Source organism: Dechloromonas denitrificans, from assembly GCF_020510665.1.
Taxonomy (GTDB): domain Bacteria; phylum Pseudomonadota; class Gammaproteobacteria; order Burkholderiales; family Rhodocyclaceae; genus Azonexus; species Azonexus denitrificans_B.
In genome coordinates this window covers 2961300-3016709 of record NZ_CP075187.1, presented here as the reverse complement: position 1 = coordinate 3016709, position 55410 = coordinate 2961300, and the positions used below count along the sequence as shown (strand labels likewise).

Annotated in this window: 56 protein-coding genes and 2 tRNA genes (2 of these 58 running past the window's edge); 28 read left to right on the top strand and 30 right to left on the bottom strand. The window is 61.1% G+C overall.

Annotated features, from left to right (window positions below; genetic code table 11):
• Both KI614_RS14300 and KI614_RS14295 read right to left on the bottom strand, forming a co-directional pair.
• Positions 1 to 1731 carry the 5' portion of an efflux RND transporter permease subunit gene (locus KI614_RS14300; RefSeq protein WP_226406426.1) on the bottom strand. 1416 nt of this gene lie to the left of the window's left edge, so the window shows 1731 of its 3147 coding nt (coding positions 1-1731); the start codon lies at positions 1729 to 1731; its stop codon lies beyond the left edge, outside the window.
• 3 nt (positions 1732 to 1734) lie between these two features.
• The gene (locus tag KI614_RS14295; protein ID WP_226406425.1) at positions 1735 to 2823 is read right to left on the bottom strand and encodes an efflux RND transporter periplasmic adaptor subunit; all 1089 of its coding nucleotides are present in this window, start codon (positions 2821 to 2823) and stop codon (positions 1735 to 1737) included.
• 100 nt (positions 2824 to 2923) lie between these two features.
• Here KI614_RS14295 and glnL point away from each other — a divergent pair, with 100 nt between their 5' ends.
• Genes glnL through KI614_RS14245 form a run of 10 tightly spaced genes read left to right on the top strand, consistent with a single transcriptional unit; the run spans position 2924 to position 13479 of the window.
• Positions 2924 to 3985 carry a nitrogen regulation protein NR(II) gene (gene glnL / locus KI614_RS14290; RefSeq protein ID WP_413464159.1) on the top strand — a complete coding sequence of 354 codons (1062 nt, stop codon included), beginning with the start codon at positions 2924 to 2926 and terminating at the stop codon, positions 3983 to 3985.
• Between the two features lie 49 nt (positions 3986 to 4034).
• Positions 4035 to 5447 (top strand): nitrogen regulation protein NR(I), encoded by a 1413-nt coding sequence (gene ntrC, locus KI614_RS14285; RefSeq protein WP_319002856.1) that lies wholly within the window; start codon positions 4035 to 4037, stop codon positions 5445 to 5447.
• Between the two features lie 10 nt (positions 5448 to 5457).
• Positions 5458 to 6249, top strand: a complete 792-nt coding sequence (locus KI614_RS14280; protein WP_226406422.1) for a biotin--[acetyl-CoA-carboxylase] ligase — start codon at positions 5458 to 5460, stop codon at positions 6247 to 6249.
• On the top strand, positions 6246 to 6974 hold the full coding sequence (locus KI614_RS14275) for a type III pantothenate kinase (protein WP_226406415.1): 729 nt from the start codon (positions 6246 to 6248) through the stop codon (positions 6972 to 6974). Before KI614_RS14280 ends, KI614_RS14275 begins: the two co-directional genes overlap by 4 nt.
• Positions 6975 to 6981: 7 nt before the next feature.
• Positions 6982 to 8241, top strand: coding sequence for an HD-GYP domain-containing protein (locus tag KI614_RS14270; protein WP_226406414.1), 1260 nt, complete (start codon positions 6982 to 6984; stop codon positions 8239 to 8241).
• A complete protein-coding gene (locus tag KI614_RS14265; RefSeq protein WP_226406413.1) occupies positions 8222 to 9910 on the top strand; it encodes a putative bifunctional diguanylate cyclase/phosphodiesterase in 1689 nt (562 codons plus the stop codon). Before KI614_RS14270 ends, KI614_RS14265 begins: the two co-directional genes overlap by 20 nt.
• Positions 9911 to 9967: 57 nt before the next feature.
• A complete protein-coding gene (locus KI614_RS14260) occupies positions 9968 to 10369 on the top strand; it encodes a DUF350 domain-containing protein (RefSeq protein WP_226406412.1) in 402 nt (133 codons plus the stop codon).
• A gap of 17 nt (positions 10370 to 10386) precedes the next feature.
• Positions 10387 to 11388 carry an SPFH domain-containing protein gene (locus KI614_RS14255; protein ID WP_226406411.1) on the top strand — a complete coding sequence of 334 codons (1002 nt, stop codon included), beginning with the start codon at positions 10387 to 10389 and terminating at the stop codon, positions 11386 to 11388.
• A 10-nt stretch (positions 11389 to 11398) separates the two neighbouring features.
• Positions 11399 to 13333, top strand: coding sequence for a DUF4178 domain-containing protein (locus KI614_RS14250; protein ID WP_226406410.1), 1935 nt, complete (start codon positions 11399 to 11401; stop codon positions 13331 to 13333).
• Positions 13333 to 13479: a hypothetical protein gene (locus KI614_RS14245; RefSeq protein WP_226406409.1), complete on the top strand. Its 147-nt coding sequence runs from the start codon at positions 13333 to 13335 to the stop codon at positions 13477 to 13479. The genes KI614_RS14250 and KI614_RS14245 overlap by 1 nt, the downstream gene beginning before the upstream one ends.
• Positions 13480 to 13485: 6 nt before the next feature.
• On the opposite strand, the gene KI614_RS14240 is transcribed toward KI614_RS14245, so the two are convergent.
• Positions 13486 to 14136, bottom strand: coding sequence for a glycine-rich domain-containing protein (locus tag KI614_RS14240; RefSeq protein WP_226406408.1), 651 nt, complete (start codon positions 14134 to 14136; stop codon positions 13486 to 13488).
• 4 nt (positions 14137 to 14140) lie between these two features.
• Positions 14141 to 15592, bottom strand: coding sequence for an NAD-dependent succinate-semialdehyde dehydrogenase (locus KI614_RS14235; protein WP_226406407.1), 1452 nt, complete (start codon positions 15590 to 15592; stop codon positions 14141 to 14143).
• Between the two features lie 63 nt (positions 15593 to 15655).
• Here KI614_RS14235 and KI614_RS14230 point away from each other — a divergent pair, with 63 nt between their 5' ends.
• From KI614_RS14230 to KI614_RS14220, 3 genes are all read left to right on the top strand, one after another.
• Complete coding sequence (locus KI614_RS14230) at positions 15656 to 16156, top strand: C40 family peptidase (RefSeq protein WP_226406406.1); 501 nt, start codon at positions 15656 to 15658, stop codon at positions 16154 to 16156.
• Positions 16157 to 16219: 63 nt separating this feature from the next.
• A tRNA-Arg gene (locus tag KI614_RS14225) sits at positions 16220 to 16296 on the top strand.
• A 114-nt stretch (positions 16297 to 16410) separates the two neighbouring features.
• Positions 16411 to 16590 (top strand): hypothetical protein, encoded by a 180-nt coding sequence (locus tag KI614_RS14220; protein ID WP_226406405.1) that lies wholly within the window; start codon positions 16411 to 16413, stop codon positions 16588 to 16590.
• Positions 16591 to 16614: 24 nt separating this feature from the next.
• Here the strand turns inward: KI614_RS14220 and KI614_RS14215 are convergent, their stop codons facing one another.
• The 7 genes from KI614_RS14215 to KI614_RS14185 form a co-directional block, all read right to left on the bottom strand.
• Positions 16615 to 16893, bottom strand: a complete 279-nt coding sequence (locus KI614_RS14215) for a type II toxin-antitoxin system HicA family toxin (protein ID WP_203467711.1) — start codon at positions 16891 to 16893, stop codon at positions 16615 to 16617.
• Between the two features lie 55 nt (positions 16894 to 16948).
• The gene (locus KI614_RS14210) at positions 16949 to 17434 is read right to left on the bottom strand and encodes a phosphatidylglycerophosphatase A (protein ID WP_226406403.1); all 486 of its coding nucleotides are present in this window, start codon (positions 17432 to 17434) and stop codon (positions 16949 to 16951) included.
• Positions 17435 to 17438: 4 nt separating this feature from the next.
• Positions 17439 to 18437 carry a thiamine-phosphate kinase gene (gene thiL / locus KI614_RS14205; RefSeq protein ID WP_226406401.1) on the bottom strand — a complete coding sequence of 333 codons (999 nt, stop codon included), beginning with the start codon at positions 18435 to 18437 and terminating at the stop codon, positions 17439 to 17441.
• A gap of 4 nt (positions 18438 to 18441) precedes the next feature.
• Entirely contained in the window at positions 18442 to 18930 is a 489-nt protein-coding gene (gene nusB / locus KI614_RS14200; protein ID WP_226406398.1) for a transcription antitermination factor NusB, read from the bottom strand.
• Positions 18927 to 19400 carry a 6,7-dimethyl-8-ribityllumazine synthase gene (gene ribH, locus KI614_RS14195; protein ID WP_226406396.1) on the bottom strand — a complete coding sequence of 158 codons (474 nt, stop codon included), beginning with the start codon at positions 19398 to 19400 and terminating at the stop codon, positions 18927 to 18929. The genes nusB and ribH overlap by 4 nt, the downstream gene beginning before the upstream one ends.
• A gap of 3 nt (positions 19401 to 19403) precedes the next feature.
• Positions 19404 to 20513: a bifunctional 3,4-dihydroxy-2-butanone-4-phosphate synthase/GTP cyclohydrolase II gene (gene ribBA / locus KI614_RS14190; protein WP_226406394.1), complete on the bottom strand. Its 1110-nt coding sequence runs from the start codon at positions 20511 to 20513 to the stop codon at positions 19404 to 19406.
• Positions 20514 to 20615: 102 nt separating this feature from the next.
• A complete protein-coding gene (locus KI614_RS14185; RefSeq protein ID WP_226406392.1) occupies positions 20616 to 21179 on the bottom strand; it encodes a YceI family protein in 564 nt (187 codons plus the stop codon).
• 94 nt (positions 21180 to 21273) lie between these two features.
• Between KI614_RS14185 and KI614_RS14180 the strand changes: the two genes are divergently transcribed.
• The gene (locus KI614_RS14180) at positions 21274 to 22773 is read left to right on the top strand and encodes a polyamine aminopropyltransferase (protein ID WP_226406390.1); all 1500 of its coding nucleotides are present in this window, start codon (positions 21274 to 21276) and stop codon (positions 22771 to 22773) included.
• Here the strand turns inward: KI614_RS14180 and KI614_RS14175 are convergent.
• The 9 genes from KI614_RS14175 to KI614_RS14135 form a co-directional block, all read right to left on the bottom strand.
• Positions 22770 to 24467, bottom strand: a complete 1698-nt coding sequence (locus KI614_RS14175; protein ID WP_226406388.1) for a putative bifunctional diguanylate cyclase/phosphodiesterase — start codon at positions 24465 to 24467, stop codon at positions 22770 to 22772. The two genes, KI614_RS14180 and KI614_RS14175, sit on opposite strands and share 4 nt — an antisense overlap.
• 57 nt (positions 24468 to 24524) lie before the next feature.
• Positions 24525 to 25616, bottom strand: a complete 1092-nt coding sequence (gene ychF, locus KI614_RS14170) for a redox-regulated ATPase YchF (RefSeq protein WP_226406386.1) — start codon at positions 25614 to 25616, stop codon at positions 24525 to 24527.
• 25 nt (positions 25617 to 25641) lie between these two features.
• On the bottom strand, positions 25642 to 26220 hold the full coding sequence (gene pth, locus KI614_RS14165) for an aminoacyl-tRNA hydrolase (RefSeq protein WP_203467701.1): 579 nt from the start codon (positions 26218 to 26220) through the stop codon (positions 25642 to 25644).
• Between the two features lie 69 nt (positions 26221 to 26289).
• On the bottom strand, positions 26290 to 26892 hold the full coding sequence (locus KI614_RS14160; RefSeq protein WP_226406384.1) for a 50S ribosomal protein L25/general stress protein Ctc: 603 nt from the start codon (positions 26890 to 26892) through the stop codon (positions 26290 to 26292).
• A gap of 55 nt (positions 26893 to 26947) precedes the next feature.
• Entirely contained in the window at positions 26948 to 27898 is a 951-nt protein-coding gene (locus KI614_RS14155) for a ribose-phosphate pyrophosphokinase (protein ID WP_203467699.1), read from the bottom strand.
• Between the two features lie 81 nt (positions 27899 to 27979).
• A tRNA-Gln gene (locus KI614_RS14150) sits at positions 27980 to 28056 on the bottom strand.
• Positions 28057 to 28133: 77 nt separating this feature from the next.
• Positions 28134 to 28979: a 4-(cytidine 5'-diphospho)-2-C-methyl-D-erythritol kinase gene (ispE, locus tag KI614_RS14145; protein WP_226406382.1), complete on the bottom strand. Its 846-nt coding sequence runs from the start codon at positions 28977 to 28979 to the stop codon at positions 28134 to 28136.
• Positions 28976 to 29545, bottom strand: a complete 570-nt coding sequence (lolB, locus tag KI614_RS14140; protein WP_226406379.1) for a lipoprotein insertase outer membrane protein LolB — start codon at positions 29543 to 29545, stop codon at positions 28976 to 28978. The genes ispE and lolB overlap by 4 nt, the downstream gene beginning before the upstream one ends.
• Entirely contained in the window at positions 29542 to 31269 is a 1728-nt protein-coding gene (locus KI614_RS14135) for a tetratricopeptide repeat protein (protein WP_226406376.1), read from the bottom strand. The genes lolB and KI614_RS14135 overlap by 4 nt, the downstream gene beginning before the upstream one ends.
• An 89-nt stretch (positions 31270 to 31358) precedes the next feature.
• Between KI614_RS14135 and mutM the strand changes: the two genes are divergently transcribed.
• Together mutM and KI614_RS14125 are read left to right on the top strand one after the other, a co-directional pair.
• A complete protein-coding gene (gene mutM, locus KI614_RS14130; RefSeq protein WP_226406375.1) occupies positions 31359 to 32192 on the top strand; it encodes a bifunctional DNA-formamidopyrimidine glycosylase/DNA-(apurinic or apyrimidinic site) lyase in 834 nt (277 codons plus the stop codon).
• 62 nt (positions 32193 to 32254) lie between these two features.
• A complete protein-coding gene (locus KI614_RS14125) occupies positions 32255 to 34201 on the top strand; it encodes a dynamin family protein (protein ID WP_226406372.1) in 1947 nt (648 codons plus the stop codon).
• 89 nt (positions 34202 to 34290) lie between these two features.
• Here KI614_RS14125 and KI614_RS14120 read toward each other — a convergent pair whose 3' ends face one another.
• The 5 genes from KI614_RS14120 to KI614_RS14100 are packed head-to-tail and all read right to left on the bottom strand — an operon-like array spanning position 34291 to position 38256.
• Positions 34291 to 34548 (bottom strand): YfhL family 4Fe-4S dicluster ferredoxin, encoded by a 258-nt coding sequence (locus tag KI614_RS14120; RefSeq protein WP_226406369.1) that lies wholly within the window; start codon positions 34546 to 34548, stop codon positions 34291 to 34293.
• Positions 34549 to 34564: 16 nt separating this feature from the next.
• Entirely contained in the window at positions 34565 to 35062 is a 498-nt protein-coding gene (gene coaD, locus KI614_RS14115; protein WP_203467692.1) for a pantetheine-phosphate adenylyltransferase, read from the bottom strand.
• Positions 35059 to 35601: a 16S rRNA (guanine(966)-N(2))-methyltransferase RsmD gene (rsmD, locus tag KI614_RS14110; RefSeq protein WP_226406368.1), complete on the bottom strand. Its 543-nt coding sequence runs from the start codon at positions 35599 to 35601 to the stop codon at positions 35059 to 35061. Before rsmD ends, coaD begins: the two co-directional genes overlap by 4 nt.
• Positions 35598 to 36887 carry a M16 family metallopeptidase gene (locus tag KI614_RS14105; RefSeq protein ID WP_226406366.1) on the bottom strand — a complete coding sequence of 430 codons (1290 nt, stop codon included), beginning with the start codon at positions 36885 to 36887 and terminating at the stop codon, positions 35598 to 35600. Before KI614_RS14105 ends, rsmD begins: the two co-directional genes overlap by 4 nt.
• A gap of 16 nt (positions 36888 to 36903) precedes the next feature.
• Positions 36904 to 38256, bottom strand: a complete 1353-nt coding sequence (locus KI614_RS14100) for a M16 family metallopeptidase (protein WP_226406364.1) — start codon at positions 38254 to 38256, stop codon at positions 36904 to 36906.
• 137 nt (positions 38257 to 38393) lie between these two features.
• Here KI614_RS14100 and ftsY point away from each other — a divergent pair, with 137 nt between their 5' ends.
• From ftsY to KI614_RS14075, 5 genes are all read left to right on the top strand, one after another.
• Complete coding sequence (gene ftsY / locus KI614_RS14095) at positions 38394 to 39368, top strand: signal recognition particle-docking protein FtsY (RefSeq protein ID WP_226406361.1); 975 nt, start codon at positions 38394 to 38396, stop codon at positions 39366 to 39368.
• Positions 39365 to 40015: a cell division ATP-binding protein FtsE gene (gene ftsE / locus KI614_RS14090; protein ID WP_226406359.1), complete on the top strand. Its 651-nt coding sequence runs from the start codon at positions 39365 to 39367 to the stop codon at positions 40013 to 40015. The genes ftsY and ftsE overlap by 4 nt, the downstream gene beginning before the upstream one ends.
• Positions 40012 to 40911: a permease-like cell division protein FtsX gene (gene ftsX / locus KI614_RS14085; RefSeq protein WP_226406357.1), complete on the top strand. Its 900-nt coding sequence runs from the start codon at positions 40012 to 40014 to the stop codon at positions 40909 to 40911. Before ftsE ends, ftsX begins: the two co-directional genes overlap by 4 nt.
• On the top strand, positions 40904 to 42529 hold the full coding sequence (locus tag KI614_RS14080) for an FAD-dependent oxidoreductase (RefSeq protein WP_226406354.1): 1626 nt from the start codon (positions 40904 to 40906) through the stop codon (positions 42527 to 42529). Before ftsX ends, KI614_RS14080 begins: the two co-directional genes overlap by 8 nt.
• A gap of 68 nt (positions 42530 to 42597) precedes the next feature.
• The gene (locus tag KI614_RS14075) at positions 42598 to 43158 is read left to right on the top strand and encodes an OmpA family protein (RefSeq protein ID WP_226406352.1); all 561 of its coding nucleotides are present in this window, start codon (positions 42598 to 42600) and stop codon (positions 43156 to 43158) included.
• A 12-nt stretch (positions 43159 to 43170) separates the two neighbouring features.
• Here the strand turns inward: KI614_RS14075 and KI614_RS14070 are convergent, their stop codons facing one another.
• Both KI614_RS14070 and KI614_RS14065 read right to left on the bottom strand, forming a co-directional pair.
• A complete protein-coding gene (locus tag KI614_RS14070) occupies positions 43171 to 44382 on the bottom strand; it encodes an exo-beta-N-acetylmuramidase NamZ domain-containing protein (RefSeq protein ID WP_226406349.1) in 1212 nt (403 codons plus the stop codon).
• Positions 44379 to 44927: a DOMON-like domain-containing protein gene (locus KI614_RS14065; protein ID WP_226406347.1), complete on the bottom strand. Its 549-nt coding sequence runs from the start codon at positions 44925 to 44927 to the stop codon at positions 44379 to 44381. The genes KI614_RS14070 and KI614_RS14065 overlap by 4 nt, the downstream gene beginning before the upstream one ends.
• Before the next feature lie 170 nt (positions 44928 to 45097).
• Between KI614_RS14065 and KI614_RS14060 the strand changes: the two genes are divergently transcribed.
• The 5 genes from KI614_RS14060 to KI614_RS14040 all read left to right on the top strand — a co-directional run bounded on the left by KI614_RS14060 (position 45098) and on the right by KI614_RS14040 (position 48772).
• Positions 45098 to 46462, top strand: coding sequence for a TrpB-like pyridoxal phosphate-dependent enzyme (locus KI614_RS14060; RefSeq protein WP_226406345.1), 1365 nt, complete (start codon positions 45098 to 45100; stop codon positions 46460 to 46462).
• Positions 46463 to 46466: 4 nt separating this feature from the next.
• On the top strand, positions 46467 to 47135 hold the full coding sequence (locus KI614_RS14055) for an SPOR domain-containing protein (protein WP_226406343.1): 669 nt from the start codon (positions 46467 to 46469) through the stop codon (positions 47133 to 47135).
• Positions 47132 to 47755, top strand: a complete 624-nt coding sequence (gene coaE, locus KI614_RS14050) for a dephospho-CoA kinase (RefSeq protein ID WP_226406341.1) — start codon at positions 47132 to 47134, stop codon at positions 47753 to 47755. Before KI614_RS14055 ends, coaE begins: the two co-directional genes overlap by 4 nt.
• Before the next feature lie 61 nt (positions 47756 to 47816).
• On the top strand, positions 47817 to 48575 hold the full coding sequence (gene zapD / locus KI614_RS14045; RefSeq protein WP_203467679.1) for a cell division protein ZapD: 759 nt from the start codon (positions 47817 to 47819) through the stop codon (positions 48573 to 48575).
• Complete coding sequence (locus KI614_RS14040; RefSeq protein WP_226406339.1) at positions 48575 to 48772, top strand: DNA gyrase inhibitor YacG; 198 nt, start codon at positions 48575 to 48577, stop codon at positions 48770 to 48772. Before zapD ends, KI614_RS14040 begins: the two co-directional genes overlap by 1 nt.
• A gap of 30 nt (positions 48773 to 48802) precedes the next feature.
• On the opposite strand, the gene KI614_RS14035 is transcribed toward KI614_RS14040, so the two are convergent.
• On the bottom strand, positions 48803 to 49750 hold the full coding sequence (locus tag KI614_RS14035; RefSeq protein ID WP_226406337.1) for a Nudix family hydrolase: 948 nt from the start codon (positions 49748 to 49750) through the stop codon (positions 48803 to 48805).
• Positions 49747 to 50637, bottom strand: coding sequence for an ATP-binding protein (locus KI614_RS14030; protein WP_203467676.1), 891 nt, complete (start codon positions 50635 to 50637; stop codon positions 49747 to 49749). The genes KI614_RS14035 and KI614_RS14030 overlap by 4 nt, the downstream gene beginning before the upstream one ends.
• A 47-nt stretch (positions 50638 to 50684) precedes the next feature.
• On the opposite strand from KI614_RS14030, the gene KI614_RS14025 reads away from it, so the two are divergent.
• Together KI614_RS14025 and KI614_RS14020 are read left to right on the top strand one after the other, a co-directional pair.
• Complete coding sequence (locus tag KI614_RS14025) at positions 50685 to 51902, top strand: murein transglycosylase A (protein ID WP_226406335.1); 1218 nt, start codon at positions 50685 to 50687, stop codon at positions 51900 to 51902.
• A gap of 228 nt (positions 51903 to 52130) precedes the next feature.
• Positions 52131 to 53333, top strand: a complete 1203-nt coding sequence (locus KI614_RS14020; RefSeq protein ID WP_226406333.1) for an ammonium transporter — start codon at positions 52131 to 52133, stop codon at positions 53331 to 53333.
• A gap of 218 nt (positions 53334 to 53551) precedes the next feature.
• Here KI614_RS14020 and KI614_RS14015 read toward each other — a convergent pair whose 3' ends face one another.
• A protein-coding gene (locus KI614_RS14015; protein ID WP_226406331.1) for a PAS domain S-box protein crosses the window boundary here: on the bottom strand, positions 53552 to 55410 show its 3' portion. The gene runs 751 nt beyond the window's last position; only the last 1859 of its 2610 coding nucleotides appear in the window; its start codon lies beyond the right edge, outside the window; its stop codon occupies positions 53552 to 53554.

Sequence of the window (55410 nt, the reverse complement as noted above, 5' to 3'; positions counted from 1 at the left end):
GAACTGTTTCTGGACTTTGCCCATGCCGACAATCGACAACGCAAAAAGCAGCACGGTAATGGCGATCACCAGTTTGCGGTGATGCACGCACCAGCCGACCAACTGGCGGAAGCGGCGGTAGAACGGCGTGCCGTATACATCGTGCTCGTCACCCTGCGGCGGGCCGGACAGGCCGATTTTTTCGGCCAGTCGGGCGAGGCGTGGCAAGCGGCGCTCGACCATGCCCGGCACATGCGGTGCGCGCGGGTCGGGCAGCAGTTTGTAGCCGAGCCAGGGAATGGCGACGACGGCGGCGAGCCACGAAATCAGCAGGGCAACGGCGTTGATCTGGAAGAAGGCGAAGGCATATTCGCCGGTCGATGACTTGGCGAGTGCAATCGGAATGAAGCCGGCCACCGTGACCAGCGTTCCGGAAAGCATCGGGCCGGCCGTGCTGGTGTAGGCAAAGGACGCCGCCCGGGTGCGTTCCCAGCCCTGTTCCATCTTCACCCACATCATTTCGACGGCGATGATCGCATCGTCGACCAGCAGGCCGAGCGCCAGGACCAAGGCGCCAAGCGACACCTTGTGCAGGCCGACGTTGAAGAACTGCATGGCGAGGAAAGTCGCGGCGAGAACCAGCGGAATCGAGATAGCGACGACCATGCCGACGCGCAGCCCAAGGCTGACGAAGGTGACGAGCAGCACGACGATGACGGCTTCGGCCAGCGACTGGACGAAGGCCTGGACCGAGCGCTTGACGGCGTCCGGCTGGCTTGCTGCCGTGCCGATTTCGAGGCCGAGCGGCAAGCCAGCCTGCAAGCTGGCAATGCGCTTTTCGAGATCTTTGCCAAGCACGATGATGTCACCGCCCTTGGCCATCGCTACGCCGATGGCCAGAGCCTGTTTGCCGCCATAGCGGACTTGCGTGGCCGGCGGATCGATCGTTCCGCGCCTGACCGTTGCGATGTCGCCGAGCCGGAAGCTGCGGTTGCCGCTACGAATCTGGGTGTCGGCGACCGCCTGTACCGTATCGAAGGCACCACCGGGACGAATCTGGATACGCTCTTCCGCCGTTTCAAAAAAGCCGGCACCGGCCACGGCATTCTGCTGGTTCAAGGCCTGAACAATCGTTGTTTGATCGATGCCCAGCGTCGCCAGCTTGGTATTCGACAGTTCGATGAAGATTTTTTCGTCTTGAATGCCGAAAATCTCAACCTTGCCGACATTCGGAACGCTGAGCAATTCGTCGCGAATGCGCTCGGCGGCATCCTTCAGTTGCGGGTAATCGAGGCCTTCCGCGGTCAACGCATAAACATTGCCGAAAACGTCACCGAACTCGTCGTTGAAAAATGGTCCCTGAATGCCGGCCGGCAAGGTGTGGCGAATGTCGCCGATCTTCTTGCGGACCTGGTAATAAACATCGGGCACCTGGGCCGGCGGCGTGCTGTCCTTGGCAAAGAACATCACGGTCGACTCACCAGCGCGGGAATAACTCGAAACGCGGTCGATATAAGGCGTTTCCTGGAGTTTCTTCTCGATTTTTTCAGTCAGCTGCTGCTCAACCTGACGCGCCGTTGCGCCTGGCCATTGCGTGCGGATAACCATCAGTTTGAAGGTAAAGGGCGGATCCTCCGACTGGCTCAGCTTGCCGTAGGCAAAAACGCCCATCAGGGCAAGCGCAAAGAGAAAGTAACCGACCAGGGTACGGTGGTGCAGCGTCCAGTCGGACAGGTTGAATCGATGGCTCACGATTTAGCGCTGCCCGTTGGGCGGGGTGAGCGCCTTTGGGGTCACGGGCAGGCCGGCGACCAGTTTGCTGGCCCCGGACACGATCACCAGTTCGCCCGCCTGCAGGCCGCTCGAAATAACGGCGCCATCTTCGCGGAACTGGCTGACCTGAACCGGGCGTGGCTGAGCCTTGCCGTCGGCGGCGACCCAGACTGTTGCGCCTTGTCCGTTATCGACGACCGCACCGAGCGGCACCTGCAATGCGGCGTTACTCGTGTGGTCGAGTACAACCCGTGCCGTCATGCCGAGTTGCAGTTCAGGCGGCGGGTTCTTGATCCGGATGCGTGTCGCGTAGGTCCGCGTTGCCGGGTCTGCCGCGGCGGACAGTTCGCGAAGTTCGCCGGTCAGGTTGATTTTTGCATCGGCCCACAGGTTGACCGTGATATTCCGGGCCGCTTTCAGTTCGGTGATGCGACCTTCCGGAATGGCAATGGCAACTTCCTTTTCTTCCGGGCGTGCAATGCGGAAAACGGCCTGGCCTGCGCCGAGCACTTGCCCGGCATCGGCCAGCACCGCGGTGACGACCGCCGGATATTCGCTGCTCAGTGTGCCGTAAGTCGCCTGGTTGTTGCTGATCTGGCTTTGGGCGCGGGCTTGTTCGAGGCGGCCGCGCGCGGCATTGAGTGCATTGTCCTTGGCGTCGAATGCCGCCTGGCTGACAAATTTTTTGGCCAGCAGGCCGGCATAGCGCTCACGTTCGGCCTGGGCGGTTGAGAACTCGCTTTCTGCGGCGGCCAATTGTGCCTTGGCGCTGGCTGCGGCTAGCTGAAGGTCGGCTGGATCAAGGCGGGCCAACGGCTGGCCGGCCTTGATTTCGGCTCCGCTATCGACCAGTCGGCTGGCCAATTTGCCGGCCACCCGGAAGGACAGGTCGACTTCGTGGCGTGCGCGGATTTCCCCGGTGTAGACGCCCGGTCCGGATTGTCCGGGCGTGGCAGCCTGAACCAGTACGGTGCGGGCTGCCGGCGGCGGCGTGTCATGGTTGCTGCAGGCGGCCAGCGAAGCGGTCAGGCCGAGCAACAGAAAGGCGCGGTACGGGGCGGTCAGGGGCATGGTCAAAAAGGGCCAAGGATAGTCTTGGAATGATAATGAACGATGGGTCAGTAATGCAAGCAATCGTTTTCCTGTCGACCAAGCCGTTACAATGCAAGATATGGACGCTTCCTCTCAGACCTTTGCCGGCCTTGATCTGCTGGCCTCCGCCGTACTGCTGATCGATGACGGTCAGTTGCTGCGCTATCTCAATCCAGCGGCCGAAAATCTGCTGGCGGTCAGTAGTCGGTTGGTCGCTGGCAAGGCGCTGTCGAGTGTTTGCGCCTGTTCGGCCATTCTGCGCTCGGCGCTCGACAACGGCCTGGCCAACAATTGGGGTTATACCGGCCAGAATATCGAGCTGACGCGCAGTGATGGCCAGGTACTGCATTTGAACTGCACGGTGACGCCGCTACGGCCGGAAATTGCCGCCGGTGTTCGTCTGTTGCTTGAGTTTCAGCCGATCGAACACCATCTCGCAGCGACGCGCGAAGAGCGCCTGATCGAACAGCAGCAGGCCAATCGCGAGTTGATCCGCAATCTGGCGCACGAAATCAAGAATCCGCTTGGCGGCATTCGAGGTGCGGCGCAGTTGCTTGAGCATGAGCTGGCCAATCCGTCGCTCAAGGAATATACCCAGGTCATCATCAAGGAAGCGGACCGTTTGCAGGATTTGATGCAGCGCCTGCTGACGCCGCACCGGGCGATGCTGCCTGCCACGGTCAACATCCATGAAATTCTTGAACGCGTGCGCAGTTTGCTGACGGCCGAGTTTCCCGGTTCGCTGGTCATGCGTCGCGATTACGACACCAGCCTGCCTGAGCTGGTCGGCGATCGCGAGCAATTGATCCAGGCGGTGCTGAACATTGCCCGCAATGCGGCGCAGGCGATGGGCGGGACCGGTGAGATCACGATGCGGACGCGTTCCCTGCGGCAGGTCACGCTGGCCAAAAAGCGCTATCGCCTGGCGATGGAGATCAAGGTGATCGACAACGGTCCGGGCATCCCCGAAGAGATCCGCGAACGGATGTTCTACCCGCTGGTTTCCGGGCGGGATGGCGGCAATGGCCTGGGCCTGACCATCGCCCAGAATTTTGTCCAGCACCACCATGGGACGATCGATTGCACCAGTCGGCCGGGTATGACGGTATTCATCCTTCGACTGCCGGTTGAGCAGGCTTGAGTCTTGCTAAGGTCTGGTTTATTCCAACGCATAAATGAGCCAAGTACCCATGAAGCCAGTCTGGATTGTTGATGACGATCGCTCCATCCGCTGGGTCCTCGAAAAGACCCTGTCCCGCGAGGGCATCCCTTTCAAGAGTTACGCCTCGGCCAGCGAGGCGATCTCCAACCTTGAGCAGGGGGTTGAGCCGCCGCAGGTCCTGATGTCCGATATCCGCATGCCAGGCCAGTCCGGGCTGGAATTGTTGCAAGAAGTGAAGACGCGCTTCCCATCGGTGCCGGTCATCATCATGACGGCATACTCGGATCTGGAAAGTGCCGTGGCTGCGTTTCAGGGAGGCGCTTTCGAGTACCTGCCCAAACCTTTCGACGTCGATCAGGCCGTTGAGTTGATTCGGCGGGCAATCGACGAGTCTATGCACCAAAGCGGTGCGGTTGAGGAGGAAGGGTTGATTCCTGAAATCCTTGGACAGGCTCCGGCCATGCAGGAGGTGTTCCGGGCCATTGGCCGTCTGGCGCTGTCGCATGCCACCGTGTTGATCAACGGCGAGTCCGGTTCCGGGAAGGAGCTGGTTGCGCATGCCTTGCATCGCCACAGTCCCCGGGCCGATAAACCGTTCATTGCGATCAATACCGCAGCTATCCCGAAGGACTTGCTTGAATCCGAGCTTTTTGGTCACGAGCGGGGCGCGTTTACCGGGGCGCAGGCACAACGGCGCGGGCGCTTCGAACAAGCCGAGGGCGGCACGCTGTTCCTTGATGAAATCGGCGATATGCCGTCGGAACTGCAGACGCGCTTGTTGCGCGTGCTGTCCGACGGTCACTACTACCGGGTTGGCGGTCATTCGCCGATCAAGGCGAATGTTCGCGTTATTGCCGCGACGCACCAGAACCTTGAAACGCGCGTCAAGGATGGCTTGTTTCGCGAGGATTTATTCCATCGCCTGAACGTGATTCGTGTCCGTTTGCCTTCTCTGCGCGAGCGGCGCGAGGATATTCCCCTGCTCGCCCGGCACTTCCTGCAAAAAAGCGCCCGCGAACTGGGCGTTGAAGCCAAACGCCTGTCCGAGCCGGCCTTGAAATACCTGACCGGCCTCGATTTCCAGGGCAATGTCCGCCAGCTTGAAAACCTGTGCCATTGGCTGACGGTCATGGCTCCGGCCCAGCAGGTTGAAATTGGTGACTTGCCCGGCGAGTTACGCGACTCGGTGCCGATGACCCTGGCCAGTGATTGGGAAAGTGCGTTGGAAGGTGAAACCGATCGTCTTCTGGCTCGCGGTGTCCAGGATGTTCACGGCGTGTTGTCGCAAATTTTCGAGCGGATCGTGATTTCGCGTGCGCTGGCGCATACCGGCGGGCGCCGGATCGAAGCTGCGCTGGCGTTGGGTATCGGGCGCAATACGATTACCCGAAAAATTGCCGAACTCGGGATTGATGGCGGCAAGGAGTCGGCGACAGAGTAAAATCGGCCGCATGGCACTGATCGATCCTGTACTGATTAAATCCCGCCTTGGCCCTCTGGCCGGGCGTTTTGACCTTGATGCGCTGGATGAGTGCGACTCGACCAGCAGTGAGTTGATGCGTCGCAGCGAACGCGGTGTTCCGGCGGGGACGGTGATTGTCGCCGACCGGCAAAGTGCCGGGCGTGGCCGGCGCGGTCGCAGCTGGCTGTCGGAAGCCGAGTCCGGCCTGACATTCTCGCTGCTCTGGCGCTTCTCCGGCCCGCTTTCCCGGTTGAGCGGTTTGTCGCTGGCGGTTGGTGTCGCTCTGACTCGCGCCCTGGAAAATCTTGGTGCAGTCGGTGTTTGCCTGAAATGGCCTAATGATGTCCTGCTGCAGCACGGGGGCGAGTACGCCAAGCTGGCCGGTGTCCTGATCGAGTTGAGTACCGACCGGCGCGGTACGCAGGCAATCATCGGCATCGGTCTCAATTTGCAGCCGCCATTGGCTGACTTGTCGTTGCCGGCGGCCGGTTTGAGCCAGGCGGTCCATGCCCAGCCGGATCGTCATCAGGTGCTGGCTGAAATACTCACCGCCCTGGCCGAGGTGCTCGAGACTTTTGCGGTCGACGGCTTTGCAGCCATCAAAACGGATTGGCAACGGCGTCATGCCTGGCAGGGACAAAGTGTCCGAATTATCGCCGAGCAAGGCGAGTCGCAAGCCGGGCTTTGTCTGGGCGTGGATGACGACGGTGCCCTGCTGCTGGAAACGCCTCAAGGCATCGAGCGTATTTTTTCAGGCGATGTCAGCCTGCGTCGCGCATGATCCTGTGTCTCGATAGCGGTAATACGCGCCTCAAGTGGGGGCTGCATGAAGGGCCGAACTGGTTGGCCCAGGGCGCTGTCGCGCATGCCGATGTTGCCGGACTGACGGCGCTGACGACGCAATGGCCAAGGCCTGAAATGATTCTTCTGGCCAACGTGGCCGGAGATCTGGCGGCAGAACGGATTCGGACGGCGCTCGGTCCCTGGTCGGCATTGGTCCGGGAAGTCAAATCCAGCCGAAATGCCTGCGGCATTACAAATCTTTACCAAATACCAGAACGCCTCGGCGTCGATCGCTGGTGCGCCCTGATCGGCGCCCGCCAATTGTCGGCCGGGGCCTGCGTAGTGGTCATGGCCGGGACGGCAACAACCATCGATACGCTGGATGCGGAGGGCCGTTTCCTGGGCGGCTTGATTCTGCCAGGGATCGATCTGATGCGCCGCTCGCTGGCGCGCGATACCGCGGCTTTGCCGTTGGCCGACGGGGTGTATGCCAGCTACCCGCAATGTACCGAGGATGCCATTGTTTCAGGGGCCATCGAGGCCCAGCTCGGTGCGATCGAGCGGGCCTGCCGGCGCTTGCCGGCCGGGCAGGGAAACTGCCTTCTTTCCGGCGGAAACGCCGCTCTGCTGGCGAATGGCCTTGTCATCCCCTTTATCCAGGCGGACAATCTCCCGCTTGAAGGTTTGAAAACCATAGCCCTGGGGATGAGGGTGCCAACATGACTGCAGAATGGAAATAATTTCGGTTGCCGAGCTGAAAATCGGCATGTTTTTCGCTGAGCCCGATTGCGCCTGGACGGAGTTCCCTTTTGCGTTGCAGGGCTTCGTCCTGACCACGCCGCAGCAAATCGAGCTGATTCGCGAAAAATGCCGTTTTGTCTATGTTGACCGCAGCCGTTCGCTGGGCGAGCACTATGCCGAGCCAAAAATTGCGTTTGATCGAGCTCTGCGTCCCCCGCTGTTTGCCCGGAAACCGTCGGACGAAGAAGTTCCTCCCCGGCGTCGCCGCTTTCTCGATTTTCTGCATCATCAGGAAACCGAGCATGAAGGGGCCGATCTCGGACGCGAACTGATTCACATCGAGCCGAAATTCAACGATCTGCAGGCCGCCCTGCGAACTTCTTTCCAGAATGTCCTGAGTGAAAAACGAATCGACCTGAGCAATATTCGCGAGGGGGTTCGTGACATGGCGGGCAGCCTCAAGCGCAATCCGGACGCATTGATGTGGTTGCTGCGCCTGAAGCGCGTTGATCGCTACAGTTTCGATCATGCGATGGATGTCTCGGTTTACCTGCTGCTGCTAGGGACGCATATCGGGTGGCAAGGCAACAAACTGCTGCAACTGGGTTTGGCCGGAATGTTGCAGGATGTCGGCAAGATTAATTTGCCCCCTGAGTTGCTGAGCAAAACCGATCCGCTGTCCGAAGATGAAAAGATGCTGGTGCGCTCGCACGTGGCGAGCTCACTGGAAATTCTCGGTACCCAGAGCGAGATCCCGCAGGAGGTCATCCTGACCATTGCCCGGCATCACGAACGTTGGGATGGCAGCGGTTATCCGCGTGGCCTGATGCTTGACCAGATCGGCATCGAGGCCGAGATGGCCGGGTTGGTCGACTCATTCTGTGCGATGTTGCGCAACAAGCCTTATCGCAATGCCTTGGGGCATCAGGAAGCTCTCGAAGAGCTGTATGCCTTGCGCGACCACAAGTTCAACCCGAATCTGATGGAGCAGTTCGTCCAGTGCGTCGGCTTGTACCCGATTGGTACGCTGGTCGAGTTGAGCAATGGCGAAGTCGGCGTCGTCATCCAGCAGAATCGTGTTCATCGCTCGCGTCCTCGTGTCCTGCTGATGCTCGACAAGCACAAGAACAAGGTGGTCGGTTACCAGGTGATCGACCTGCGCGAGCCGGCGCACAAGGCTTTGCGTGTCGTACGGGCCTTGCCGCACGATGCCTACGGAATCGCCGAAGATGACTACTACCTCGGCTAAAAGCACCGGTTATCTCGATCTCTTTGCCTTCGGTCTTGATACCGATGCCTTGCGCTCCATTTCGGTCCTCGATGACATCTGGCGCGACGCGGTGCTCCAGGCGCTGCCTGAACGCGATAATGACCCGGTTCTCAAGGAATTTATCGAAGTTTCTTCCGGCCTGGTACTTTTTCTGGCCGATCCGGACTGGCAGAAGTACTGGCTTGCTGCCTGGCACAAGCAGGCAAGCCGGGGATTCCGCCTGACCGAATTGATGACCTTTTTCTACCGGGCCGTCGAGATTTGCGAGCACCGGATCCTGGGCACGGATCGCCTTGTGGCCCGGCTCAATGTTGACCTGTTCTCACTCCTCCGGCGCAGCGTGCTGGCGGCTGTCAGCGCCACCGTCGAGCTGGATGAGGAGGCTCGACTGGCCGAAAGCGGCATTCCCGGAGAACTGGCCGCGCTGCAATACCTGCATCAGGCATTGAAGCAGGGGTTGCCGGTGTCGCTGCTCTCGGTCTCGCTGATCAACAGGAATGCCTTCGCCCATCTGTCGGCCGGTGAATTGCAGACTTTGCCGGCTTTGTTTGCCGAGCGTCTGGCCCATCGCCTACGTCCTCAGGATCTGGTTTTTTCCGGGCGTGAAGGAGAGTGGCTGCTGGTTTTTCCTGGGGTTTCGTCGATGGTCCAGCCGAGCCTGGCCGGGGCTCACATCCAGCAAAGCTTTGCCGAACCGATCCGTTTGATCAGTGGCCGCAGCATCGCGCTGGATGTTGCGATGGGGGCAGCCATGGGGCCCGAACACGGAGCCGATGCCGATGCCCTGGTCCAGGCGGCCCGCCTGGCTCGCTGGGATCTGGCGCGAACCCGGCAGGGATTCGGCTGGTATCACCGGGACCTGCATTGTGACTGGCAGCAGCATGATGAACTGGCGGCTGAACTGAAGCTGGCACTGCATCAGGAAAGCTTCCAGTTTTACCTGCAGCCCCAGGTAGATATCAATAGCGGCGTTTGCTTCGGTGCAGAAATGCTGTTGCGCTGGCAGCGAGAGAACGGCGAGTGGGTCGCTCCGCCGCTTATTCTTGAATTGCTCGAAGAAAACGGCTGGCGGCAGATGTTTACCGACAGCCTGATTCGCCATGCCTTGCGCAGTTCGGCCGAGTTGGAGGCGGCAGGCGTTCCTGTCCGTTTGTCGCTCAATCTGACTGCCGCGGATATGGTCGATACCGATCTGCCCGACATGATCGCCCAGCGTCTTGAAACCTGGCAGATTCCCGGCGACCGTTTCATGATCGAGTTGACCGAGTCGGCCATGATGGCCGATCAGATTCGTTGCCTGAGCGTCATGGAACGTCTTTCCGATCTGGGAATCGGCCTGGCGCTGGATGATTTCGGAACGGGCTATTCGTCGCTGAGTTATCTGGTCAACCTGCCCTTCAGGGAGATCAAGATCGACCGCTCGTTCATTACCGCCATGGCACGATCGCCGGACAGCCTGCGCGTTGTCCGGACCATCATCGACCTGACGCATGATCTCGACATGGTGCCGCTGGCCGAAGGTGTGGAAGACCCGGCGCAACTTGAGCAGTTGCGCAGCCTTGGCTGCGATCAGGTGCAGGGCTACCTGTACGCCAGGCCGATGCCCTTGGCCGAATTCATTCAGTGGATGCAGGCACGTCCGGCTTGAATTAATCGGGCATGACGGTGACAATCGTTCGTCCTTGCCCAGCCTCCGGGAGATTCCATGTTCGATCCGGTCATCAACAGCCTGCCGGCATTCTTCGCTTACTTTGCCACCGCCACCGCGATGCTGGCCGGCTTTGTCGCGCTCTACGTCATGGTCACGCCTTACCGTGAAATCAGCTTGATCCGGGCCGGCAATGAGGCAGCCGCCATCAGCCTTGGCGGTGCCGTCATCGGTTTTGCGCTACCGCTGGCCGTGTCGGTCGCCGTCAGCCATAACCTGCATGCCATGATCGGCTGGGGGCTCGTAGCCGGCGTGGTGCAACTGCTGGTCTTCGTCGCCGCGCGCCTTGCGCTGCCGCGGATCAATCAAAACATTCCCGAGGGGCGCATGGCGTCCGGGATTTTCCTTGCTTTGCTTTCGATTGCGGTCGGCATCCTCAATGCCGGCTGTATCGCCTGACCCGATAGGAGACAGTGATGGCCCTGATGGATTTCATCAAGAAGCAGTTTATCGACATTCTGCAATGGACCGAGGATAGCGACGGTACGCTGGCCTGGCGTTTCCCGATGCAGGAAATGGAAATCCAGAACGGTGCCAGCCTGACGGTGCGCGATTCGCAATTGGCGCTCTTCGTCAATGAAGGGACGGTCGCCGACGTGTTCACGCCCGGCATGTACAAGCTGACGACGCAGACGCTGCCGCTCCTGACCTACCTGAAGAACTGGGACAAGCTCTTTGAGTCGCCGTTCAAGTCGGATGTCTATTTCTTCTCGACGCGCACCCAGCTTGATCAGAAATGGGGTACCCCGAACCCGATTACCATCCGCGACAAGGATTTCGGCGTCGTCCGCCTGCGCGCCTTCGGGATCTACAGTTATCACTTGAGCGATGCCAAGACCTTCTACCAGAAGATTTCCGGGACGCGCGCAAACTATAGCCGCGACGAACTCGAAGGCCAGTTGCGCAACAGCATGGTCGCCGGGATGACCGATCTGTTCGGCGAGTCCGGTGTGGCCTTCATCGACATGGCCGGCAACCAGGATGAATTCGGCAAGGCGATGCATTTCAAGATGGCCCCGGTGTTTGCCGAGTACGGCCTGACGCTGGATACGCTGGTGGTCCAGAACGTGTCGCTGCCGGAAGAACTGCAGAAAATTCTCGATCAGAAAATTGGCATGAACATGATCGGTGACATGCAGCGATTTACCCAGTATCAGGTAGCCAACAGTCTGCCCGATGCGGCGAAGAACGAAGGCGGCATTGCCGCGATGGGGGTCGGTCTCGGGGCGGGGGTCGGCTTCGGTCAGGTGGTGGGCCAGGCCATGGCCCAAGCGGCACAGCCTGCTGTCGCGGCTGCAGTTTCAGCGGACGAGATTGTCGCAACGCTGGAGAAGCTGCATGCGCTGGTCGAAAAGGGCATTCTCAGTCAGGCTGAGTTCGATGCCAAAAAAGCAGAATTGCTCAAAAAACTGAGTTGACCGCGGCATCGTGGCTTTAGCTGCCTCCTGCCCTTCCTGCGGCGCGCCGGTTGTTTTCAAATCGGCCGCCTCGATCTTTGCCGTCTGCGAATACTGCCAGAGCACGCTGGTCCGGCACGATCAGGCGCTGGAAGATATCGGCAAGATGGCGGCGTTGGCCGAGGATCGTTCGCCGTTGCAGTTGGGCACGGAAGGGCGTTACCAGGGTGTGCATTTCGCGCTGATCGGACGCATCCAGCTTAAATACAGCCAGGGCTTGTGGAACGAGTGGCATCTGCTCTTCGATGACATGCGTACCGGCTGGTTGTCGGAGGCGAGCGGTGAGTATGTGCTTACTTTTGTGCAGCCGGTCCAGGAGCCGCTACCGCCGCTCGATGATCTGAAGGTCGGCCAGCGATTTGCCTTGGCCAGCCAGCCGTGGACGGTGAGCAATATCGAGCAGGCCGAGTGCATTGCCGGCCAGGGCGAGTTGCCGTTCCGGGTCGGGGCAGGCTATCCGGTGGCTACGGTCGACCTGCGTAACGGGGCCAATTTCGCGACGCTCGATTATTCCGAAACACCGCCGCTGCTGTTCACGGGTGAGGCGGTTGAGTTCAAGGCGCTGCAACTGAGCAATCTGCGCACGGCGATGGCCGTTCCGGAAAAGACTGTTGAAGTCCGCGTTTTTCGTTGTCCTTCCTGCGGTGCGCCGATGTCGGCCAGAAGCCGGGAAATTCTCGCCGTTGGCTGTGTTTCCTGTGGGGCGGTGGTCAATACGGCGGACAAGAATTACCAGTTGTTGTCCAAGGCGCAAGGCAATCGTGCCGAGCAATACATGCTGCGCCTGCCGCTCGGCAGCCAAGGCCGGCTCGAAGAAAAATCCGTCGAAGTGATTGGCTGCCTGGTCCGGCAAACGAAAAGCGAGGGTGTCACCTACTGTTGGCGCGAATACCTGCTGGCGGCCGAAACTGGCAGCTACCGTTGGTTGACCGAGTACAACGGCCATTGGAATGTGGTGGATGTCCTGTCCGACGTGCCGAAAAAGAGCGGCGCCATCGAAATCGGCGAAGTGCGTTACGGCGGTGAGGTCTACCGCCATTATTCGACCACCCAGTCAGCCACGGTGGTGCAGGTTTCGGGGGAGTTCAACTGGCGCGTCAAGCTTGGCGATGCCGTGCGTGTGATCGATTATGTCGCACCGCCCCTGCTGCTTTCCGTTGAGCGCAGCCCGCAGGAACAAACCTGGTCGCGCGGCCGCTACATTGCTGCGGTCGACCTGGCGGCAGCGTTCAATTTGAAAAAACCATTGCCCGAGCCGCTGGGCGTCTTTGCCAATCAACCGAATCCCTGGGCCGAAACGCATCGTCATGCTTGCCGTCTGTTCTGGAAACTGGCCGGTTTGCTGCTACTGGTGCAACTGCTGTTCGTCGCCCTGGGCGGCGGCAAGCTGCTGCTCCGGCAAGAGTTGCTCTTTTTTCCGTACATGGCCGAAAGCACGCTGCAAACCCGGGAGTTCGAAGTCCGCGGGCGCAGCAACAAACTGACGGTACATAACAATACGTCGCTCGATAACAACTGGCTTGGGCTTGAGTTGGTGCTGATCAACAAGACGACCGGCATGGCCTGGCCGGTGACGCGTGAACTGGCTTATTACTGGGGCCATGATGGCGGCGAAAATTGGTCGGAAGGGCGGCGCAACGATGAAGTCGTGTTTCTCGATATTCCTGCCGGCACCTACTATCTGACGGTCGACCCCGATCTTGCCCCCGAAAAGCCGGCCCAGATCAGCGATACGCTGGAGGTCTGGCGTGGCGGGGCCGGGTGGTCCAACTTTTTCCTGGCGCTGGTCTTTTTGGCCATCTTCCCGATTTTCAGCCACTTGCGGCATGCCGCTTTCGAGGCCCGGCGCTGGGCGGAGAGCGATCATGCGCCGCCGGTCAGCGGCGATTCGGATTCGGACGACTGATGTTCAAACATTTCAATCTCGCCGCCGGCGTCCTTGCTCTTGCCCTGTTCACCTATGTTCAGTGGCAAGGCTGGAATATGTTCGATGATGTGGCCAATTCCGGCTCTGGACGCTCCGGCAGCAGTGGCCGGGTTTATCACAAGTAGCGCCGGCTAGTCTCCGCCACAGCCACCACCGCCATCGCCGCCGGAATCGCTCGAGCAGCCACCACCACCACACCCACCGCCGCCTTTGCTGCCGGAGCAGCCGATATGGCTGGCGCAATAGCTATCGCCCTGCGGTGCGGACAGGCAGTCGAGGTGGTAAATGAAACCGCCGGCAATGCCGAGGGCGGCATCCATGGCAAAAATCCGGGGCAGGCGATCCGGGTTTTTCGGGTCGATTTTTTCCAGTCGGCAAGCCAGTCGCCAGGCCCGTTTGATGCCATCCGTCGCGTGCGTCGGGCCGGCCATCGCTTCCGCCGGGGTGTGGTGCAGGAAGCGGCCGAATGCCAGCCGGCAAAACCGCTCGTAATACCGGGTGAACAGGATGAATTCGTGCCAGGCATCGTCGACCACCTGCGAAGGCATGGCGACCATGTCGCCCCGGGCCATGCGGCATAACTGGAAATAATCGCCGAGGCCGAGGAACACCTCAGCTCGCTGTTCCGAACTCAGTTCAGGGCGTTTGACGGCCAGTCGTGCATCAAGAATGCGCGCGTATCGATAGCGTTCGATGAACGCCGCACGGCGCTGCCGGCCCCATCTCCGCCAGAGCAGGAAGAGGAGCAAGAGCAGTGCCGCAACGACGATCAGCTTGGCCATGCGCTTAGTTGGTGTCGAAGCACAGGTATTTCACTTCGAGATAATCCTCGATGCCGTACTTCGAGCCTTCGCGGCCGATGCCGGATTGCTTGATGCCGCCAAACGGCGCCACTTCATTCGAGATCATGCCGGTGTTGATGCCGACCATGCCGTATTCCAGCGCCTCGCCGAGGCGCCAGCAGCGTCCCATGTCGGCCGTGTAGAAGTAGGCGGCCAGACCGAACTCGGTATCGTTGGCCATCGCCACAGCCTGTGCTTCCGTATCGAAGCGGAACAGCGCGGCGAGCGGCCCGAAGGTTTCTTCACGCGCGACTTTCATCTCGGTGGTCACGTCGGCCAGCACCGTCGGCTCGAAGAAGTTGCCGCCCAAGGCATGCGGCTTGCCGCCGCAAAGTAGGCGGGCGCCCTTGTCGACCGCATCGCCGACATGCGACGCCACCTTGTTCAGGCCGGCGGCATTGATCAATGGGCCCAGTGTGACGCCGGCTTCCGTGCCGACGCCAATCTTCATTTCGGCAACCTTGGCGGCAAATTTGTGGGCGAATTCTTCGTAAATGCCCGATTGGATCAGGAAGCGATTGACGCACACGCAGGTCTGGCCGTTGTTGCGATATTTGGCGGTTAGCGCACCGTTGACCGCAGCATCGACGTTGGCGTCGTCGAAAACGATGAACGGCGCATTGCCGCCCAGTTCGAGCGAGACTTTCTTTACCGTCGGCGCACACTGCGCCATCAGCAGGCGGCCGACGCCGGTCGAACCGGTGAACGACAGCTTGCGCACGATTGGGTTGGCAGTCAGTTCGCCGCCCACTTCGGCCGGCTTGCCGGTCACGACATTGAATACGCCCGGCGGGAAGCCGGCCTGTTCGGCCAGCACAGCCAGCGCCAGCGCCGTCAGCGGCGTTGCTTCAGCCGGCTTGACGATCACCGGGCAACCGGCAGCGAGGGCCGGTGCGACCTTGCGAGTGATCATCGCCAGCGGGAAATTCCACGGCGTGATGGCCGCACAAACCCCAATCGGCTGTTTGATGACCAGCAGGCGCTTGTCGGCCATCGGGCTGGGGATGCTCTCGCCGTAAGTGCGCTTGGCCTCCTCGGCGAACCATTCGACGAAGGACGCGCCATAAATTACCTCACCCTTGGCCTCGGCCAGCGGCTTGCCGCCTTCGGCGGTGACCAGTTGGGCGAGATCGTCGGTGTTGTCGAGAATCAGCTTGAACCAGGCTTGCAGCAACTGGGCGCGGCGGCGTGCGGTGAGGGCGCGCCAGGCCGGCCAGGCGGCATCGGCCGCTTCGATTGCACGGCGCGTCTCCGTCGCGCTGCAACACGGCACTTGGCCGAGTACCGCGCCGGTGCCGGGATTGAGCACGGTTAGTGTCGCGCCATCGTCAGCGCCCACCCATTTTCCGCCGATCAGATTGGTCGACCGCAGCAAATCTGTATTCTTGAGGTTCATGGTCTTGAAAAATCCTGTAAAAACTGTAACTTGTAGTTTGTTTGCAGAAAAAGCTTTAACTCAATGCGCTGGCTTTCCCCGATTTGTCTTCTCGTTCCGCTCATTCTGCTGGCTGCCTGTGGCAGTCCGGCACCGCGTCCTGTTGCGTCGACAGAAACTATAACGCAAGCGCCCCGGCCGGTCAGCGAGAAGGGCAACGAGATCGCACTCTACGCGCTTGGCCTGATCGACACCGGTTACCGCTTCGGCGGTAAAAATCCGGAAGCCGGGCTGGATTGCAGTGGCATGGTCAGCTACATCTACGGCCAGGCCACCGGCCTGAAAGTGCAAGGCAGTGCTTCCGATATCGCCCGCAAGGGCCGCCCGATCGAGCGTAGCGTGCTGCGTCCCGGCGACTTGGTCTTCTTCAATACGCGCAATCGTCCCTTCTCCCATGTCGGGGTATATATCGGCGACGCCCGCTTCGTCCATGCGCCATCGACCAATGGCCGGGTCCGCATCGATCGGTTGAGCGACAACTACTACGCCCAGCGTTTCGAAGCGGCGCGTACATTTTTCGATTAATCCGCCCGGTTTTCGCAATTACATGGACGGCGTCGGCGACAAAAGGTAAAATCCGGCTCCCGCGCGCCCGTAGCTCAGCTGGATAGAGTATTGCCCTCCGAAGGCAAGGGTCGGACGTTCGAATCGTCTCGGGCGCGCCAGAATTGAGAAAAAGCCACCTCCGGGTGGCTTTTTTGCGTCTTTTCAAAGCAATCTACGGTTCATATTCCTGTCATCTCGCTTTCCGAGAATCAAATTTTGAATCCGGAGGTGCCATGAAAAGTGAGAAACCCAATTTGCAACGTGCGTTGAATAACTTTACCGAAGGACTGGTGCGCTATGTGGCGGCGATGCAGCGCCTGCATCATGCAGCCAATCACAGTGCGCGCCATGCGGCGAGCATTAACGAAGGTGCGTGGCGTATACAGCTGAATTTGCCGGGTGCGCCGGAGTAGGTTTGTCCGGCTCTTGGCGAGGTCTCAGACCTCGCCCGCCTCATAAGCTGACAGCGTCACTCCCGCATGGGTCAGTACTTCGCGCAGCGCTTTGATGTCGGTCCGGCTGCAGGTGTTGCTGTTATGCGGATGATGCAGGAAGGCTTCGATCTTGTTCAGGGTGATCTTGAAGCGGGCGCCGTGCGATGGCTCGATGTCAGCGCCGAGGTGGTGCAGCAAGGATTCGATTTCGCGCCAGTGAATATTGGCCGATGGTGGGTCCTGGAAGATGCTGCGCATCAGGTGGGCATGCTTGTGGCTCATGGCGATGCTCCGGTTGAATTGGGCACCGATAGTTTATGCCTTTGGCGATGCTTCGTCAGGCGAAAACGATTTTGAGCAGGGCGAGCGAGAGCAGGGTGTAGCCGGCGGCGACAAGATCGTCGGCCATGACGCCGAAGCCGTTCTTGACGTGTTCGTCGAAGTAGCGGGCCGGCTGCGGCTTGGTGATGTCGAAATAGCGGAACAGCGCGAAGGCGGATAGTTGCCACAGGAAGCTGTCCGGCGTCATCAGCAGGACCAGCCAGAAGGGAACGATTTCATCCCAGACAATGCTGCCGTGGTCGGGGTCGCCCAGGGCCTTGCCGGCGACATCGATGATCCAGATGCCGGCCAGATAGGCGATGGCAAAAGCGGCAAGCAGCGCGAAGTCGCTGTAGTGCGGCCGGAACATCAGGAAGCTGAACCACGCGAAGAGCGTGCCGAAGGTGCCCGGTGCCCACGGGGCGAGGCCACTGCCGCAACCGCAGGCGAGGAAATGCGCCGGGTGGGCGAGGAGGAAAGTCAGGGTCGGACGCTTGGCCATGGGCTCAGGCCGAAAAGTGGTCGTAACCCTTGGACTCGAATTCGACCGGTTTGTCATCCGGGTCGAAAACGGTGACCTGGCCGGCCGTACCTTCGGTCATTTCGCCGATGCACCAGAGCGGCAGTTCGAGTTCGGCGGCAATCCGGCCAATGGCGAGATGCTGGTCGAACGGTGCGGTAAAACACAGTTCGTAGTCGTCTCCCCCGGTCAACTGGCATTCGAGGGCCATTTTGCGTAGCACGGCGTCGTAGCTCTCGCCCTTGGGCAGGTGCGGCAGCTGGACGAGTTTGACGGCGGCAGCGCAGCCGGAGCGTTCGGCAATGTGGCCGAGATCGGCGAGCAGGCCGTCGGAGACATCGATGGCGGCGCTGGCAATGCCGACCAGTGCCTGGCCGAGAGCGACGCGCGGGCGCGGCTTTTCGAGAGCGCCGATGCACAGGCGTTGCCACGGGGCGGGCAGCTCGATGCGGCCTTGCAATTGCGCGAGGCCGAGGCTGGCCAGCCCGGGACGACCGGAAACCCAGATCTGGTCGCCAGCCTTGGCGCCGTCGCGACGCAAGGCATGGCCGGGTTCGACTTCGCCCATGGCGGTGATGCAGACGTTGAGCGGGCCTTTGGTCGTGTCGCCACCGACGACATCGACGCCATATTCAGCGGCGCAAGCAAAAAAGCCTTCGGCGAATTTGGCAATCCAGGGCTCGTCGACCGCGCCCCGAAGGAAGTCCCCCTGGGGGAAGGGAAGCGCCCCGGCCAGTGTGACCCAGCGCGGCTTGGCGCCCATTGCGGCGAGATCGGAAAGATTGACTGCCAAGGCTTTCCAGCCGAGGTTCTTCGGATCGGTATCGGGCAGGAAGTGTGTGCCGGCGACCAGCATGTCGGTGGTCACGGCGAGTTGCTTGCCGGCAGTTGGTTGCAGCAGTGCGCAGTCGTCGCCGGGGCCAAGCACGGCCGATGGGGTTGGCCGGGCGAAATACTTGTCGATCAGCGCAAACTCACCGGCCATGGTGTCAGTGGGCCTTCTTCTTGGCGGCGACTTCGTCCGGCCGGGCGATGGCGGCAATCTTGTCGAGTACGCCATTGACGTACTTGTGTCCATCGGTGCCGCCAAACGACTTGGCTAGTTCGATCGCTTCGTTGATCACCACGCGGTAGGGCGTTTCCGGGTGATGCTTCATCTCGAAACAGCCCATCATCAGCACGCAGGCTTCGATCGGCGACAGTTCGCTGAACGGGCGGTCGAGGTGGGCGGTGATCTGCGCCACCAGGGCTTCGCGCTGGCCGATGACGCCGCGCAGCGTGCCGACGAAGAACTCGCGGTCAGCCTTGGCAAAACCTTCCATTTCCGGGGCGTAGGCTTCGATGGCGGCCTCGTCGGCGCCGCCGACGCGCCACTGGTAGAGGCCTTGCAGGATGAACTCGCGCGAACGACGGCGGGCCGACTTGGGCGGTGCCTTGGGTTCTTCGGGCTGTTCGGTGTCGCTGGTGAAGGTGGTCATTGGAGCAGGGCTTTCTGAAGATTGGCCATTTCGACGGCGGCCTGGGCGCAATCGGCACCCTTCGGCTGGGTACGGATTTCGGCTTGTTCGTCGGTGTCGCAGGTCAGGATGCCGTTGGCGATAGGCACGCCGGTGTCGAGCTGGACTTCCATGATGGCGCGGCAGGCGTCGTTGGAGACGACTTCGAAGTGGTAGGTGTCGCCGCGGATGACCGCGCCGAGGGCGACCAGTGCGTCAAAGCTGCCGCTCTGGGCCATGGTTTGCAGGACGAGCGGTACTTCCAGTGCGCCGGGCACGTTGGCGATGGTCATGTCGGCATCGGCCACGCCGAGGCGCTTGAGTTCGGCAACGCAGGAGGAGAGCAGGGCTTCGCAGACCGGCAGGTTGAAACGGGCCATCACGATGCCGACTTTGAGGCCGGCGCCGTTCAGGTTGTTGTCGTATTCAAAGATATTTTCAAAGCGGGCCATGGTTTAGAGCTCGGCAGTAGAGGTGACAAAACCGGTGACTTGCAGTTCAAAGCCGGTCATCGAGGGCATTTTGCGGGGGCTGGAGAGCAGGCGCATCTTGGTGACACCGAGGTCGCGCAGGATTTGCGCGCCGATGCCGTAAGTGCGCGGGTCCCACTTGATCGGCGCGCTGGGGGCGGTGCCGGTCAGGCGAGCGAGCAGGTCTTCGCCGTCTTCCGGGCGGTGCATCAGGACGATCACGCCGTGGCCGAACTTGGCCAGCGCGGCCTGTGCTTCGTCGATCGAAAAAGACTGGCGCTTGCTGCCCGGGTCGAGGAAGTCGAGCACGGAAAGCGGCTCATGCACGCGGACCAGCGTTTCGCCACCGGCCGGGATATCGCCCTTGACCAGTGCCAGATGCGTTGCACCACTGGCGCGGTCGACATAGGCGTGGAGGGTGAATTCACCGTGGGCGGTTTGCACCGGCTTGCTGGTGACGCGTTCGACCAGCGTTTCCGAAGCGGCGCGGTAGTGAATCAGGTCGGCGATGGTGCCGATCTTCAAACCATGCTGCTTGGCGAATTCGATCAGTTCCGGCAGGCGGGCCATCGTGCCGTCGTCGTTCATGATCTCGCAGATCACCGAGGACGGTTCCAGACCGGCCATGCCGGCCAGGTCGCAACCGGCTTCGGTGTGACCGGCGCGAACCAGCACGCCACCGGGGCGGGCGGTAATCGGGAAAACGTGGCCGGGCTGGACGATGTCGTCCGGCGTCGAATTCTTGTTCACGGCGACCTGGATGGTGCGGGCGCGGTCAGCGGCGGAAATGCCGGTGGTCACGCCTTCGGCCGCTTCGATCGAGACGGTGAAAGCGGTGCCGTACTGGGTCTTGTTGTTGCGCGCCATCTGGACCAGGCCGAATTTCTTGCAGCGCTCTTCGGTCAGGGTCAGGCAGATCAGGCCGCGGCCATGTTTGGCCATGAAATTGATCGCTTCCGGCGTGATGTGCTCGGAGGCCATGACGAGGTCGCCCTCGTTCTCGCGGTCTTCTTCATCGACCAGGATGACCATGCGGCCTGCCTTCAGTTCGGCAACGATTTCGGCAGTGGTGGCAATGGCGGGATGGGGGGGCATGTGAGTCCGGAAACAACAAAAATGGGGGTGCTATTTTCTCAGAAACAGGGCTTCAGCACATGACTTTAGTGCGGGGGCCGGCAGGCCGGGCGTCCTGGCGCGTTACGGCAGATAGGCCTCGACCTGAATGCGCAGACGAACTTCGTCGCCGATGAAGGGCAAGCCGTTGTTCAGGCCGAATTCGGAGCGCCGCAAGACACCCTGCGCATCGGCCCCGCAGCCACGTTTGCGCAGGACGAGGTTGAGGCCGCATTTGAAACGGGTGATCTCAAGACGCATTGGTCGGGTCGTGCCGAGCAGCGTCAGCGTGCCTTCGACGGCATTGGGGCTATCTTCGTTAAAAATCAGGCGCTGGCTGCGAAACAGGATGTCGGGAAAGTCGCTCGCATTGAACCAGTCGGCGCTACGCAGCACATCGTCGCGCGGCTTGAAGCCGGTATCGATCGAGTCCGCCGCGATGCGGATGTCGATCTTGCCGCTGCGTGTTTCCGGATCGTATTCGATGCTGCCGGATGTGGCGGTGAACTGGCCGCGCTGGGTCGAGAAGCCGAGGTGATCGATTTCGAAACTGGCGTAAGTGTGGCTGGCGTCAATCGCATATTCGGCGGCGGCCAGTGGCCAGGCAAGGCTGGCGAGCAAAGCGAGCAGGCTGATTCTGGCTGTCACGGTCTACGCTCCTGAGGAACCGGATTTCGGATTGGCGGCTGTACGGCCGAGCCTGCATGGCCGGTTGCACGGTTTCAGGTTAGCATCGCAGCCCATGCGGCATGCCCTCCTTTTTTCGGTTTTTGTCATTGCTTCTTGCGGTCTGGCTTACGAGTTGGTGGCCGGGGCGTTGTCGTCTTATCTGCTGGGCGACTCGGTGACCCAGTTTTCGACCGTGATCGGCACTTATTTGTTCGCCATGGGTGTCGGTTCCTGGTTGTCGAAATACATCACGCGCGATCTGGTCGGGCGTTTCATCCAGATTGAATTGATGGTCGGCCTGCTCGGCGGCTTTTCGGCCGTTGCGCTGTTCCTGGTTTTTACCTGGCTGGCCGGGCCGTTCAAGCTGGTCCTTTACCTGGCGGTGTTCGGCGTCGGCGTGCTGGTCGGTCTGGAAATTCCGCTGGTCATGCGCATCCTGAAGCGCGATTTGGACTTCAAGGACCTGGTGTCGCAAGTACTTACTTTCGATTATCTCGGTGCGCTGGTTGTGTCAGTCCTGTTTCCGCTGGTGCTTGCACCGCATCTCGGCATGATGCGGACAGGGCTGCTTTTCGGCTTGCTCAACGTCGGCGTGGCGCTCTGGGCCTTGCGTGTCTTTCGCGAGCAATTGCCAGGGCGGCAGGCGCTGGCGGTGCAAAGCTGGGCGGCTTTCGGAGTGTTGCTGGCGGGCTTTGCCGGGGCTGGCCAACTCACCTCGCTGGCCGAAAATCATCTTTATGCCGACGATATCGTCCATGCCGAATCGACGCCTTATCAGCGGATCGTCGTGACGCGCTGGCGCGATGACCTGCGCCTGTTCCTGAACAACAATCTGCAGTTTTCGTCGCACGATGAATATCGCTATCACGAGGCGCTGGTGCATCCCGGCCTGGCCAGTCTGCCGTGGGCCAAGCGCGTGCTGGTGCTGGGCGGCGGCGACGGGCTGGCGGTACGTGAAATTTTGAAATACCCGAATATCGAAGCGGTCACGCTGGTTGATCTCGATCCGGCGATGACCGCGTTGTTTTCAACGGCTCCGGCGCTGGTTGCGCTGAATCAGGGGGCGCTCAAGGCTGATCGGGTGACGGTGGTCAATGCCGATGCCTTGCAGTGGCTGGAGAACAATCGCGAGCATTTCGACTTTATCGTGGTCGACTTTCCCGATCCGGCCAATTTTGCGCTCGGCAAGCTGTACACCGCGGCGTTTTACCGTTTGCTCGAAAAACGCCTGTCGGCGCATGGCTTGATCGTGGTTCAGTCGACCTCGCCGCTCTACGCCCGGCAATCGTTCTGGTGCGTCGTGACGACGCTGGAGGATGTCGGCCTGAAGACCGCGCCGTATCACGCATTGGTGCCTTCTTTCGGTGAATGGGGCTACATCATCGCCGGGCGGCAGGCTTTCGAGCCTGTCGCGGTCGACGCCGCCAAAACGCGATTTTTGACACTGGCGACAACGCGCAGCCTGTTCGATTTTCCAGCCGATATGGCGCGCTTGCCGGCCGAGGTCAATCGATTGAACAATCAGGTGCTGGTCCGCTATTTTGAAGCGGAGTGGCGCAAGGTGATTCGCTAGCTGGCCTGGATGTAGGCCAGCGCCTCTTCGAAGGGCAGGGCACGGCTGTAGAAAAAGCCTTGCAGCACGTCGCAGCCGAGGCGCGAGAGAAACTCGCGCTGGAGATCGGTTTCCACCCCTTCGGCAACCAGTTCCAAGCCCAGGTTGTGGCCGAGGGCGATGGTCGCGGCACAAATCGCCGCATCGTTGGCGTCCTCTTCCAGATCCTTGACGAAGGAGCGGTCGAGCTTGAGCCGGTGGATCGGCAAATGCTTGAGGTAGGCCAGCGAGGAATAGCCGGTGCCAAAATCGTCGATCGCCAGCTTGATGCCCATCGCGGCGAGCCGGTCGAGAATGCCGCGTGTCGCTTCCGGGTTCTGCATCGCCGTGGTCTCGGTCACTTCAAGCTCCAGCTCCGAAGGCGTCAGCTCGTAGCACGCCATGGCGCCGTGAATCAGGGAAATCAGGCTGTCGCTGCGTAGTTGGTGTGCCGAGACGTTGATCGCCATGCGGACGTTGTTGATGCCGCGTGCCTTCATTGCGCTCAGGTGGCGGCAGGCTTCCCAGATGACCCAGTCGCCGATGGGCTGGATTAGGCCGGTTTCTTCGGCAATGCCGATGAACCGATTGGGCGAGACCGGGCCCAGCGTCGGATGCGTCCAGCGCAACAGGGCTTCAAGGCCGATGACGCGACCGCTCGCGGCATGAATCTGCGGCTGGAAATGCAGCACGAAGTCGCTGGCCGCGGGCGAAAGATTCGAGATGGCCTGGCGCAGGGCGCTTTCAAATTGCAGTCGCTCGCTGGCCGCCTCGTTCATTTGCGCCGCGTAGAACTGATGGTTGTTCCGGCCGCTGTTCTTGGCGTGATACATCGCGGCATCGGCGTTGCGCAGCAGCGTTCCTGCATCGTCGCCATCGCCGGGGTAGAGGCTGATCCCGATGCTCGGCGTGGCGTACAGGAGGTGTTCTTCGATTTGCGTCGGTTCCGCCAGCTGGCGATTGATTTTCTCGGCCACGCGGGTGGCTGTGCGCGGGCTGCTGATTTCGGGCAGGACGACAACAAACTCATCGCCGCCGAGTCGGGCAACCAGGTCGCTTGAGCGGACACATTCGCGCAGTCGGGCGGCGACTCTCTGGAGCAGGGCGTCGCCGAAGTGGTGGCCGAGTGTGTCGTTGATATTCTTGAAGTTGTCGAGGTCGATCAACATCAGGGCCAACTGCCGGCCTTCACGCTGGGCGAGGCGCAGCGCCTGTGAGAGATGCAGCTCGAAGGCCAGCCGGTTGGGTAATTCGGTCAGTGGATCATGGTAGGCCAGGTGGGCCAGTCGATCGGCCGCTTCCTTGCTGGCCGTAATGTCGGTAAAGCTGGCGACGTAGTTGCGTACCTCGCCGCGATCATCGCGAATGATCGAGATGGCCAGCCATTTCGGGTAGATGCTGCCGTCCTTGCGCTTGTCCCAGATTTCGCCTTCCCAGAAATCCTGCTCGCTCAGTGTTTGCCACATGTCGGCGTAGAAATCGCTGGAAACCCGTCCTGAGGCGAGAAACTTGGGGTCCTGCCCGGAAATTTCATCAAGCGTATAACCGGTTAACGCGGAAAACGCGGGGTTGACCGCGATAACCCGGTTATTGCGATCGCTGATCAGGATCGCTTCATGGCTTTGCTCGAACGCCCTGAGCAGAACTGCGCCGGAAAGTGGATTGCCGGCGCTCATGCGGCGAGCTCAGGGGGGAGGGCCATGGCTTGTGACAGTCTTGCCGGTGAAGCTGGGTCAGACGTTGAACAGGAAGTTCAGCACATCGCCATCCTTGACGATGTATTCCTTGCCTTCGGCGCGCATCTTGCCCGCTTCCTTGGCGCCCGCTTCACCCTTGTAGGTGATGAAATCGTCAAAGGCGATGGTCTGGGCGCGAATGAAGCCGCGCTCGAAATCGGTGTGGATCACACCGGCTGCCTGCGGGGCGGTATCGCCCTGGTGGATGGTCCAGGCGCGCACTTCCTTGACGCCGGCGGTGAAGTAGGTCGACAGGCCAAGCAGCTTGTAACCGGCGTGAATCAGACGGTCGAGGCCCGGTTCCTCAAGGCCGAGGTCGGCCAGGAACATCTGCTTTTCTTCGTCGTCGAGATCGGCGATTTCGGCTTCGATGGCGGCGCAGACGGAAACGACTTCGGCCTTTTCGGTGGCCGCATGAGCGCGTACCGCGTCGAGCAGCGGATTGTTCTCGAAACCGCTTTCGGCGACGTTGGCAACGTAGAGCACCGGCTTGCCGGTGATCATGCAGAACGGCTTGATCAGCGCCAGTTCTTCCTTGGAAAGGTCGAGCGCACGAATCGCCTTGGCCTGGTCGAGCTGGGTGAAACATTTTTCGAGCACGGCGACCAGCGCCTTGGCTTCCTTGTCGCCGGAGCTGGCCGGGCGACGGTAGCGGTTGAGCGCCTTTTCGACGGAGGCCATGTCGGCCAGCGCCAGTTCGGTATCGATGACTTCGATATCGCGCAGCGGATCGACCCCGCCGGAAACGTGGATCACATTGTCGTCGGAGAAGCAGCGCACGACATGCACGATGGCATCGGTTTCGCGGATGTTGGCGAGGAACTGGTTGCCCAGGCCTTCACCCTTGGAGGCACCGGCCACCAGTCCGGCGATATCGACGAACTCGACAATCGCCGGCTGCATCTTCTGCGGTTTGACGATGGCGGCGAGCTGGGCCATGCGCTTGTCCGGCACTTCGACGATGCCGACATTCGGCTCGATGGTGCAGAAGGGATAGTTTTCCGCCGCAATGCCCGACTTGGTCAGGGCGTTGAACAGGGTGGATTTGCCGACGTTGGGCAGGCCGACGATGCCGCATTTCAAAGACATGGAGTTTTTCCTGGAAGGTTGCCAACTAAACGGCTTTGCCGTGCAACTGTTGTTGAGCGCCGGCAAAATCTCCGGCGGCAAGTTTGGGCCAGGCCAGCAGGCAGCGGGCGAGGGCGTGTTCGATATCCGGCATTTCTTCCTTGCGCGGCTGGTGCAGCACGAAATCAACCACCTGTTGCGACAGGCCGAGGGTGCGTGGATGGCCGATGCCGATGCGCAGGCGCCAGAAGTCCGGGGTGCCGAGTTTGGCCTGAATATCCTTCAGGCCGTTGTGGCCGCCGTTGCCGCCGCCCTGCTTGAGGCGGATGCCGCCGGGCGGCAGGTCGAGTTCATCGTGAATGACGAGGATCTCGGCCGGGGGAATCTTGTAGAAATTGGCCAGTGCTGCGACCGCCTGACCGGAGCGGTTCATGAACGTGGTCGGTTCGAGCAGCCAGGTTTCGCCGGCGCGACCGGCCCGACCAAAGAATTTGGGCTGGAGGGCGAGCGGTGCTTTCAGCTTGTCGGCCAGCTGGTCGACAAACCAAAAGCCGACATTGTGTCGGGTGGCTTCGTATTCCGGTCCGGGATTGCCGAGACCGACGATGAGACGAGGTGGATTCATGGGTGCAAGCGCGAAAAAGCCGCCGGCGGCAATTTGCCAGCGGCGGCCAGTGCAGCAGCGTGTCCGAAATTACTCGGCAGCAGCTTCGCCTTCAGCGGCTTCGGAAGCACCGCCCTTGCCAACGATACCGACGACGACGTCGTCAGAAGTGTGGGCAACCAGCTTGACGCCATTCGGCAGCTTGAGCTGGGAGAGGTGAATGCTGTCGCCAACCTTCAGGGCAGCCAGGTCGACTTCGATGAATTCCGGCAGATCCTTGGCCAGGCAGTGCACGTCGACTTCGGTCAGAACGTGGTTGACCAGGCCGCCGTTGAGCTTGACGCCCGGAGCGACTTCTTCGTTGATGAAGTGGAGCGGCACCTTGATGTGCAGTTCGTGGGTGGCGTCAACGCGCTGGAAGTCGATGTGCAGGACGAGCGGCTTGTAGGCGTGCGTCTGGAAATCGCGCAGCAGAACCTGTTCTTTCTTGCCATCGATCACGATGTTGATGATGGAAGCGTGGAAGGCTTCCTTCTTCAGCTTGAGCAGCAGATCGTTGTGGTTGGTTTCGATGGCGACCGGGGCAGCTTCGCCGCCGTAGACGATGCCCGGGACGGTGCCAGCGCGACGCAGGCGGCGGCTCGCACCCGTTCCCTGCAGCGTACGCGCTTGAGCGATAAGTTCGAATTGCATGGTGATACTCCAGTAATTTCCCGGTCCGCGACCAGAACGGGAAGGTTAAAAAAACTTAGTCGATGAACAGCGACGAGACGGAGTCGTCGTTGCTGATCCGGCGAATGGTTTCGGCCATGATGTCGGCCACGGACAGCTGGCGGATGCGCGGTGAGGCAGCAGCATCGTCGCGCAGCGGAATGGTGTCGGTGACGACCAGTGCGTCGAGGTCGGACGAATTGACGCGCTCGACGGCCGGGCCGGAAAGAACCGGGTGCGTGCAGTAGGCGACAACCTTCTTGGCGCCGTGCTGCTTGAGTGCGGTGGCGGCCTTGCACAGCGTGCCGGCGGTGTCGACCATGTCGTCCATGATGATGCAGGTGCGGCCGTCGACTTCACCGATGATGTTCATCACTTCGGAGACGTTGGCTTTCGGACGGCGCTTGTCGATGATCGCCAGGTCGCATTCGAGGCGCTTGGCCAGCGAACGGGCGCGAACGACGCCGCCATGGTCCGGCGAAACGACCATCGGGTTTTCGTAATTCTGCTTGAGGATGTCTTCGAGCAGGATCGGCAGGGCGTAGATGTTATCGACCGGAATATCGAAGAAGCCCTGGATCTGTTCGGCGTGCAAGTCCATGGTCAGCACGCGGTCGACGCCGGAGGCGGCCAGCATGTTGGCGACCAGCTTGGCAGCGATCGGCACGCGCGACGAACGCGAACGGCGATCCTGGCGGGCGTAGCCGAAGTAGGGGATGGCGGCGGTGATCCGGCCGGCCGAGGCACGCTTCAGCGAGTCGACAACGACGAGAAGTTCCATCAGGTTGTCGTTGCACGGGGCGCAGGTCGATTGCAGCACGAAAATGTCGCGACCGCGGACGTGTTCCTGGAGTTCAACGCTGACTTCGCCGTCCGAGAAGCGGCCGACATTGGCGCGCCCAAGATCGACGTTGAGTTGCGTTGCGACGTCGGCTGCCAGTTTTGGGTTGGCGTTGCCGGTAAAGACCATCAAGCTGTTGTAGGCCATATCAACATCCCTCAGGGCGTATGCATATTTTGCGTGCCACAATGGAAATCGGGCAGGTTTTAGGCCTGCCCGAAGGAAACTTGGCTGGGGAAGAAGGATTCGAACCTTCGAATGCCGGAATCAAAATCCGGTGCCTTGACCAACTTGGCGACTCCCCAGCGGATCGTTTGCACGGGTTCGTGTGCGAACGAGGCGCGAATATTACAGATCGTTCTTCGTGCTGTCCACTACTTTTTCAGATTTTTGCTAATGGATGCGCCGGTAGCCCTTCCGCCAGCCAGCCGCTCATGCCGGCCGGCAGTCGGGCGAAGACGGTTTCGGCAGTGCTGCGGCTGGAAAATTCGGCGAATACGCAGGCGCCGGAGCCGGTCATCATGGCTTGCGGGGCGTATTGGCGAAGCCAGTCGAGATGTTCGGCAACTGCCGGAAATTTTGCACAGGCCACCGTTTGCAGGTCATTGTGCCCGTCACCATGGCGCCAGTCGCCCGGTGCGATGGCCGGCGTGTCGCGCTTGAGTTCGGCGGCGCCGAAAATGGCCGGAGTCGGGACGTTGACCGCAGGATGCAGGACGAGATAGCTCGCTGCCGGGAGGTCGACGTCGGTGAAGGCTTCGCCGATGCCTTCGGCAAAGGTATTGCGGCCGTGTACGAATACCGGAACATCGGCGCCCAGTGTCAGCCCCAGTTTTTCCAGCGCCGGACGCGAGAGGCCGGTTTGCCAGAGGTGGTTGAGCGCGACCAGGACGGTGGCAGCGTCGGAACTGCCGCCGCCGAGTCCGCCTCCCATCGGCAGTTTCTTGTCGAGTTCGATTGTCGCTCCTTGAGTGCAGCCGCTGGCTTGCTGCAGCAGACGGGCGGCACGGACGGTCAGGTCGCTGTCGGGCGGGACGCCGGGGATAGGCGTGGCGAGCACGATTTGGCCGTCGCTGCGCGGGCTGAAGCGTAGCCGGTCGGCCCGGTCGATGAAGCGGAAGACTGTTTGCAGTAAGTGATAGCCATCCGCCCGCCGTCCGACGACGTGCAGGAACAGGTTGAGTTTGGCCGGTGCCGGCCATTGGCTGTCCCAGTTCCAGTCATTCATGGGTGTACTTTCCATTCTTCAATGCGCAGGCGCAGTTCGATTTCTCCATCGCGGTTCAGCGTCAGGCGCTCGGGCAAGGCATCCGGATGGTCGTCGGCATAGGTGTAGTCGATGGTCCAGCCGGCTTCGTGGCGCTGGGATGGTCGTCCGTTCGGGTCCAGCCGGGTATCCGGCCCCGGATTCTGGCCGAGCAGCCAGCCCGGCAGCCGGATGATCGGCAGGCGCTGGCCGGTGACTTCTTCAATCAATGCTTCGGCATCCGGCGAGGTGCGGGTTTTGCCATCTGCGGTTTGCAGGCGGGAAAGTTCGGGGGTGGTGTCGATCTCGGCCAGGGCAAAGCCGAGCGGATTGGCGATCAGCAGGTGGTTGTTGCCATTTTTGTGCTCCCAGCTGAGTCGACCGCCGGCATTCTCGGTTTTTTGGCCGGCCTGGGTGACGCGCAGTGCGAAGCGTGCTTCAAGTGCGAAGTCGCGAATCTGGTCGCGGGCCGGCAAAGGGGCGAGCGGCGCACTGGCGCATGCACCGAGCAGCAGGCTGGCGCACAGTGCGATGACTCCTTTTTTCAAGGCAGCAATTTCTTGATGGTGGCGTTCAGGACTTCGCTGTCCGGGTTCTGGCGCGCGGCTTCGCTCAGCAGGCGGCGAGCCTCGTCTTTGCGGTTCATGGCCCAGAGCAATTCGCCGATGTGGGCGGCAATCTCCGGGTCGGCTTTCAGACTGTAGGCGCGTTGCAGCGTCGTCAGTGCTTCGCCGAGCTTGCCTTGGCGGTAGAGCACCCAGCCGAGGCTGTCCATGATGAAAGGGTCTTCCGGCATCAGGCTGAGCGCGCGGGAAATCAGTTCGTAGGCTTCGGGCAGGCGGATGTTGCGGTCGGCCCATGAGTAACCGAGTGCGTTCAGTGCGTGGGCGTGGTCCGGCGCAATCTTGAGCAGTCGGGTCAGGTGGGCTTCGAGAACATCGGGCTTGCCCAGGCGTTCCGCGGTCAACGCGCTTTCATAGAGCAATTCCGGGCTGTCCGGCTGATTCTTCAGGGCCGTTTCGAGCAGGGTGAAGGCTTCGGTATGGCGTCCCGCTTCACGCAGCAACTGGGCTTCCGCCATCGTCAGCTGGGTTCGTTCGGCATTGCTGCTGCCGCGTGTTTCGTGCAGCAGCGTCCGGGCTTCTTCGTTCTTTCCCTGTTGCAGCAGAATCTGCGCAGCCCGTGAGCGGGCGGCAATGTATTGCTCGCCGCTGGTGACTTGCAGATAGTGATCGAGCGCCGCATCGAGCTTTTTCTCATCCTGCTCGATCTGGCCGAGGAAGAAGTGCGGCGTGCTCTTGTCGCTGATGTCGGTATGCAGCAGGCGTTCCAGTTGCGCCCGGCCGGTGGCGATGTCGCCTTGCTGCAGGGCGAGCATGGCTACCGGGTAAATTACTTCGGGATTGTCCGGGTTGTCCTTGATCAAACGGTCGAACTGGCTGCGGGCGGCGTCGTACTGTTTTTCGCTGATCAGCAGACGGGCGAGCGCCAGGCGGGCATCGCGCGCCTCCGGGTAGCGTTTGATGAAGTCTTGCAGGCTGTCGATTGCCGTGGCCGGCGATTGGCGGGCCTGCAATTGGGTGCGAATCAGTGCGGCGGCTTCCCAGTCCGGGCGCAGTTGCAGTGCCTTCTCGGTTTCGCCGAGCGCCCGCAGGTTGTCACCGGCATTGAAGGCCGCCTGGCCCATGGCGAAGTGGGCTTCGGCCAGGCCGTGATAGGGCGCCGTGACGCGGTCGACCAGCTTTTGTACGGCTTTTTTGTCGTTGTGCCGGGCCAGCAGACGATTCAGATGCATCAGGTTGGCCGGCAGGCTGGCCTTGTCCTGTTCAAGCAGGGCGGTAATTTGCGGCGCGAGGTCGTCAAGCCGGTTGGCGGTGACGAGCAGCGAGGATTGCAGTTGTTTTGCCGCTTGCGATTCCGGCTCGACTTCCAGCCACATCTTGGTCAGTTCGAGGGCCAGGTCGTACTGGCGGGTCAGCCCGGCGACTTCTGCGGCACGGCCGATAACTTTCGGGTCGCGTGTCCGGCGAGCCAGATCGACCCAGGCGTCGAGGCCGAGTTTGATATCGTTGCGCTGCAGGGCGAACTCGCCGACCAGTGCCTGGAAAACCGTTCTGGCCAGCAGGTTTTCGGAAGAACTGCTGCCTGCTTCCGCTGCGGCCAGTCGCTTGGTGGAAGGCTTGGCCGGGGTTTCGCCGGCCGCCAGCAGCAGGCCGGAATGGGCCAGGCCCAGGCTGATGGCGAGAACGGCAGTGATGGTCTTCAGTGGCATGGGGCGCTTTCGGGCTGGAGATGCGTCTTGGAACGCATAGAATCCTGTAAGTTTGCGATGTTATTTGGGAATCGTCGGAGGAACAAGCAATGCCGGAATTGCCGGAAGTCGAAGTCTGTCGTCGCGGCCTGGAGCCCGAGCTGCTCGGTGCGCAGATCGAGCAGGTCATCATTCGTTCGCCCAAGCTGCGCCATGTCATTCCGGTCGAGTTGCGCGACTTGTTGCCGGGCTGCCGGATCGTCGGCATACGCCGGCGCGGCAAGTATCTGTTGATCGATTGCCGCAGCGACAGCGTGCAAGGCAGCTTGCTGGTGCATCTCGGCATGTCGGGCAGCCTGCGCTTTGTGGCGCACGGCCAGCCCGTCGTCAAGCATGATCATTTCGAGCTGGTCCTGGCGCGTCATGTGCTGCGTTTTGCCGACCCGCGCCGTTTCGGACTGATTCTCTGGCAGCCCGGCCCGCCGGAGGAGAGCGAGCAGCATCCCTTGCTGGCCATTCAGGGCATCGAGCCCTTGTCGGACGATTTCACGGTCGACTGGCTGTATCAGGCAAATTTGAAACGTTCCGGGCCGATCAAGCCGCTGCTGATGGATTCGCACCGGGTGGTCGGGATCGGCAATATCTATGCGTCGGAAAGTCTGTTCCGGGCCGGTATTTCGCCGTTGCGTGCCGCCAATAAAATCAGCAAGGCGCGCTACGGCCTGCTGGTGCCGGCCATTCGTCAAACCCTGTCGGATGCCATTGCGGCTGGCGGCAGCACCATTCGCAACTACATGCACAGCGACGGGAGCAGCGGCTGGTTCCAGATCCAGGTCGGTGTTTACGACCGGGCTGGCGAGCCCTGTCTGCGTTGCGGCGGGGTGGTCAAGCAAGTGCGCCAGGCCGGACGCAGTACTTTTTACTGCCCCGGTTGCCAGCATTAGCGGCAGCAAGCCTCTGTTTTTATGCTAGATTGAATCGTCTCAACGTATCTCCGGTATCCGACATGTCGCTTGCCAAGCAATTTGCTGCCTACGCCGCCTGGCGCACCGGCCTCTCCGCCCAACTGGTCGAGTTCCAGTCCTGGCTGACGCATAATGAATTGTCCGATGCGCAGACCGATCTGCGTCTCGCCCAGTTGCTCGACCGCTTGCGCGAAGATCGTCTCAATGTCGCCTTCGTGGCCGAGTTCTCGCGCGGCAAGTCCGAGCTGATCAACGCCATCTTCTTTGCCGAATACGGTAGCCGGATGCTGCCTTCGTCGGCCGGCCGGACAACGATGTGCCCGACCGAGCTGTTGTTCGACGAAGCGCGCTCGCCGCGCATCGAGCTCCTGCCGATCCAGACCCGCGCCTCGAATTCGAGCGTCACCGAGTACAAGGCTTTTGCCGACGAGTGGACGCAGGTGCCGCTCGATACCACGTCGCCGGAAGCGATGCAGGACGCCCTGCGCCACGTCAGCGAAACGACGCGTGTCACGCCGGAAGAGGCTTCGCGCCTTGGCTTTGCTGCGGTCGACGGAGAAATCGACCTGTATCGCGTCGGCCCCGACGGGCTGGTCGAAGTGCCGCGCTGGCGCCATGCGGTGATCAACTTCCCGCATCCGCTGCTCAAGCAGGGCCTGGTCATCCTCGATACGCCGGGATTGAACGCGATTGGCGCCGAGCCGGAACTGACCTTGTCGCTGCTGCCCAATGCGCACGCCGTCCTTTTCATCCTGGCAGCCGATACCGGTCTGACCCAGTCGGACATGGCGATCTGGAACGAACATATTGCCGACCGCGGCACCGCCCGGCGCGGTCGCATGGTGGTTCTCAACAAGATTGACGGCCAATGGGACGAGTTGAAATCGCCGGCTGAAATCGATGCCGAGATTCAGAAGCAGGCGGATAACTGCGCCGATCTGCTTGAATTGCCAGTCGAGCAGGTTTTTCCCGTTTCGGCCCAGAAAGGCTTGGTCGCCAAAATCAATGGCGACGAGGCATTGCTCCAGCGCAGCCGCTTGCCGCAGCTGGAAGCGGCCTTGTCCGGAGAACTGATCCCGGCCAAGCGCGAGATTGTCTGCGACAACACCGAGAGCGAATTCGGCGATGTCAGCCGCCGCGTTCGCGGTCTGCTCGATTCGCGGCTGCTCGGCTTGCGTGAGCAACTGACCGAATTGACCGAGTTGCGTGGCAAGAACAAGGGCGTGGTCGAGTACATGATGGGCAAGGTCCGCTCGGAAAAGGACGAGTTCGAGTCGGGGCTGCAGCGCTATTACGCCGTGCGCAGCGTGTTTTCGACCCTGACCAACAATCTCTTCGGACATCTCGGTCTCGACGGCTTGCGCCAGTTGACCGCCGACACGCGGGAAACCATGCTCGATGCAACGTTTTCCAAAACCTTGTCGGATTCAATGGCCAGCTTTTTCAGTCGTTCGCGCGAGGCGCTGGCGCGCTCGAACGGTGAAATCAGCGAAATCCTGTCGATGATGGAAGCGGTGTACAAGAAGTTTGCCGTCGAGCACGGTCTCAAGCTGGGCGCACCGACCACTTTTTCGCTGCTGCGCTACGAAAAGGAGCTGGATCGTCTGCAAGTCTGGTGCGACACGCATTTGAACACCATGCGCAGCCTGCTGACGCATGACAAGAAAAACATCACGCAGAAGTTTTTCGAAGAGGTCGCCGTCCAGGTGCGCCGTGCTTTCGAGCGGGCCAACAAGGATGCCGAGGTCTGGCTGCGCGCCATCATGGCGCCGATGGAAACCCAGGTGCGCGAGCATCAGATTCAGTTGAAGCGCCGTCTTGAAAGCATCAAGCGCATCCATCAGGCAACCGATACGCTGGAAGACCGGATTGCCGAACTGGAAAGTGTCGAAAAGGGCCTGCTCCAGCAGATTCATGCGCTGGAAATGCTATCGGCTCAACTCCATGCCTTGTTGCTGCCGGTTCAGGCGAGGCAGGAGGCGGCCTGAATCTTGTGCTGCGGTCTACCGCAGTCAAGGCCCGAAAACGGGCAATAAAAAACCCGCGGAATCCGCGGGTTTTTTGTTTCCAGCCAAGCTCAGGCGCGCTTGTTGCCGGTGAGCTTTTCGTACTTGGTCCACAGCATGTCCTGGGTTTCAACGACATTCGGGTCCTTCGGAATGCAATCAACCGGGCAGACCTGGACGCATTGCGGTTCGTCGTAGTGGCCGACACACTCCGTACATTTGCTCGAATCGATGACGTAGACTTCTTCGCCTTGGGAAATTGCCTCGTTCGGGCATTCCGGTTCGCACACGTCGCAGTTGATGCACTCGTCGGTAATCAAAAGGGCCATAGCCGTTCTTCCTCTCTCAGTTAACTGAAGTTTTTGCCCGCAGGCGCTTATTGACACAAGGTTGTACAAATTTGCTGACATCGCCGCCCAGGCGTGCGATTTCACGCACCATGGTGGCCGAGATGAACATGTACTGTTCTCCCGGTGTCAGGAATACCGTTTCGACCTCCGGATAGAGGCTGCGGTTCATGCCGGCCATCTGGAATTCGTATTCAAAGTCAGACACGGCGCGCAGGCCGCGCACGATGACCTTGGCGCCTTTTTCATGGACGAAGTCCATGAGCAGGGTATTGAAGCCGACGATTTCGACGTTCGGGACGTCGGACAGGATTTCACTGGCCATCTCGACGCGCTCGGCCAGCGAAAAGCGCGGCTGTTTCGACGGGCTTTCGGCGATCGCCAGAATCAGGCGGTCGAAGAGGCCGGCGGCGCGCCGCACAAGGTCTTCGTGACCGCGGGTGATCGGGTCAAAAGTGCCGGGGTAGATTGCTACCCGATGATTGAGTTTGTTCAAGCCGCTTCCCGCTGCATCAAGTGAAAATGAACTTCGCCAGCCTTGCCATGACGTACCGTGCGCCAATCGCCCAGTGCATCGAGTTCGTATTCTGCTTCGACATAGACGATGGTGTTTTCCTTGGCAACGCCGGCCAAAAGAGGCTCCAGGCGAGGAATCCAGCCCTTGTTGTAAGGCGGATCGAGGAAGATCAGATCGAATTTGTGTTTCGTCGAGGCCAAATATTGTAGCGCATCCCCGCGCTTGATCTCCACCGTGGCTTCAGCGTCGATCATTCGAGCGTTGTCGTGCAGCGCCGCGAGGACCCGCGGGATCGGTTCGATCATCACGACTTTGCCGGCCCCGCGCGAAGCGGCTTCGAAGCCGAGAGCGCCGCTGCCGGCGAAAAGGTCGAGACAGATTTCGCCGTTCAGTTCCTGGCCCAGCCAGTTGAACAGCGTTTCGCGCACGCGATCCGGCGTTGGGCGCAAGCCTTCGCTATCCGGAAATTTCAGGACACGGCGGCGCCACTGGCCGCCGATGATGCGGACGGTGTTCAATCTGCGGCGACCGTCACGGTAATCAAGTCGGCCGGACGCACGTAGCGGGAAAATGCCGCTTTGATCTGGTCGACCGTGACAGCCTCGATTTTGGCCTGGTACTGATCGAGGTAATCGAGCGGCAGCCCGAAGAAGCCGATTGCCGCCGCGTTATCGAGCAGTTTCTTGTTGCTGTCCAGGCGCAGCGGGAAGCTGCCGGTCAGGTTGGCCTTGGCGGCCAGCAGTTCCTCGTCGCTCGGGCCATCCTTGAGAAAACCATCGAGCACGTCGCGCGCCACCTTGATCGCCTCGCCGGCTTGCGAGCGCTTGGTCTGCAGCCCGATCTGGAACGGGCCGCTCTGGCGCATCGGGGCGAAATAGCTGTAGACACTGTAGGCGAAGCCGCGCTTGTCGCGAACCTCCTTCATCAGGCGCGACACGAAGCCGCCGCCGCCCAGGGTGTAATTGCCGACGAGCAGCGGGAAATAATCGGGATTGCCGCGCTCGACCGCTGGCAGGCCAATGTACACATGCGCCTGGGTGGCCGGGTGGGGCAGCTTGACGGTCTTGCCAGCCGGGGCATCCGGGGCGGCCGGCAGGGTGGCCGCTTCGCCCTTGGGCAGGCCGGCGGCGATGCCTTCGGCGATTTTCTCGGCATCCTTCCGTGAGATGTCGCCGACCAGCGTGATGCTGGCATTGGCGGCGTTGTAGTAACGGGCATGGAAGCTGGCCAGGTCGTCGCGCGTCAGGCTGGCAATGCTCTCCGGGGTGGCCTGGCGGCCGTACGGGTGGCCGGGGTACATCGCCGCCCAGAACGCCTTGCCGCCGATACTTTCCGGACGGGTCATGGCTTCCTTCAGGCCGGCGATGGTGCGGGCTTTTTCACGTTCGAAAATATCGTTCTCGAAGCGCGGGGTGTGCAGGACGTTGCGCAGAATGTCGAGTGCCGGTTCGCGTTTGTCTCGTGCGGACAGCGTGCGCAGGACGATGCTGGCCCGGTCGGTGTCGGCGCCGCCGCCGAGGTTGGCGCCGATGTCGGCGAGTTGCTCTGCGATCTCGGTTTCATCGCGCTTGCCGGCGCCCAAGTCGAGGCCGCTGCGGGTCAGGGCGGCAACGCCCGGTTTGCCCTCGGGGTCGAACATCGAGCCGGCCGCAAAGTCGACCTGGACATCGAGCATCGGCAGGACACGGCTTTCGACAAAATAGACCCGTGTGCCGGAGGGCGATACCCAATGTTCGATCTTGACGCCGGCCAGGGCGGTCTGCGTTACCAGCAGGGCGAATGCTGCGGTCAACAGGTTTTTCATGGTCATTTTCCGGGCCTCAGTGACGGGTGGCGACGCCGGGGCGACGTGGCTTGCCGTCGAGCGGCTGTGGATCGAGTACGCCGACGGTCAGCGTGTCGTCTGTGAAGTATTTTTTGGCCACGGCCTGGACTTCGGCGGCTGTGACTTTTTGCAGTTTTTCGAGCATGCGATCGATTTTTTGATACGGGATGCCGGCCGATTCGGTCTGGCCGATTTCCATCGCCTGACCAAACATCGAGTCGAGCTTGTACACCTGGCTGGCCAGCAGTTGGGCCTTGGCGCGCTTCAGCTCGGGTTCGCTGACGCCCTCTTTTTGGACGCGGGCGATTTCGTCGCGCAGCGCGGCTTCGAGGTCGGCCACCGTTTTGCCTTCGCTCGGGCTACCGTGCAGGTAAAGCATGCCAGGGCCGCGGGCGGTTGGGTCGTAATCGATGCCGACGGACAGCGCAACCTGGTCTTCGCGCACCAGTTTCTTGTTGAAACGGGCGGCATCGTGGCCGTCGAGAATGGCACTGAGCATTTCCAGCGCGTACGGTTCGCTGTCACGGTCGGCGTCACGCAGGATCGGCGCCTTGTAGCCCATGATCAGCACCGGCAGTTCGGCCGGGGCTTTGACGCTGATCCGGCGCGTGCCGTGCTGGGCCGGTTCGATCTGCGGCTTGCTGCGCGGCAGGGCATGGCCTTCGAGCGGGCCGTAATGTTTTTCGGCCAGGGCAAAGATTTCCTTGTGGTCGACATCGCCGGTAATCACGACGTAAGCGTTATTCGGAACGTACCAGGTGTCGTACCAGGCTTTGGCATCGGCCGCAGTCATCGTTTCCAGATCGTTCATCCAGCCGATGATCGGGCGGCGATACGGGTGCGCCTGGAAAGCCACGGCATTCATCTGCTCGAACAGCTTGGCTTGCGGGTTGTCGTCGGTGCGCATGCGGCGCTCTTCCATGACGACCTTGATTTCCTGGGCAAATTCCTTGGCGTCCACGTTGAGGTGGCGCATGCGGTCGGCTTCGAGCTGGATCATGTCCTCCAGCTTTTCCTTCGGGACCTGCTGGAAGTAGGCCGTGTAGTCGCGGCTGGTGAAGGCGTTGTCACGTCCGCCGGCGGCGGCGACGCGCTTGTTGAATTCGCCCGGGCCGACGCTCGGCGTGCCCTTGAACATCATGTGTTCGAGAACGTGGGCGACGCCGGAGGCACCGTCAACTTCGTCCATGCTGCCGATACGGTACCAGACCATCTGGACAGCCGTTGGGGCGCGGCGATCTTCCTTGACGATGATGCGCAAGCCGTTCTGCAATGTGGTTTCGTAGGGATTGGCGTGGGCTGCGGTCAACAGCCAGGGGGCCAGCAAAAAGGGGATAAGTTGTTGCATTCGCATGGGATAGCGGGGCTTTCCAAGAGGTCTTTCTGCTAAAATCGGGCGCTGAATCAGCTTCGATCCGGGTGGCATCTTAACGGCTTGCCGCCTGCCTGTCAGCACGGCCACAGTCACTTAAGACCCCATTCTCCATGTTCAGTTTCCTGAAAAAATCCGCTGCCGACCCCAAGGTTGACGCGGCTCCTGCTCCCGATGCCGCCCCTTCGTGGCGCGAACGCCTCTTCAAGGGGCTGGCCAAGACCCGCGCCCAATTGGGCGGCAAGCTCAAGTCCATTTTCTCGCGTGGCAAAGTCGATGACGAACTGCTCGAAGAACTCGAAGAGCTTCTGCTGACCAGCGATGTCGGCGTTGAAGCGACGACTCACCTGCTCAATGAACTCAAGAAGGCAGCCAAGCGCGACAAGCTGGAAACGCCGGAAGCCATCCAGAAAGCGCTGTCCGACGCGCTGCTCGAAACCCTGCAGCCGCTCGAACAGCCGCTCGATATCAGCGGCCACAAGCCCTACGTCATCATGATTGCCGGCGTCAATGGTGCCGGCAAGACCACCTCGATCGGCAAGCTGGCCAAATATTTCCAGAACCAGGGCAAGAGCGTCTTGCTGGCCGCTGGCGATACCTTCCGCGCCGCCGCCCGCGAGCAGCTCGAAACCTGGGGCGAGCGCAATAACGTCACTGTCATCGCCCAGGACAACGGCGATCCGGCTGCCGTGGTATTTGATGCCATTTCGGCCGCCAAGGCGCGCGGCATCGATATCGTGCTGGCCGATACGGCCGGCCGCCTGCCGACCCAGCTGCACCTGATGGAAGAAATCGCCAAGGTGCGTCGTGTCATTCAAAAGGTCGAACCGACCGGGCCGCACGAAACCCTGCTGGTGCTCGATGCCAACATCGGCCAGAACGCGCTGCAGCAGGTCAGGGCGTTCGACAAGGCAATCAATGTTACCGGCCTGGTCGTCACCAAGCTGGATGGTTCGGCCAAGGGCGGCGTGGTTGCGGCGATTGCCCGGCAGTGCCCGAAGCCGATTCGCTTCATCGGGGTGGGCGAACAGATCGACGATCTGCGTCCTTTCTCGGCCAAAGATTTCGTCGACGCCCTGTTCGAATGATCGTCGCCAGCAACCTGACCAAGCGCTATCCCGGTGGCTACGAAGCCGTCAAGGATGTCAGTTTCCGGATCAGCGCCGGAGAAATGGTGTTCATCACCGGTCATTCCGGCGCCGGCAAGTCGACGCTGGTCAAGCTGATTGCTTCGATCGAGCGGCCAACCTCCGGCAGCCTGGTGGTCAATGGCCAGAATCTTTCGTCCTTGCGGCGCAGCGCCATTCCCTATCTGCGGCGTAATTTCGGCATGGTGTTCCAGGATCAGAAGCTGCTGTTCGATCACAGTGTGCTCGACAACGTGCTGCTGCCTTTGCAGATTGTTGGCTTGCCGCGTCGCGAATCGATTCGCCGGGCCCAGGCAGCGCTCGACAAGGTCGGCCTGCTGTCACGCGAAAAGGCCCGCCCGATCGCCCTGTCCGGCGGTGAGCAACAGCGGCTGGCGATTGCTCGCGCCGTGGTCAATCGGCCGACCGTGCTGCTTGCCGATGAACCGACCGGTAATCTCGATGCTGCGTCGGCGGCCGAGATTCTCGATATTTTTGAATCCTTCCATCAGGTCGGTGTCACCGTCGTGGTGGCGACGCACGACCCGCACTGGATCGAACGCTATCACCCGAACGTCCTGTGTCTGGACCACGGGAGGCTGCTATGAACGCCTGGTTGACCCAGCATCAGGCCGCACTGGCCTCGGCTTTTCGTCGCTTGCTGGCGGCGCCGCTCAATACGCTGCTTTCGCTGCTGGTCATCGGTATTGCGCTGACCTTGCCGGGCACCGGCTACGTGTTGCTCGACAATCTGCGCGATCTCGGCAATACGGCGTCCGGCGTGCAGCAGATCAGCCTGTTCATGCAGCTTGAGGCGACACGCAAGGATGTCGGCGAAATCGAAAATCGTCTCAAGGCGGCGTCGACCGGGAAATGGCGTTTCGTGCCGAAGGAAGAGGCGCTCAAGCGCATCAAGTCGAACGAGGGCATGGCCGAAATCGTTGCCAGCCTGCCGCGCAATCCGCTGCCCGATGCTTTCATCGTCGAACCGACCAATACCAGCCCCGAGGCGCTTGAAATCCTGCGCAAGGAAATGGCTGGCTGGCCGCGGGTCGCCCATGTCCAGCTCGACTCGGCCTGGGTCAAGCGTTTCGATGCCTTCCTCAAACTCGGCAAGCTGGTGCTGTGGATGCTGGCCGGTATTTTTGCGGCCGGTCTGGTGGCCGTGACGTTCAATACAATTCGCCTGCAAGTCATGGCCCAGGCGATGGAAATCGAGGTGGCACGGATGATCGGTGCGACCGATGCTTTCATCCGCCGCCCTTTCTACTATTACGGTGCGCTGCAAGGCTTGTTCGGTGGCCTGCTGGCCGTTGGGCTGGTGAGCGGTGGGCTGGCGCTGCTGGCCGCGCCGGTCAGCCAGTTGGCCACACTCTACGGCGGCAGCTTCAGCCTGCACGGGCCGGGAATTTCGGCCGTTAGCGTGATGGCCGGGGCCGGCGCCTTCCTTGGCTGGCTGGGGGCGCAGCTGTCGGTCAGCCTTTCCCTGCGGAAGTTTGGCTAGGCAGGATTCTCCGCCAACAGCGCCGGGCCGCCGGGAGTTTCTCTGCTCGGTCGGGGCGCTGGCGCTGAGTGGCTGCGTTCCCTCCGCCGATTTGCCGCCGGGCGAGTTGCTCGGCATGTCGTCCAGCCTCGGTCATCGGCTGCGCGACGGCGATTTTCCGCCGCCCGGCGAAACCCGGCGGACGGATGTGCTGATCGTCGGCGGCGGTATTTCCGGATTGTCGGCCGCCTGGCAATTGAGTCGTGCCGCGGTCGACGACTTCATCGTGCTCGATCTGGAAAATGAGGCCGGCGGCAATTCGCGGGCCGGACAGTCGGCCGTCAGCGCCTATCCCTGGGGCGCCCATTACCTGCCGTTGCCGTCGAGCGAGGCTGAGTACGTCAGCGAGTTGCTCCGTGAGTTGGGTGTCGAGCAAGGGCGTTCAGCTGCGGGCAAGCCAATCTACGATGAGCGCTATCTATGTGGCACTCCGCAGGAGCGCGTCTATCGTCACGGTTTGTGGCAAAGCGGCCTGTTGCCGCATGTCGGGCTGGCTTCGGGCGAGCGCGCCCAGCAGCAGGCATTTCAGGCGCGCATGGAGGCGCTCAAGGTGTTGCGCGGTAACGATGGGCGGCGGGTGTTCGCCATTCCCATGGAACTGTCGAGTCGCGACCCGGCCTGGCGGGCGCTGGATCGTATACCTTTCAGCCAGTGGCTGACGGCACAGGGCTTCACGGCGCCCAGCCTGCACTGGCTGGCGAATTACGCCTGTCGCGACGATTACGGCATGGCGCATCACGAAACCTCGGCCTGGGCCGGCCTGCATTACTTCGCCTGTCGCAACGGCGAGGCGGCCAATGCGGCGGCGGAAACGGTGTTGACCGCGCCGGAGGGCAATGCCTGGCTGGCCCGCGGCCTGGCCCGCCGGGCGGTTGATCGTATCGTGACCGGTGCTCTGGCCTGGCGGATCGAGGAAAGTCGCTCGCATGTCGCGGTCGACGTGCTGATCGGGGCAAAAAGCGTACGTTATGAAGCGCGGCAAGTGATCTGGGCGGCGCCGGTCTTTGTCCTGCCACGGGTCTGGGGCGCGATTCCGCAGCCGCTCAAGGCGGCAGCGCAGGCCGGCGACTACGCGCCCTGGTTGACTGCCAACCTGCATCTTTCAGCCTTGCCGGAAGAGCGGCACGGCGCGCCGCTGGCCTGGGATAACGTGCTCTACGACAGTCCGGGCCTGGGTTATATCGTCGCCACGCATCAAGCAATACGCCGGCACCAGGCGGGAACGGTGCTGACCTGGTATCGCGCCTTGCATGACATGACTCCGGCCGACGGGCGTCGGCGGTTGCTGGAAACTTCTCGCGAGCAATGGGCGGGCGAAATTCTCGGTGAACTGGCGCAGGTTCATCCCGAGATTCGCCGGCTGACGACGCGGCTGGATGTCTTTCGCCATGGTCACGCGATGCGTCGCCCGACGCCCGGCAGCCTGTGGGGCGAAATGCGTCGCCGGCTGGTCGACTTCCGTAGCCGGCGGATTGCCCTGGCGCACGCCGATTTGTCGGGTTTCTCGCTGTTCGAAGAGGCGCAGTATCGTGGTGCGATTGCGGCGGATCTGGTCCGCAAGGCATTGAATGGCCGATAGCGGCAGAAGGTCTCGGCGCGCTTCGCTATTTGCGGTACGATCTTAGCCCTCTGCAAATTGGGGTTTTTATGAAACGACGCATGCTGATGTCCATTGCCATCCTGCTGGCAGTGTCGGGCTGTTCGACATCGGGCTCGTCCGGCTTTGGCTGGCCATTTTCGGATGATGCCGAGGCGCCCCGTCCGGGCGCTGCCCGGCGTGCCGGCGAAAGTGCCGAACCCGCTCTGCGCAGCGATCGGGGCGAGCTGGGGCGTTATCCGACAACCCAGCGCAAAGCCGGTGAGACCGCCAGCGCGGCGCGAAGCCAGCCGGATGCGGTGATCAAGTTCAATCCGGACAACCAGGTCATCTCGCGCGAAGCCGAATCGCGGCTGCAGGCCATTGCGCAGCAGGCCCGATCAGATGAAAAGTTGATCCTGCGCCTGGAAGGTTTTGTCCCCGAGGGCGGCAGTCCGGCACTCAATCTCGGCTTGGCCGAGAAATCCCTGCAGGCTGTCCGGGCCCGTTTGCTTGAGTTGCGCGTCCCGGCGCGCCGTATCCTGCTCGCCCCTTTCGGCGAGGAACACCGGCTGAAGCGCGATGCGCTGCAGCACTGGGTCGAGATCTACCTCGTCAGGCCGCGCCTGTAGTTCGCGCCGGAATCAATATAAAAGGAAGGTCGACCGCGACGTCAGCCAGGCTTGTTCGTCGTGGTGGCTGATCTCGTCGAGATCGTCCGGCGTGCTGGCCAGGTTGTCCACCCATTCACGGAGCAGCGGGGAGCCGTTGATCAGGTCGATGGCCAGCCGGTCGTGCTCGTATTCGTAGGCAAAGTCGCGCCATAGCGCGTAATCCGGGTAAAGCCGGCGGATCGCCTTGAAGGCCAGCGCCTGGATGCGCCACGGTTTGAAGGCGGTGTGATCGTAGTACGGCCCTTCGCAGTGGATCTGCACGCCGTTGCACTGCTTGCCGGCGTGTTTGTGGAAGGTCGGCTCGAACCAGCATTCGCGCAGTTTGCAGCCGGCCAGCCAGTGCGGCGCAACGGCGCGCATTTCGGCAATCACGGCGCGCGCATCGATGTCCGGGGCACCGAACAGTTCGAGGGGTCGGGTCGTGCCGCGCCCTTCGGAAAGCGTCGCGCCTTCGAGCATCACCGTGCCGGCGTAGGCGCGTGCCATGCTCAGGTTGGGGGCGTTCGGGCTGGGGTTGATCCAGCTGCGTTCCGGCGGCCAGCCGTAGCCGGGGGCGCTGTCCGGTTGCCAGCCTTGCATCGTGATGACCCGGTAATCGACATCGAGTTCGAGTGTGGCGATGAACCACTGGCCGAGTTCGCCCATGGTCAGGCCGTGGCGCATCGGCATCGGGCCGGCCCCGACGAAGCTTTCCCAGCCGTCACGCAGCGTCAGACCTTCGACCGGGCGCCCAGCCGGGTTGGGGCGATCCAGCACCCAGACGCTCTTGCCGTGCCGGGCGGCGGCTTCGAGGATGTAACGCAGGGTCGTGATGAAGGTGTAGATGCGGCAGCCGAGGTCCTGCAGATCGACCAGCAGGACGTCGAAAGTGTCCATCATCGCCTCGGTCGGCCGGCGGACTTCGCCGTACAGGCTGAAAACCGGGATGCCGAGTTGTGGGTCGAGGAAATCGGGTGACTCGACCATATTGTCCTGCTTGTCGCCGCGCAAGCCGTGCTGCGGGCCGAAGGCGGCGCTCAGTTCGAGATCGGGCAGGGCGGCGAGGGCGTCGAGCGAATGCGTCAGGTCGGCGGTGACCGAGGCCGGGTGGGCCAGCAGGGCGATGCGGCGGCCATGCAGGGGCTGGCGCAGGGCTGGATCGGAAATAAGACGGTCGATGCCGAAAAGAATGGGCTGGCTCATGGCTGGGGAACTTTCAGGGGCAGCGTGAAACTGGTACGCAGGTGAAAATCGGGCTGGGCGGCACGGTGCGCAAGCGCCCACCAGGTTTTTGTTCGGTCGTGCTGTTCGATGACGCAGCTCAGTGCGAGTTGCAGCCGATTCCCGGCGGGCAGTAGCGATGCCGGGAGACGGGCGATCAGCGAGAAGCCGTCGGGGGTGTCGTCCAGGCTGATCAGTGGGGCGGCGGCCGGCTGGAAGTCGGTGTCGCGAACCCGGTAATCGGTGAAACGGTAGGCGGCCCACTGGCTGGAGGGCGAGAAGTTGAATTCGCGGTATTCAGCCGTGTCGACCGCAGCAAGGAAAGCTTCGCAGCAGGTGTGCTGCCACAGGTTGTCAGCCGGGGCGCTGGCTTGCCGGGCCGGGCGAAGGATAGTCCGGCCGTCCAGGCGGTAGCTGAGGATCAGGCTGCCATCGCCGGCAAACGACGCCGAGGCGCTGACTGTGCAGGCGGCGGTGGCGGGCTTGGCCGGGTGGCAAAGCAGGATGTGTTCGGCAGGGGCAGGCAAGGCGTTGGATCGTCGATGAATGGTGCAGGCGGTACTTTACCTGCTCGCCTCGCCAGGTGTTGCGGTCGACCTGCCAAAAATGGTCAAAATCGGCCGCCAACCCTTGGTCGGGCAGGGGTTTTGGAGTAATTTACCGCTTTTGCCGAACAGCATCAGGGAGAGACAAAAATATGACGCCGCTGCGCATCAACCTCGAACAAGAAGAAATTCCGACCCACTGGTACAACATCGCTGCCGACATGAGCAACCCGCTGGCGCCGCCGCTCGGCCCGGATGGCAATCCGGTTCCGCCGGAGGCCATGGGGGCGATTTTCCCGGAACCGATCATCGAGCAGGAAATGTCGGCCGAACGCTGGATCGCGATTCCCGAAGAGGTTCGCCAGATCTACGCCCAGTGGCGCCCGGCCCCGCTTTGCCGTGCCTTGCGCCTGGAGCAGGCACTTGGCACGCCGGCCAAGATTTTCTTCAAATACGAAGGTGTTTCTCCAGCCGGTTCGCACAAACCGAATTCCGCCGTGCCGCAGGCTTATTTCAACAAGCTGGTCGGTACCAAGAAGCTGACGACTGAAACCGGCGCCGGCCAGTGGGGCTCGTCGATCGCCTATGCCGGCCAGATGTTCGGCCTGCCGGTGCGCGTCTTCATGGTCAATGTCAGTTACCAGCAAAAGCCCTTCCGTCGTTCGATGATGCAGACGTGGGGGGCCGAGGTCTTTGCCAGCCCGACCAACCTGACCAATGCCGGACGCACTGCCCTGGCGGCCGATCCGGATAACCAGGGTTCGCTCGGCCTGGCGATTTCCGAAGCGGTCGAAGAGGCAGCGGCTGATCCGGACACCTGCTACACGCTGGGTTCGGTGCTCAATCACGTTGTGCTGCACCAGTCGATCATCGGCCTGGAAGCGAAGAAGCAATTCGAGAAGATCGGCCTGTATCCGGATGTGATTTTCGGGCCGTGCGGCGGCGGTTCCAGCTTTGGCGGCATCGCCTTCCCCTTCCTGGCCGACAAGGCGGCCGGCGACAAGCGCGCAAGCAAGCTGCGCTGCGTCGCCGTCGAGCCGACTTCCTGTCCGACGCTGACCAAGGGAACCTACGCCTACGACTACGGCGATGTTTCGGGCTACACGCCGATCATGCGCATGTACACGCTCGGTCACGACTTCATGCCGCCCGGCATTCACGCCGGTGGCCTGCGTTATCACGGTGATTCGCCGCTCGTTTCGCAACTGCTGCACGAAGGCCAGATCGAAGCGCTCGCCGTGCCGCAGGTTGCCACCTTTGAAGCCGGTGTCCAGTTTGCCCGGGCCGAGGGCATCATCCCGGCGCCGGAATCCTGCCACGCGATTCGTGCGGCTATCGACGAAGCCCTGCGCTGCAAGGTGACCGGCGAGGCCAAGACGATCCTGTTCTGCCTGACCGGACATGGTCATTTCGACATGGCGTCCTACGACAAGTTCTTCTCCGGCAAGCTGGAAGATTACGATTATCCGGCCGAAGCCATTGTCGAGTCGCTCAAGCATTTGCCGAAAGTAGGCTGAGCCGGTGAAAGCGCTCGTTTTCCTGCTCGTGCTGGCCAATGTGCTGTTTTACGCCTTCAGCTCCGGATATTTCGGGCGGCCGGGAAATCCGGACGCCGGGCGCCTGGAGCAGCAGGTCGTGCCGGATCGCATGCGCATCGTTTCGCGGGGTGAGGCGCCGGCGGCCAAGGAGCCAGTCAGTAAAGAGCCGGCCGCGGCTGTGGCGCCGACCGTCGATAGCCTTTGTCTGGCCTGGGAAAATCTGCCGTCAAGTGAGGCTGACCGGCTGGGGACCTTATTGACCGACAAGTTTGTCGATTATCACGTCGAGCGGCGCAATGTCGCGCGTGAAACCGGTGGCTGGTGGGTCTACATCCCTCCGCTGGCCAACAAGGCCGAGGCGGATAAAAAGGTTGGCGAGCTGAAGCGGATCGGTGTTTCCGATTTCTTCATCATTCAGGACAACGTCAACCGGTTTGCCATTTCGCTCGGTATTTTTTCTTCGGAAAAAGGTGGGGCGGATCGACTTGCCGACTTGAAATCCAAGGGCGTCAGGTCGGCCCGGCTGGTGCCGCGCCCCGGCAATGAAAATGCCTTTACCTTGCAGGTTTCCGGTCCGCTGGCCGGTAAGGCGGCATTGCTGGAGGCCGTTTCTCTGGCCTTCCCCAAGGTTGAGCCGCAGGCCTGCAAGTGAGCGATTACGTCGTTGGCCTGACGGGCGGGATCGGGAGCGGGAAGAGCACGGTCGCCGACTTGTTTGCTGCAAAAGGCATTGTCGTCATCGACACCGATGCACTGGCTCATGAACTGACGGCCCCCGATGGTGCTGCCATGCCTGCGCTGCTGGCGGCTTTCGGGCCGTCGATTGCCGATGTCACAGGGGCGATGGATCGTGCTGCGATGCGTCGGCTGGTCTTTGCCGATGCCACTGCCCGGGCTCGGCTGGAAGGCATCCTGCACCCGATGATTCGACGGATTTCGGATGAGCGCTGCCGTTTGGCGGCGTCTCCGTATGTCATTCTGGCGGTGCCCTTGCTGGTCGAGTCGGGTAGCTACCGGGAACGCTGCGACCGGATTGTCGCGGTCGACTGCCCGGAAAGCCGGCAAATCGAACGTGTCATGGTGCGCAGTCAATTAGCCGAAGAGGAAGTGCGGGCCATCGTTTCGGCCCAGGCGACACGCCAGCAGCGTCTCGATATTGCCGATGACGTTGTCAATAATGATGGTGCGCTGACAATTCTTTACGGCCAGGTCGACAGATTGCACTTAAAGTATCTATCGCTTTCTGCTGAAAAAGCTAAAGCAAAGTGTTGAGATTTGCATGCAAATGGCTCAAAATTCAGAATAATTTTCCGTTCCTTCGGACACTGGCCGCGTGATTACTTACGAATACCCGTTTAACGAGCGCATCCGCACATTGTTGCGTCTCGAAGACTTGTTCGAAAAAACGGCCTATTTCATTCAAAGCGAAGGTCAGCTCGAACACCATACTGCCCTCGTTACCCTGTTTGAAATCCTTGAAGTGGCCGGCCGTGCCGACCTGAAAATGGATTTGATCCAGGAACTGGAAAGGCAGCGCCAGACCTTGCTGGCCTACCGCAATAATCCCGATATCTCCGAAGAAGCGCTGTCCGGTGCGCTTTATGAAATCGAGCACTCCTCGGCCGCCCTGCTCGGCATGGTTGGCAAGATCGGCCAGTATCTGCGCGACAACGACTGGCTGATGGGGATCAAGAGCCGTGCGGCGATTCCCGGCGGTGTCTGCGAATTCGATCTGCCGTCTTATCACTGGTGGCTGAATCGTCCGCTGGATGTCCGTCTTGAAGCACTTGATGGCTGGCTCAAGCCCATGCTGCCGTTGCGCGATGCAGCGGCCATCGTCTTGCGTCTGCTGCGCTCAAGTGGCCGGCCGAAGCGTTATAGCGCGGTCAACGGTCAATTCCAGCTCAATCTCGGCGGTACTGCCGCGCAGATGGTGCGCGTTGCGGTGAGCGCCGACGAGCAGGCGATTCCGGAGGTTAGCGCCAACAAGTATTTTCTCAATATCCGCTTCACCAAGCCGCCGGCGGGTGAAATCAAGGCCCGTGGCTGCGAGCGCGATATTGATTTCGACCTGACCTTCTGCAACCTGTAATGACGGCACGCAAGGTCCGTTGTCCGCAGTGTGGCGAAGATGCGCTCTGGTCGCCGGAAAATCCGGATCGTCCTTTTTGCTCCGAACGTTGTCGGAAAATCGATCTCGGTTGCTGGGCGGCCGATACCTACCGTATTCCGGTGCAGGGCCAGCCTGATCTACCGGACGGTGATTTGCCCGGCGATCAAGGTTTCTAGGTTTTTAAGCCGTTTCAGGCTTTGGCCGTGTTACCAGCCGCGCATCAAGGCCAGTCCGTGAGCGCCATGGGCTTGAGCTTGGTCGATCAAAGCCTGGTTCATCCCCCCCAATGCAAAGACCGGGATGGTGTTTCCGGTGAGGTGTTCGGCAAAACCATCCCAGCCCAGTCCCGGATTTTCCGGATGACTTGGTGTCGGCAAGACCGGGCCGAGCAGCGCGTAATCAAGGTTCAGTTCGCCGGCGCGATGAATTTCGGCCGCGCAGTGGCATGACGCACCTACCCAGTTGAAGTCAGGGCGTTCGCGACAGGCTGCGAGTCCGCTCGATGAAAGATGCAGGCCATCGGCGCCGACCAGCCGGGCGACTTCCGCATCGTCATTGATCACGACGAGGGCGCCGTGGTCGTGAGCCAGCCGCTTGACGGCTTCGGCGAACCACAGGCGCCGGGCTTGTGGCCAGTGCTTCTCGCGCACCTGGATCAGCTTCAGGCCCGCATTCAGCGCTTCTTCAAGGCGCTCCAGCTGGCGCTCGACGCCTTCGCTTTCGGCCATCGTAATGGCCATCCGGGTGGGTAAGGCCAGACCTTTGAGAATCGGGTCATTGGCCGGCAGGATGGGGGCAACGCTGGCGCTTTTGCCGCACTCCATCCAGTCGACCGCAGCATGCTCCAGCGGGGCGGTGATGCCGATTTCCCCGGTCCACGCCGTGACGCGCCAGAAATGCAAGCGCACCGTGGCGTGCGGGTAGGTGAATTGCCGGGTCAGCCAGGGGGCGCATTCCGTGACACTGATGCCCAATTCTTCATGAAGCTCGCGGACCAGCGCCTGGCGAACGCTTTCGCCCGCCTCCAGCTTGCCGCCCGGGAACTCCCAGTAGCCGGCGTAGACCTTGCCTTCCGGGCGTTGTGCGAGGAGAAATTCACGGCCGTTGGCGCGCAGCATCACGGCGGCGGCAACTTCGACAATTTTTTCGCTCACCGCGTCGTCTCCGGCTGATCTTTTTGCTGGCCGGCCAGGTCGCGGGCGAATTGCCAGGCCACACGGCCGGAGCGCGAGCCGCGGCCGAGTGCCCAGTTGAGGGCGTCGCGCTCACATCGGGCGATCACGGCTTCATCGACGCCGAGATAGCGCAGCCAGTGATAGACGATATTCAGGTATTCGTTCTGGCTGAATGGGTAGAACGAAATCCACAGGCCGAAACGTTCGGATAGCGAGATTTTTTCTTCAACGGCTTCGCCCGGATGAATTTCGTCGTCGATCCGCTGGGTTTCGAGGTTTTCGGAGAAAAACTCGGGCATCAGGTGGCGACGATTCGAGGTGGCATAAATCAGCACATTGTCCGGCGGCGCCGAAATCGAGCCATCAAGCACCGACTTCAATGCCTTGTAGGCGGTTTCGCCGGCTTCGAAGGAAAGATCATCGCAGAAGATGATGAAACGTTCCGGTCGGCTTTCGATCAGGTCGACGATATCCGGCAGGTCGACGAGGTCGGCCTTGTCGACTTCGATCAGCCGCAGGCCTTGCGCCGAGTACTCGTTGAGTACGGCCTTGACCAAGGATGACTTGCCCGAGCCGCGCGAGCCGGTCAGCAAGACATTGTTGGCGGTGTGACCGGCGACGAACTGGGCGGTATTCAGGCGGATGCGCTCTTTTTGGTCGTCGATGTTGTTCAGTTCGTCGAGGCGGATCGGGTGGGGCTGGCGAATGGCCTGCAACCAGCCGCGGCCGTGGTTCTTGCGCCAGCGGAAAGCAATGGCGTTTTTCCAGTCCGGCAGCGGCGGAGCGGGGGGCAGCGTTGCCTCGAAGCGACCAAGGACGGCCTCGGCACGGGCAAGCAGACGTTCAAGCTGGAGAGATTCGGGCATGGTGACAGGTATACTTCGCGTTGAATTCACGCACTCTAACGAAACCCATGCGAAAAATCCAAGCCGCACCCTTTCTGGCCTTCTCCCTGTTGAGCGCCTGCAGCCTTTTGCCCTCGGGAGAGCCGGAGCCGGCCGTCTGCAAACCTTGCGCAAGCTGCCCGGCCTGCCCGCCAACGGCTGTCACGACGCCCGTGCCGCCAAGCCCGTTTGCCCGGACTTTTCGTGCCGCCAGCTGGGCCGATCTGCCGGGCTGGAAAAATGACGATATAGCGGCCGCCTGGCCGGCTTTCATGCAGTCTTGCCGGGGCATGGCCAGCAAGTCGCACGGCCCGGCCTGGAAGCGCGTCTGCGATCTGGCGCGGGCGGCTGACGGCAAGCCGGACTTCAATCCGCGAGCCTTCTTTGAGCAAAACCTCCAGCCTTATGCCGTCCTGACCGGTGAGGGCGAATTCAACGGCATGATTACCGGCTATTACGAGCCACTGCTGCGCGGCAGCAGAACCAAGGTGAAGGGGTTTGAGCAGCCGATCCGGGCTGTGCCGGATGATTTGCTGACGATCGACCTGTCCGCGCTTTTCCCTGAGCTCAAAGACAAGCGCGTTCGTGGCCGGGTTGAAGGCAATAAGGTGGTGCCTTACTGGTCACGTGCCGAAATCGGTGCGCGCGGCGATCGCTTGCCGGGTAAAACCTTGCTGTATGTCGATGATGCCGTCGAACTGTTCTTTCTTCAGGTTCAGGGATCCGGTCGGGTCAAGCTGACCGATGGCAGCACCGTACGCGTCAATTATGCCGACCAGAACGGTCATCCCTACCAATCCATCGGTCGCGTGCTGGTCGACCGTGGCGAACTGAAGCTTGAAGAGGCTTCGATGCAGGGCATCCAGGCCTGGGCACGGGCCAATCCGGCCCGTCTCGACGAATTACTCAACGCCAATCCGAGCTATGTTTTCTTCCGTGAAAATCCGAACAGCAAGGATGGTCCGGCGGGTGCGCTCGGCGTGCCGCTGACGCCCGAGCGCAGCATTGCGATTGATCCGCGCTCGGTGCCGCTCGGAGCCCCGGTCTTCCTGGCAACGACCCGCCCCAATTCAGTGCAAGCAATGAATCGTCTGGTCATGGCGCAGGACACCGGTGGTGCGATCAAGGGGGCAGTTCGGGCCGACTTTTTCTGGGGCTTTGGCAAGGCAGCAGGCGAACAGGCCGGGCGCATGAAGCAAACCGGACGTCTTTGGGTGCTTTTGCCGCCGGAAGCTGCGCCCAGATAACGTAAGCGTTCGTTGCCCAGGGGGCGGGCTTGCTTGACGATCCCGCGGGGTGGTTTTGTTGGTGCATTGCCCGCATTTTCTGCACCGATGCTGGGCGATGGATTGTTTTTTGGCACTTGTTTGGTGCGTTTATGCAAAAATGACTTTTGCAATGCACTGATTTAAAACATCTTTGTGCACTGGAATGGTGCTTGCTATAGGCATTCGATTCCAAAATCAGGGGCTTTCATGGAAAACTACCAATCCGGCAGCAATGTGCTGTTCATCCTGCTTGGCGCCATCATGGTGCTGGCCATGCACGCAGGCTTTGCCTTCCTCGAAGTGGGCACGGTTCGCAAGAAAAACCAGGTCAATGCGCTGGTCAAGATTTTGACCGATTTCGGCATGTCGACCCTGGCATACTTCTTCATCGGCTACACCATTGCCTACGGTGTCAATTTCTTCACCGGTGTTGAAACGCTGATGGAAAAAAATGGTTACGAACTGACCAAGTTTTTCTTTTTGCTGACCTTTGCCGCAGCCATTCCAGCGATTATCTCCGGGGGAATCGCCGAACGAGCCAAGTTCCACCCGCAGTTGATTGCCACGTTCATGATCGTCGGCTTCATCTACCCGTTTTATGAAAGTATCGCCTGGAATCAGGCGTTTGGCATTCAGGCGTGGCTGAAGGCGACATTTGGCGAGGAGTTCCATGACTTCGCCGGCTCTGTCGTCGTACATGCCATGGGCGGCTGGATTGCCTTGCCTGCCGTCCTCCTGCTCGGGCCACGCCATGGTCGCTACAACAAGGACGGCCGCATTTCAGCCCATCCTCCTTCATCGATTCCTTTTCTGGCATTGGGAGCGTGGATTCTGACGGTCGGCTGGTTTGGCTTCAATGTGATGAGCGCCCAGACGCTGGACAAAATTTCCGGCCTGGTCGCCCTCAATTCGTTGATGGCGATGGTCGGCGGCACCATGGTGGCACTTCTGCTCGGCAAGAATGACCCGGGTTTCGTGCATAACGGCCCGCTCGCCGGTCTGGTCGCCGTTTGTGCCGGCTCGGACCTGATGCACCCGATGGGTGCGCTGGTTGTCGGCAGCATCGCTGGCGGCCTGTTCGTCATCATGTTCACGCTGACCCAGAATCGCTGGAAAATCGACGACGTTCTGGGTGTCTGGCCGCTGCACGGCCTGTGCGGCGCATGGGGCGGTATCGCGGCCGGTATCTTCGGCAGCAAGGCGCTGGGCGGCGCCGGCAGCATTGCCTTCATGCCGCAACTGATCATGACCGGTCTGGCGATTGTCGTTGCCTTGGCCGGCGGAGCCATCGTTTATGGCAGCCTGAAAGCCTTCATCGGCTTGCGACTCGATCAGGAAGAAGAATACGAGGGCGCCGACCTGAGCATTCACCGCATTACAGCAACGCCGGAGCGCGAGCCGAACTGGTAAGGCTGGTCGGAAACAATTAAGTCTGTCGGACAGTTGAATCTAAGGGGGCCATCGGCCCCCTTTATGTTTGCGCTCATTCAACGTGGCAAGCATTTGCTTCGTGCCAGTGCTAAATGTGCGATGTGTCTAGCATTCTGCCTATAGGGCTTAAAGCGACCCGAAGCTGTCATTCGCCCAGCCGAAGGCCAAACGGCAGGAAACGGCCGCACAGCACGCGTTCAGTCCCGTTGGTGTTCCAACCATTTGAGTAGCGTTGCGTAGAGAATCCCAGGATTAACCGGCTTGGAAAGAAAGTCATCCATGCCTGCCACAAAGCAGCGATCCTTGTCCTCGGCAAAGGCATTCGCTGTCATCGCCAGGACTGGCGTTGCTTGATGATCGGGCAACTGACGGATTTGCCGCGTCGCATCCAGGCCGTCCAGCACCGGCATCTGCATGTCCATCAGGATGACAGCGTAGCTTCCTGAGCGGGCCTTCTCCACGGCCTGTTGGCCATTCCCGGCCAGATCGACGGCTAGGCCCACATTCTCCAGCAGCATCTGGGCAATTTCCTGGTTGATCGTTTCGTCCTCGACCAACAGGATGCGCTTGCCGGCATGGTCGCGCAGGATGATTTGCTCGGCGGCTTCGGTCCCCTCACGGGCGCCTTGTGCTGCTGTCTCTTGGGCTTTCTGGAGAACTGCAGTGAACCAGAAGGTGCTGCCCTGGCCTGGGACGCTGGTGACGCCAGCGCCACCCCCCATCACTTCGGCGATCTTTCGGGTGATGGCCAGACCGAGACCGGTGCCGCCGTATTGGCGTGTGGTCGAGTTGTCGGCCTGCTCGAAGGCAGTGAAGAGTTTGGGCAGGGCCTCGGGGGCGATACCGATGCCGGTATCTTCGACTACGAAGCGTATGGTGGCGGTGTCGTCGGTTTCAGCGTCTTGCGTTACGCGCAGGGTAATGTGGCCCTGCTCGGTAAATTTGATGGCATTGGCGGCATAGTTGAGCAGGGCTTGTTGCAGCCGGGTGGAGTCGCCACGCAGACGGTGAGGCAAGGCAGTGGTTTCGATGTTGAAGCGCAGACCTTTGTCCCGTGCTTTCTGACCGAGCATCGAGGCGACATTGGCCAGCAGTGCTTCGATATGGACAGTACTATCCTCCAAGGCGAACTTGCCGGCTTCGATTTTGGAGAGGTCGAGAACGTCGTTGATGATCCTGAGCAGGTGGCTGCCGGCGTTCTCGATCTTGTCGAGCTTGTCAGTTTGCTCGGCAGTCAGGCCGTTGCGACGCAAAATGTAGGCCATGCCAGTGATGGCATTAAGCGGGGTGCGGATCTCGTGTGACATGTTGGCCAGGAAGGAGCTCTTGGCGACGTTGGCAGTTTCGGCGGCTTCTTTGGCGACGCGTAGCTCCCGGGTTTGTGCTTCAACGAGTTTCTGAAGGTGATGGCGATGCTGCAGCAGTTCGAGCTCGTCCTGCTTGCGTGCGGTAATGTCGGTATGGGTTCCGCACATGCGCAGCGGCTTGCCATCTACATCGCGCTGCATCACGCTGGCCTGGTCAAGAATCCACCGAATGCTGCCATCCTTGTGGAGCATCCGGTACTCAAGCCGATGCATCTCGGAGCGCCCTTCAATCACCGCTTTGATGGAGTCCCACGCACGTTCCTGATCCTCCGGGTGAATGAAGTCGGTCCACTGCATCACCGTGTACTGGATTTCGCTGTGTGTGTATCCCAGCATCATCGCCCAACGTTCGTTCCGGTCCACTTTGCCTGCAGCAATGTCCCAGTCCCAAAAACCGAGCTCCGCCCCTTCCAACACGAAGCGCAGTTGTTTTTCGCTGCTCTCCAGAGCCAGTTCCGAACGCTTGCGGTCCGAAATGTCCTCCACCATTGCGACCACATAATCCAGACTGCCATCCGGCTTGCGAACTTGACTCACCGCCAGGCGCGTATAGACCAGATGACCGTCCTTGTGGATGAAGCGCTTGTCCATCGCATAGCTATTGATTTCGCCGGCCAGCATCTGGTTGAACTGCGCCAGGTCAGGTGCGAGATCTTCCGGATAGGTGAGATCCGTCCAGGTCATGCGGG

Bases quoted from the DNA above. Each gene is read 5' to 3' on its own strand.
- KI614_RS14270 (WP_226406414.1), top strand. From the start codon at position 6,982: ATGGAAATAATTTCGGTTGCCGAGCTGAAAATCGGCATGTTTTTCGCT.
- ftsX (WP_226406357.1), top strand. From the start codon at position 40,012: ATGAACGCCTGGTTGACCCAGCATCAGGCCGCACTGGCCTCGGCTTTT.
- thiL (WP_226406401.1), bottom strand. From the start codon at position 18,437: ATGGCCGGTGAGTTTGCGCTGATCGACAAGTATTTCGCCCGGCCAACC.
- KI614_RS14160 (WP_226406384.1), bottom strand. From the start codon at position 26,892: ATGCAATTCGAACTTATCGCTCAAGCGCGTACGCTGCAGGGAACGGGT.
- KI614_RS14020 (WP_226406333.1), top strand. From the start codon at position 52,131: ATGGAAAACTACCAATCCGGCAGCAATGTGCTGTTCATCCTGCTTGGC.
- KI614_RS14280 (WP_226406422.1), top strand. From the start codon at position 5,458: ATGGCACTGATCGATCCTGTACTGATTAAATCCCGCCTTGGCCCTCTG.
- KI614_RS14245 (WP_226406409.1), top strand. From the start codon at position 13,333: ATGTTCAAACATTTCAATCTCGCCGCCGGCGTCCTTGCTCTTGCCCTG.
- ntrC (WP_319002856.1), top strand. From the start codon at position 4,035: ATGAAGCCAGTCTGGATTGTTGATGACGATCGCTCCATCCGCTGGGTC.
- KI614_RS14100 (WP_226406364.1), bottom strand. From the start codon at position 38,256: ATGCAACAACTTATCCCCTTTTTGCTGGCCCCCTGGCTGTTGACCGCA.
- KI614_RS14060 (WP_226406345.1), top strand. From the start codon at position 45,098: ATGACGCCGCTGCGCATCAACCTCGAACAAGAAGAAATTCCGACCCAC.
- KI614_RS14025 (WP_226406335.1), top strand. From the start codon at position 50,685: ATGCGAAAAATCCAAGCCGCACCCTTTCTGGCCTTCTCCCTGTTGAGC.
- glnL (WP_413464159.1), top strand. From the start codon at position 2,924: ATGGACGCTTCCTCTCAGACCTTTGCCGGCCTTGATCTGCTGGCCTCC.
- ychF (WP_226406386.1), bottom strand. From the start codon at position 25,616: ATGTCTTTGAAATGCGGCATCGTCGGCCTGCCCAACGTCGGCAAATCC.
- KI614_RS14180 (WP_226406390.1), top strand. From the start codon at position 21,274: ATGCGGCATGCCCTCCTTTTTTCGGTTTTTGTCATTGCTTCTTGCGGT.
- KI614_RS14070 (WP_226406349.1), bottom strand. From the start codon at position 44,382: ATGAGCCAGCCCATTCTTTTCGGCATCGACCGTCTTATTTCCGATCCA.
- KI614_RS14230 (WP_226406406.1), top strand. From the start codon at position 15,656: ATGCGCTGGCTTTCCCCGATTTGTCTTCTCGTTCCGCTCATTCTGCTG.
- KI614_RS14215 (WP_203467711.1), bottom strand. From the start codon at position 16,893: ATGAGCCACAAGCATGCCCACCTGATGCGCAGCATCTTCCAGGACCCA.
- KI614_RS14030 (WP_203467676.1), bottom strand. From the start codon at position 50,637: ATGCCCGAATCTCTCCAGCTTGAACGTCTGCTTGCCCGTGCCGAGGCC.
- KI614_RS14135 (WP_226406376.1), bottom strand. From the start codon at position 31,269: ATGCCACTGAAGACCATCACTGCCGTTCTCGCCATCAGCCTGGGCCTG.
- KI614_RS14265 (WP_226406413.1), top strand. From the start codon at position 8,222: ATGACTACTACCTCGGCTAAAAGCACCGGTTATCTCGATCTCTTTGCC.
- KI614_RS14105 (WP_226406366.1), bottom strand. From the start codon at position 36,887: ATGAAAAACCTGTTGACCGCAGCATTCGCCCTGCTGGTAACGCAGACC.
- KI614_RS14220 (WP_226406405.1), top strand. From the start codon at position 16,411: ATGAAAAGTGAGAAACCCAATTTGCAACGTGCGTTGAATAACTTTACC.
- KI614_RS14210 (WP_226406403.1), bottom strand. From the start codon at position 17,434: ATGGCCAAGCGTCCGACCCTGACTTTCCTCCTCGCCCACCCGGCGCAT.
- KI614_RS14155 (WP_203467699.1), bottom strand. From the start codon at position 27,898: ATGGCCTACAACAGCTTGATGGTCTTTACCGGCAACGCCAACCCAAAA.
- KI614_RS14040 (WP_226406339.1), top strand. From the start codon at position 48,575: ATGACGGCACGCAAGGTCCGTTGTCCGCAGTGTGGCGAAGATGCGCTC.
- ribH (WP_226406396.1), bottom strand. From the start codon at position 19,400: ATGGCCCGCTTTGAAAATATCTTTGAATACGACAACAACCTGAACGGC.
- KI614_RS14255 (WP_226406411.1), top strand. From the start codon at position 10,387: ATGGCCCTGATGGATTTCATCAAGAAGCAGTTTATCGACATTCTGCAA.
- KI614_RS14275 (WP_226406415.1), top strand. From the start codon at position 6,246: ATGATCCTGTGTCTCGATAGCGGTAATACGCGCCTCAAGTGGGGGCTG.
- KI614_RS14240 (WP_226406408.1), bottom strand. From the start codon at position 14,136: ATGGCCAAGCTGATCGTCGTTGCGGCACTGCTCTTGCTCCTCTTCCTG.
- mutM (WP_226406375.1), top strand. From the start codon at position 31,359: ATGCCGGAATTGCCGGAAGTCGAAGTCTGTCGTCGCGGCCTGGAGCCC.
- KI614_RS14120 (WP_226406369.1), bottom strand. From the start codon at position 34,548: ATGGCCCTTTTGATTACCGACGAGTGCATCAACTGCGACGTGTGCGAA.
- pth (WP_203467701.1), bottom strand. From the start codon at position 26,220: ATGAATCCACCTCGTCTCATCGTCGGTCTCGGCAATCCCGGACCGGAA.
- ftsY (WP_226406361.1), top strand. From the start codon at position 38,394: ATGTTCAGTTTCCTGAAAAAATCCGCTGCCGACCCCAAGGTTGACGCG.
- KI614_RS14260 (WP_226406412.1), top strand. From the start codon at position 9,968: ATGTTCGATCCGGTCATCAACAGCCTGCCGGCATTCTTCGCTTACTTT.
- ispE (WP_226406382.1), bottom strand. From the start codon at position 28,979: ATGAATGACTGGAACTGGGACAGCCAATGGCCGGCACCGGCCAAACTC.
- KI614_RS14235 (WP_226406407.1), bottom strand. From the start codon at position 15,592: ATGAACCTCAAGAATACAGATTTGCTGCGGTCGACCAATCTGATCGGC.
- ftsE (WP_226406359.1), top strand. From the start codon at position 39,365: ATGATCGTCGCCAGCAACCTGACCAAGCGCTATCCCGGTGGCTACGAA.
- KI614_RS14125 (WP_226406372.1), top strand. From the start codon at position 32,255: ATGTCGCTTGCCAAGCAATTTGCTGCCTACGCCGCCTGGCGCACCGGC.
- nusB (WP_226406398.1), bottom strand. From the start codon at position 18,930: ATGACCACCTTCACCAGCGACACCGAACAGCCCGAAGAACCCAAGGCA.
- KI614_RS14075 (WP_226406352.1), top strand. From the start codon at position 42,598: ATGAAACGACGCATGCTGATGTCCATTGCCATCCTGCTGGCAGTGTCG.
- KI614_RS14295 (WP_226406425.1), bottom strand. From the start codon at position 2,823: ATGCCCCTGACCGCCCCGTACCGCGCCTTTCTGTTGCTCGGCCTGACC.
- KI614_RS14175 (WP_226406388.1), bottom strand. From the start codon at position 24,467: ATGAGCGCCGGCAATCCACTTTCCGGCGCAGTTCTGCTCAGGGCGTTC.
- ribBA (WP_226406394.1), bottom strand. From the start codon at position 20,513: ATGCCCCCCCATCCCGCCATTGCCACCACTGCCGAAATCGTTGCCGAA.